General features: G+C 68.2%; 49 protein-coding genes. 19 read left to right on the top strand and 30 right to left on the bottom strand.

The window, feature by feature from the left end:
- Positions 1 to 203 precede the first annotated feature (203 nt).
- Positions 204 to 1205: an aldo/keto reductase gene (locus tag QAR72_RS07605; protein ID WP_304616767.1), complete on the top strand. Its 1002-nt coding sequence runs from the start codon at positions 204 to 206 to the stop codon at positions 1203 to 1205.
- Between the two features lie 283 nt (positions 1206 to 1488).
- Here QAR72_RS07605 and QAR72_RS07600 read toward each other — a convergent pair whose 3' ends face one another.
- The 11 genes from QAR72_RS07600 to QAR72_RS07550 form a co-directional block, all read right to left on the bottom strand.
- A complete protein-coding gene (locus QAR72_RS07600; protein WP_304616766.1) occupies positions 1489 to 2181 on the bottom strand; it encodes a response regulator in 693 nt (230 codons plus the stop codon).
- On the bottom strand, positions 2178 to 4859 hold the full coding sequence (locus QAR72_RS07595; protein WP_304616765.1) for a sensor histidine kinase: 2682 nt from the start codon (positions 4857 to 4859) through the stop codon (positions 2178 to 2180). Before QAR72_RS07595 ends, QAR72_RS07600 begins: the two co-directional genes overlap by 4 nt.
- A gap of 3 nt (positions 4860 to 4862) precedes the next feature.
- The gene (gene kdpC / locus QAR72_RS07590) at positions 4863 to 5453 is read right to left on the bottom strand and encodes a potassium-transporting ATPase subunit KdpC (protein WP_304616764.1); all 591 of its coding nucleotides are present in this window, start codon (positions 5451 to 5453) and stop codon (positions 4863 to 4865) included.
- An 11-nt stretch (positions 5454 to 5464) separates the two neighbouring features.
- Positions 5465 to 7504, bottom strand: coding sequence for a potassium-transporting ATPase subunit KdpB (kdpB, locus tag QAR72_RS07585; protein WP_304616763.1), 2040 nt, complete (start codon positions 7502 to 7504; stop codon positions 5465 to 5467).
- A gap of 9 nt (positions 7505 to 7513) precedes the next feature.
- Positions 7514 to 9217, bottom strand: a complete 1704-nt coding sequence (gene kdpA, locus QAR72_RS07580; RefSeq protein WP_304616762.1) for a potassium-transporting ATPase subunit KdpA — start codon at positions 9215 to 9217, stop codon at positions 7514 to 7516.
- An 11-nt stretch (positions 9218 to 9228) separates the two neighbouring features.
- Complete coding sequence (kdpF, locus tag QAR72_RS07575) at positions 9229 to 9330, bottom strand: K(+)-transporting ATPase subunit F (RefSeq protein ID WP_304616761.1); 102 nt, start codon at positions 9328 to 9330, stop codon at positions 9229 to 9231.
- Positions 9331 to 9622: 292 nt separating this feature from the next.
- Positions 9623 to 10804 carry a carbohydrate porin gene (locus QAR72_RS07570; protein ID WP_304616760.1) on the bottom strand — a complete coding sequence of 394 codons (1182 nt, stop codon included), beginning with the start codon at positions 10802 to 10804 and terminating at the stop codon, positions 9623 to 9625.
- 119 nt (positions 10805 to 10923) lie between these two features.
- Positions 10924 to 11814 carry a maltose ABC transporter permease MalG gene (malG, locus tag QAR72_RS07565; RefSeq protein WP_282029771.1) on the bottom strand — a complete coding sequence of 297 codons (891 nt, stop codon included), beginning with the start codon at positions 11812 to 11814 and terminating at the stop codon, positions 10924 to 10926.
- Positions 11815 to 11825: 11 nt separating this feature from the next.
- Positions 11826 to 13349, bottom strand: coding sequence for a maltose ABC transporter permease MalF (gene malF, locus QAR72_RS07560; protein ID WP_304616759.1), 1524 nt, complete (start codon positions 13347 to 13349; stop codon positions 11826 to 11828).
- A gap of 87 nt (positions 13350 to 13436) precedes the next feature.
- The gene (gene malE / locus QAR72_RS07555) at positions 13437 to 14597 is read right to left on the bottom strand and encodes a maltose/maltodextrin ABC transporter substrate-binding protein MalE (protein ID WP_304616758.1); all 1161 of its coding nucleotides are present in this window, start codon (positions 14595 to 14597) and stop codon (positions 13437 to 13439) included.
- Positions 14598 to 14622: 25 nt separating this feature from the next.
- Positions 14623 to 16269, bottom strand: coding sequence for an alpha-glucosidase (locus tag QAR72_RS07550; RefSeq protein WP_304616757.1), 1647 nt, complete (start codon positions 16267 to 16269; stop codon positions 14623 to 14625).
- Between the two features lie 156 nt (positions 16270 to 16425).
- On the opposite strand from QAR72_RS07550, the gene QAR72_RS07545 reads away from it, so the two are divergent.
- The 6 genes from QAR72_RS07545 to QAR72_RS07520 all read left to right on the top strand — a co-directional run bounded on the left by QAR72_RS07545 (position 16426) and on the right by QAR72_RS07520 (position 22211).
- Positions 16426 to 17475: a substrate-binding domain-containing protein gene (locus tag QAR72_RS07545; RefSeq protein ID WP_304616756.1), complete on the top strand. Its 1050-nt coding sequence runs from the start codon at positions 16426 to 16428 to the stop codon at positions 17473 to 17475.
- Positions 17466 to 18548, top strand: coding sequence for an ABC transporter ATP-binding protein (locus QAR72_RS07540; RefSeq protein WP_304616755.1), 1083 nt, complete (start codon positions 17466 to 17468; stop codon positions 18546 to 18548). Before QAR72_RS07545 ends, QAR72_RS07540 begins: the two co-directional genes overlap by 10 nt.
- A 90-nt stretch (positions 18549 to 18638) precedes the next feature.
- A complete protein-coding gene (locus QAR72_RS07535; protein ID WP_304616754.1) occupies positions 18639 to 19373 on the top strand; it encodes an AraC family transcriptional regulator in 735 nt (244 codons plus the stop codon).
- 70 nt (positions 19374 to 19443) lie between these two features.
- Positions 19444 to 20361 carry an aromatic amino acid exporter YddG gene (gene yddG, locus QAR72_RS07530; protein ID WP_304616753.1) on the top strand — a complete coding sequence of 306 codons (918 nt, stop codon included), beginning with the start codon at positions 19444 to 19446 and terminating at the stop codon, positions 20359 to 20361.
- A gap of 559 nt (positions 20362 to 20920) precedes the next feature.
- Positions 20921 to 21046: a hypothetical protein gene (locus tag QAR72_RS07525; protein ID WP_304616752.1), complete on the top strand. Its 126-nt coding sequence runs from the start codon at positions 20921 to 20923 to the stop codon at positions 21044 to 21046.
- A gap of 130 nt (positions 21047 to 21176) precedes the next feature.
- The gene (locus QAR72_RS07520; protein ID WP_304616751.1) at positions 21177 to 22211 is read left to right on the top strand and encodes an AbrB family transcriptional regulator; all 1035 of its coding nucleotides are present in this window, start codon (positions 21177 to 21179) and stop codon (positions 22209 to 22211) included.
- Here the strand turns inward: QAR72_RS07520 and QAR72_RS07515 are convergent.
- The 7 genes from QAR72_RS07515 to QAR72_RS07485 form a co-directional block, all read right to left on the bottom strand.
- Positions 22208 to 23140 carry an HAD-IIA family hydrolase gene (locus tag QAR72_RS07515; protein ID WP_304616750.1) on the bottom strand — a complete coding sequence of 311 codons (933 nt, stop codon included), beginning with the start codon at positions 23138 to 23140 and terminating at the stop codon, positions 22208 to 22210. The genes QAR72_RS07520 and QAR72_RS07515 overlap by 4 nt on opposite strands.
- Before the next feature lie 216 nt (positions 23141 to 23356).
- Positions 23357 to 24958 (bottom strand): CocE/NonD family hydrolase, encoded by a 1602-nt coding sequence (locus tag QAR72_RS07510; protein ID WP_304616749.1) that lies wholly within the window; start codon positions 24956 to 24958, stop codon positions 23357 to 23359.
- Positions 24959 to 24981: 23 nt separating this feature from the next.
- Complete coding sequence (locus QAR72_RS07505; protein WP_304616748.1) at positions 24982 to 26538, bottom strand: ABC transporter substrate-binding protein; 1557 nt, start codon at positions 26536 to 26538, stop codon at positions 24982 to 24984.
- 1 nt (position 26539) lies between these two features.
- The gene (locus QAR72_RS07500) at positions 26540 to 27556 is read right to left on the bottom strand and encodes an ABC transporter ATP-binding protein (protein WP_304616747.1); all 1017 of its coding nucleotides are present in this window, start codon (positions 27554 to 27556) and stop codon (positions 26540 to 26542) included.
- A complete protein-coding gene (locus QAR72_RS07495) occupies positions 27553 to 28491 on the bottom strand; it encodes an ABC transporter ATP-binding protein (protein WP_304616746.1) in 939 nt (312 codons plus the stop codon). Before QAR72_RS07495 ends, QAR72_RS07500 begins: the two co-directional genes overlap by 4 nt.
- Before the next feature lies 1 nt (position 28492).
- Positions 28493 to 29353: an ABC transporter permease gene (locus QAR72_RS07490; protein WP_304616745.1), complete on the bottom strand. Its 861-nt coding sequence runs from the start codon at positions 29351 to 29353 to the stop codon at positions 28493 to 28495.
- A complete protein-coding gene (locus tag QAR72_RS07485) occupies positions 29350 to 30327 on the bottom strand; it encodes an ABC transporter permease (RefSeq protein WP_304616744.1) in 978 nt (325 codons plus the stop codon). The genes QAR72_RS07490 and QAR72_RS07485 overlap by 4 nt, the downstream gene beginning before the upstream one ends.
- A 94-nt stretch (positions 30328 to 30421) precedes the next feature.
- On the opposite strand from QAR72_RS07485, the gene QAR72_RS07480 reads away from it, so the two are divergent.
- Complete coding sequence (locus tag QAR72_RS07480) at positions 30422 to 31324, top strand: LysR family transcriptional regulator (RefSeq protein WP_304616743.1); 903 nt, start codon at positions 30422 to 30424, stop codon at positions 31322 to 31324.
- 12 nt (positions 31325 to 31336) lie between these two features.
- Here QAR72_RS07480 and QAR72_RS07475 read toward each other — a convergent pair whose 3' ends face one another.
- The gene (locus QAR72_RS07475) at positions 31337 to 31846 is read right to left on the bottom strand and encodes a hypothetical protein (protein WP_304616742.1); all 510 of its coding nucleotides are present in this window, start codon (positions 31844 to 31846) and stop codon (positions 31337 to 31339) included.
- A gap of 4 nt (positions 31847 to 31850) precedes the next feature.
- Positions 31851 to 33782, bottom strand: coding sequence for a primary-amine oxidase (locus QAR72_RS07470; protein ID WP_304616741.1), 1932 nt, complete (start codon positions 33780 to 33782; stop codon positions 31851 to 31853).
- A 135-nt stretch (positions 33783 to 33917) separates the two neighbouring features.
- Here QAR72_RS07470 and QAR72_RS07465 point away from each other — a divergent pair, with 135 nt between their 5' ends.
- From QAR72_RS07465 to QAR72_RS07420, 10 genes are all read left to right on the top strand, one after another.
- Positions 33918 to 34913: an AraC family transcriptional regulator ligand-binding domain-containing protein gene (locus QAR72_RS07465; RefSeq protein ID WP_304616740.1), complete on the top strand. Its 996-nt coding sequence runs from the start codon at positions 33918 to 33920 to the stop codon at positions 34911 to 34913.
- An 80-nt stretch (positions 34914 to 34993) separates the two neighbouring features.
- Entirely contained in the window at positions 34994 to 35956 is a 963-nt protein-coding gene (locus QAR72_RS07460) for a helix-turn-helix domain-containing protein (RefSeq protein WP_304616739.1), read from the top strand.
- Positions 35957 to 36215: 259 nt separating this feature from the next.
- Entirely contained in the window at positions 36216 to 37697 is a 1482-nt protein-coding gene (locus QAR72_RS07455; protein ID WP_304616738.1) for a sugar ABC transporter ATP-binding protein, read from the top strand.
- Between the two features lie 40 nt (positions 37698 to 37737).
- On the top strand, positions 37738 to 38745 hold the full coding sequence (locus QAR72_RS07450) for an ABC transporter permease (protein WP_304616737.1): 1008 nt from the start codon (positions 37738 to 37740) through the stop codon (positions 38743 to 38745).
- 84 nt (positions 38746 to 38829) lie between these two features.
- The gene (locus QAR72_RS07445; protein WP_304616736.1) at positions 38830 to 39813 is read left to right on the top strand and encodes a substrate-binding domain-containing protein; all 984 of its coding nucleotides are present in this window, start codon (positions 38830 to 38832) and stop codon (positions 39811 to 39813) included.
- A gap of 57 nt (positions 39814 to 39870) precedes the next feature.
- Positions 39871 to 40641: a GolD/DthD family dehydrogenase gene (locus QAR72_RS07440; protein WP_304616735.1), complete on the top strand. Its 771-nt coding sequence runs from the start codon at positions 39871 to 39873 to the stop codon at positions 40639 to 40641.
- A gap of 10 nt (positions 40642 to 40651) precedes the next feature.
- Positions 40652 to 41662, top strand: a complete 1011-nt coding sequence (locus tag QAR72_RS07435; protein WP_304616734.1) for a dihydroxyacetone kinase subunit DhaK — start codon at positions 40652 to 40654, stop codon at positions 41660 to 41662.
- Positions 41662 to 42297 (top strand): dihydroxyacetone kinase subunit DhaL, encoded by a 636-nt coding sequence (gene dhaL / locus QAR72_RS07430; RefSeq protein ID WP_304616733.1) that lies wholly within the window; start codon positions 41662 to 41664, stop codon positions 42295 to 42297. Before QAR72_RS07435 ends, dhaL (QAR72_RS07430) begins: the two co-directional genes overlap by 1 nt.
- 55 nt (positions 42298 to 42352) lie before the next feature.
- Positions 42353 to 42997 (top strand): dihydroxyacetone kinase subunit DhaL, encoded by a 645-nt coding sequence (gene dhaL / locus QAR72_RS07425; RefSeq protein WP_304616732.1) that lies wholly within the window; start codon positions 42353 to 42355, stop codon positions 42995 to 42997.
- Positions 42997 to 45072 carry a bifunctional sugar-binding transcriptional regulator/dihydroxyacetone kinase subunit DhaK gene (locus QAR72_RS07420; protein ID WP_304616731.1) on the top strand — a complete coding sequence of 692 codons (2076 nt, stop codon included), beginning with the start codon at positions 42997 to 42999 and terminating at the stop codon, positions 45070 to 45072. The genes dhaL (QAR72_RS07425) and QAR72_RS07420 overlap by 1 nt, the downstream gene beginning before the upstream one ends.
- A 14-nt stretch (positions 45073 to 45086) precedes the next feature.
- On the opposite strand, the gene QAR72_RS07415 is transcribed toward QAR72_RS07420, so the two are convergent.
- Both QAR72_RS07415 and QAR72_RS07410 read right to left on the bottom strand, forming a co-directional pair.
- A complete protein-coding gene (locus QAR72_RS07415; RefSeq protein ID WP_304616730.1) occupies positions 45087 to 46430 on the bottom strand; it encodes an acylphosphatase in 1344 nt (447 codons plus the stop codon).
- Positions 46431 to 46496: 66 nt separating this feature from the next.
- Positions 46497 to 47138, bottom strand: a complete 642-nt coding sequence (locus tag QAR72_RS07410; RefSeq protein WP_304616729.1) for a TetR/AcrR family transcriptional regulator — start codon at positions 47136 to 47138, stop codon at positions 46497 to 46499.
- A 140-nt stretch (positions 47139 to 47278) separates the two neighbouring features.
- Here QAR72_RS07410 and hpbA point away from each other — a divergent pair, with 140 nt between their 5' ends.
- Positions 47279 to 49315 carry an N-methyl-L-proline N-demethylase HpbA gene (gene hpbA / locus QAR72_RS07405; protein ID WP_304616728.1) on the top strand — a complete coding sequence of 679 codons (2037 nt, stop codon included), beginning with the start codon at positions 47279 to 47281 and terminating at the stop codon, positions 49313 to 49315.
- 17 nt (positions 49316 to 49332) lie between these two features.
- Here hpbA and phoB read toward each other — a convergent pair whose 3' ends face one another.
- The 8 genes from phoB to QAR72_RS07365 all read right to left on the bottom strand — a co-directional run.
- Positions 49333 to 50022 carry a phosphate regulon transcriptional regulator PhoB gene (gene phoB, locus QAR72_RS07400; protein WP_304616727.1) on the bottom strand — a complete coding sequence of 230 codons (690 nt, stop codon included), beginning with the start codon at positions 50020 to 50022 and terminating at the stop codon, positions 49333 to 49335.
- A 3-nt stretch (positions 50023 to 50025) separates the two neighbouring features.
- Positions 50026 to 50745 (bottom strand): phosphate signaling complex protein PhoU, encoded by a 720-nt coding sequence (gene phoU, locus QAR72_RS07395; RefSeq protein WP_304616726.1) that lies wholly within the window; start codon positions 50743 to 50745, stop codon positions 50026 to 50028.
- A gap of 15 nt (positions 50746 to 50760) precedes the next feature.
- Positions 50761 to 51558, bottom strand: coding sequence for a phosphate ABC transporter ATP-binding protein PstB (gene pstB / locus QAR72_RS07390; RefSeq protein WP_304616725.1), 798 nt, complete (start codon positions 51556 to 51558; stop codon positions 50761 to 50763).
- Between the two features lie 21 nt (positions 51559 to 51579).
- Positions 51580 to 52887, bottom strand: a complete 1308-nt coding sequence (pstA, locus tag QAR72_RS07385; protein ID WP_304616724.1) for a phosphate ABC transporter permease PstA — start codon at positions 52885 to 52887, stop codon at positions 51580 to 51582.
- Between the two features lie 8 nt (positions 52888 to 52895).
- A complete protein-coding gene (gene pstC / locus QAR72_RS07380) occupies positions 52896 to 54266 on the bottom strand; it encodes a phosphate ABC transporter permease subunit PstC (RefSeq protein ID WP_304616723.1) in 1371 nt (456 codons plus the stop codon).
- 66 nt (positions 54267 to 54332) lie between these two features.
- Positions 54333 to 55385, bottom strand: coding sequence for a substrate-binding domain-containing protein (locus QAR72_RS07375; RefSeq protein WP_304616722.1), 1053 nt, complete (start codon positions 55383 to 55385; stop codon positions 54333 to 54335).
- 333 nt (positions 55386 to 55718) lie between these two features.
- The gene (fdhA, locus tag QAR72_RS07370) at positions 55719 to 56903 is read right to left on the bottom strand and encodes a formaldehyde dehydrogenase, glutathione-independent (RefSeq protein ID WP_304616721.1); all 1185 of its coding nucleotides are present in this window, start codon (positions 56901 to 56903) and stop codon (positions 55719 to 55721) included.
- 250 nt (positions 56904 to 57153) lie between these two features.
- Positions 57154 to 57320: 4Fe-4S dicluster domain-containing protein (locus QAR72_RS07365; RefSeq protein WP_304616769.1), on the bottom strand; the 167-nt coding region annotated here is incomplete at its 5' end.

The following is a 57320-nucleotide window of genomic DNA, read 5'->3' as shown; positions in this document are numbered from 1 at the left end:
AGCAACGACGTCGCGGCAGTCTCGAAGATGTCAACCTGATTGCGGTCCGAGAGTGACAAGCAGAGATTGCCGCGGCCCTTGATCGTCCGGTAGTGAAGCGCGAGGTTCCGCAGCTGGGGGAGCGGGTGGACCTCCGCCACGCTCTCGCCAAGCCTGAGGACGAGGCCCGGCGAACCGACGGGCATCCGTGCCCAGAAGATGTCGTGTCGGCCACGCCCGTCGACCCGCGCCGGATCTTCGAGGCCTATGTCGCGGCCGGCGGCAACGTGGTCGACACGGCCGACATCTATGGCGGCGGCGAAAGCGAGCGGATGCTGGGCGGCTTCCTGAAGGAGAGCGGCCTTCGCGACCGGATAGTGGTCTCGACCAAGTCGGGCTTTGCGCGCGCGCAGGGCCATCCGCTGCATGGCGGCAACCGCGCGATCAACATCCGGCTGGGGATCGAGGGCTCGCTGCGCCGGCTCGGGACCGACCGGATCGATCTCTACTGGATGCATGTCTGGGACCGCATGAATCCGCCCGAAGAGGTGCTGCGGACGCTGTCCGCGGCGGTCGCGCGGGGTGAGATTCTCTATTACGGCTTCTCGAACACGCCGGCCTGGTATGTCGCCAAGGTGGCCACCCTTGCCGCCGCGCAGGGGCTGCCGGGGCCGGTCGGGCTTCAAAACGCCTGGTCGCTGATCGATCGCGGGGTCGAACTCGACCTGGCGCCCATGCCCGCGCATTTCGGTCTGGGGATCGCCCCCTGGAGCCCCTTGGCCGGCAGCCTGCTGACCGGCAGATACGGCCGCGAGATGCTGGCCGAGGCGGACCGCGCGGGCGCGGTGCCGGATCGCGCCACGGATGCCGAGGCCGGCTCCAGCGACCGGCTGCGCGGGGACAACCCCTATGGGGGCATGCTGTTCACCGAGCGGAACTTCAACATCGTGGACGTCCTGCGCGAGGTGGCGGCCGAGATGGACGCGCCCATGGCGCAGGTCGCGCTGGCCTGGGTCCTTTCGCGGCCGGGCGTCGGCACGCTGATTACGGGGGCCAGCCGGCCCGAGCAGGTGACAGTCAATATCGAGGCGCTTCAGGTCGCGCTGTCGCCGGCGCAGCAGGCCCGGCTGGACGCGGTCAGCGCGCCGCCATCGCTGAACCCCTACTTCATCTTCCAGCTGCCGCGCGAGGTGATCTCCGGCGGACAATCTGTCGCCGCCGGATAATGCCGCGCGGCTCACTGTCTCGGTTCGGGCCATGCGGCAATGCGTCGACCCTGCCGCAATAATGGGTGCCGGGCGCGTCTCGGCCATATGAAGATCGTTGCGCCGGCTGCGCACCGACCTCAACGAGGCGATGGACCTGCTGAACCAGTGTCAGGGGCGCGAGGTCCGGCCCTATCGATAGCGGCAAGGACCGCTCTGGCGGGGCGCGCAGTTTGTCCGACGACCGCAAAGCAGGGCAACCGGGCGACAACCGGCACGGCCGAAGGCGCAAGGCCGGATCGCGTCATGCGTCGGTGAAGCGGTAGCCCACGCCGGCTTCGGTGAAGATGTAGCGGGGGTCGCCGGCATCGTCGCCGATCTTCGTGCGCAGCTGACGGATGAAGACGCGCAGATACTGGCTGTCCTCTCGATGCGCCGGCCCCCAGACATGCTCCAGCGCCGCGCCCTGCGTCACAAGCCGGCCGGCATTCGAGACCAGAAGCCACAGCAGGTCGAATTCCTTGCGGGTCAGATGGATCGGCTCGCCCGCCTTGGTGACGATGCGGCGCGCGGCGTCGATGGACAGATCGGCGATGTGCAGAACCGCGCCTTTCGGTGCGGCGGCACTGCGGTCGCGCAGAAGTCCGCGCAGACGCGCCAGCAATTCGCCGATGCCGAAGGGTTTTGTGACGTAATCCTGCGCGCCGGCATCCAGCAACGCGACCTTCTCGGCCTCGTCCGCACGCACCGACAGGATCAGGACCGGAACCTGGCTCCATTCCCGAAGCCGGGCCAGAACCTCGCGGCCGTCCAGGTCGGGCAGGCCGAGATCCAGGATCACCGCCTCCGGCGTGGTCAGCGCGGCGGCCTCGATCCCCGCGCGCCCTGTTGCGGCCTCTGAGACGTGATGACCCTCGGCCTCCAGCGCGACGCGCAGGAAGCGGCGGATCGGCGTCTCGTCGTCGATGATGAGGACGCGGGCGGGCTGCGTCGTCATTCGGGGGCCTCCGGGTTGGCCAGCGGAAGGGTCAGGGCGATGCGGGTGCCGCTGCCATCCGCCTGCGCGGCATGGGCGGCGATGCGCCCACCATGAGCTTCGACGATGCCCCGCGCAATGGCAAGGCCCAGCCCCGTGCCCGCGCGCTGCCCGTCGCCTTCGGCCACGCGGTAGAACATGTCGAAGACCCGGCCGCGCGCCTCGGCAGGAATGCCCGGACCGGCATCGGTCACGGACAATTCGGCCTCGGTCCCCGTGATCCGGGCCGAGACGGTGATCGCACTGCCTTCGGGGGCGTATTTCGCGGCATTGTCCAGCAGGTTCATCACGACCTGCTCGATCAGCAGCGGATCGGCCAGGACGGGCGGCAGGCCGGGCGGAACCTCGACGACCGCCTGATGGGCGCGCAGGGCGCCGCGCAGGCGGTGGCGCGCACTGCCCGCGATCTCGCGCAGATCGACGGCCAGACGCCGGGGGCGCAGCGCGCCGTGCCCCAGCCGGGTCATGTCCAGGAGGTTCTGGATGTAGCGGTCCAGCCGCTCGCCCTCGTCGCGGATCGTCTCGGCCATCGCGCCGCGCGCCTCGTCGGGCAGGTCCAGCGCGGGATCAGCCAAGGTCGAGGCCGCGCCTATGATCGAGACCAAGGGCGTGCGCAGATCGTGGCTGACCGAGGACAGCAAGGCCGCGCGCAGCCGCTCGGTCTCGGAGGCGACCAGCGCCTGTTCAAGATCGCCCTGCAGCGCGATGCGTTCCAGCGCGACGACCAGCTGATCGGTCATGGCATCCAGCAGCCGGCGGTCGGCAGGCGCCACCGCGCGGTTATCGGCAAAGGCCACGCCCATCACCGCCAGCCGACGATCGGGCTTGCCGACTGGCAGGAACAGCCAGCGGCTGGCCGGCAGAGTCCCCGAGCCGCGACCGGCTTCCTCGCCCCGGCGCCAGCTGTAATCGGCGGCCGAGGCATCGCGCAGTTCCAGCGCCTCGCGGGGCGGTTCGGATGCCTCGATGACCGGACGCCCGGCGGGTCCGGGACGCATCAGCACCGTCTCGCAGCCAAGGGCGGCACTGACATGGCCCGCCGCCGCCCGCAGCACCTCGGCCGACGAGGCCGCGCCCGCGACCTGCCGCGCGAAATCGTAAAGCAGATTGGTCCGCACCGCGATCTCGCGCTGCGCCAGCGCCCGGTCGCGCAGTCGCGCCGCCAGATTCCCGGTCAGGGCCGAGGCGATCAGGAACAGGACCAGCGTCAGGATCTGGTCCTCGCGGATCACCAGAAAGGTCGTGCGGGGATCGGTGAAGAAGAAGTTGTAGATCAGGAAGCTGAGGCAGGACGCGTAAAGCGACGGCCAGAGACCCCGGCGCACGGCCACGCCGATCACCCCGGTCATGAAGATCAGCGCCAGCGAGGGCACCGGGAAGATCCAGTCGGCCGCCAGCGCGATCAGGCCGGCCGCCGCCACGATCAGCGTCGCCTCGCCATAGGCGCGCGGCTCGCGGTCCAGCGGCCAGCGCCGGGCCGCGGGCGGGACGGGTTCGCGCTGAGGCTCGGAGACGACCGTCACCTCGAAATCGCGCCCGGCCTCGGTCACTGCGCGGGCCACGTCCTCGCGCCAGAGCCGCCGCCAGATGGGTCGGGGGCGCGCGCGTCCCAGCAGGATGCGGCTGACATTGCGGCGGCGCGCGTAATCGAGGATCTCGGCCGCGACCGGCCCGGCCGCCTGCAGCGTCGCCACCTCGGCCCCCAGCCGCTCCGCCAGACGCAGCGCCTGGACAAGCGCGTCGCGGTCGCTGTCGGCCAGATGTTCGGTTTCGGCCGAGGCGACCGTCACCGCGACCCATTCCACCCGCGCCCGGTCGGCCATGCGCTTGGCGGTGCGGACCAGCGTGCGCGCGACCGGGCTTTCGGTCAGCGCGACCAGGATCCGCTCCTGCGCGGGCCAAGGGCCGCCGATGGCATTCGCGCGCATATGCTCCTGCAGCTGCGCGTCCACCCGGTCCGCGGCGGCGCGCATCGCCATCTCGCGCAGGGCCGTCAGGTTGCCCTTGGAGAAGAAGTTCCGCACCGCCCGCGCGATCTGGTCCTGGACATAGACCTTGCCGGCGCGCAGCCGCTCGATCAGCTCTTCGGTCGGCAGGTCGATCAGCTCGACCTCGTCGGCGCGTTCCAGCACCGCGTCGGGCACCGTCTCGCGCACGCGCACGCCCGAGATGCGCGCGACGCGGTCGTTCAGCGTTTCCAGGTGCTGGACATTGAGCGTGGTCAGCACGTCGATGCCGGCGGCCAGCACCTCCTCGACGTCCTGCCAGCGCTTTTCGTGGCGCGAGCCGGGAATGTTTGAATGGGCCAGCTCGTCGATCAGCGCCAGCGCCGGGCGGCGCTCCAGCAGCGCGTCGAGGTCCATCTCGTGCAGGATGCGATCGCGGTAGAACTGCGCGCGCTTGGGCAGGATGTCGAGGCCCTGCAGCAGCGCCTCGGTCTCGGCGCGGCCATGCGTCTCGACGACGGCGGCGAGCACGTCCACCCCTTCGGCGGCGCGGCGACGGGCGGCCTCCAGCATGGCATAGGTCTTGCCGACGCCGGGCGCCGCGCCGAGGAAGATCTTGAGCCGCCCGCGCCCCTCGCGGCCAGCCTGCGCCAGCAGGGCTTCGGGTTCCGGGCGCAAGTCGGTCGCGGTCATGGTTCAGCCTTCGTTTGCCGGTGCAGTGGGGGCCAGCGGAAAGGCCGCGTCAAGGGCGAGGTTGACCCTCAGCACGTTCACGCGCGGCTCGCCGAAGAGACCCAGCCAGCGCGGCTCGACATGGGCGGCGATGAGGCGGCGCACCTCGGCCTCGGGCGCGCCGCGCGCGGCGGCGATCCGGGCGGCCTGCGCGGCCGCGTTCTGCGGCGAGATGTGCGGGTCGAGCCCGCTGCCCGAGGCGGTGACGGCATCGACCGGCACCCGCGCGGCCCCCGTCGCCGCGCGGAACGCCTCAGCCCGCGCGGCCTGCTCGGCCAGCAGGGCCGCGCTGGTCGGGCCAAGGTTGCTCGCGCCGGCCGCCGCCGCATCGTAGTCCACGGCCGAAGGGCGCGGGTGCAGGTGGTGCGGCGCGGCGAAGGCCTGGCCCACCAGGGCCGAGCCGATGATCCGGTCGCCCTGCCGGATCAGGCTGGCATGGGCCTCTTCGGGAAACAGCGCCTGTCCCGCGCCGGTGACCGCCAGCGGATAGGCCAGCCCCGTCAGCAGGATCATCAGCCCGAGGCTCGCCAGGGCGGGGCGGATATGGTCGTTCATCGTCGTCTCCTTCACGCGAGGCCGAGGGCGGTGACGGCCATGTCGATGACCTTGATCCCGACGAAGGGGACCACCAGCCCGCCGAGGCCGTAGAGGGTCAGGTTGCGCCGCAGCAGGGCGGCGGCGCTGGCGGGGGCGTATCTGACACCGCGCAGGGCCAGCGGGATCAGCGCCAGGATCACCAGCGCGTTGAAGATCACCGCCGAGAGGATCGCGCTCTGCGCGCTTTCAAGCCCCATCACATTCAGCACCGCAAGGCCCGGATAAGCGGCGATAAAAAGCGCGGGCAGGATGGCGAAGTACTTCGCCACGTCGTTGGCGATGCTGAAGGTGGTCAGCGCGCCGCGGCTGATCAGCAGCTGCTTGCCGACCAGCACGACCTCGATCAGCTTGGTCGGGTCGCTGTCCAGATCGATCAGGTTCGCGGCCTCCTTGGCGGCCGAGGTGCCCGAGTTCATCGCCACGCCCACATCGGCCTGCGCCAGCGCGGGCGCATCGTTGCTGCCGTCGCCGCACATGGCGACCAGCTGGCCCTTGGCCTGTTCGGCCCGGATCAGCTCCAGCTTGTTCTCGGGCGTCGCCTCGGCGAGGAAGTCGTCCACCCCGGCCTCGGCCGCGATGGCGGCGGCTGTCAGGGGGTTGTCGCCGGTGATCATCACCGTGCGGATGCCCATCGCGCGCAGTTCCGCGAAGCGCTCGCGCACGCCGGGCTTGATGATGTCCTTCAGATGCACCGCGCCGAGGATGCGGCTCCCCTCGCTGACCAGCAGCGGGGTGCCGCCCGAGCGGGCGATCCGGTCCACGCTGGCCGCGAGCGAGGCATCCAGCGCCGCGCCGGTATGGCGCAGGATCGCGTCGACCGAGCCTTTCCTCAGCTGCGTGCCGTCCGTCAGGTCCGCGCCCGAGAGGCGGGTCTGGGCCGAGAAGGGGATCGCCTCGGCCACCGCTACAAGCCCCTCAGCGGCGCCGGGCTGCTTGCGGGCGATCTCGACGATGGACTTGCCTTCAGGCGTCTCATCCGCGCGGCTGGCGCCAAGCGCGGCGTGGGCGAGGGCCGCGGGGCCGACGCCCTGCGCCGGGATCAGCGCGTCGGCCATGCGGTTGCCGAAGGTGATCGTGCCGGTCTTGTCCAGCAGAAGCACGTCCACATCGCCGGCCGCCTCGACCGCGCGCCCGGATTTGGCGACCACGTTGGCGCGGGCCAGCCGGTCCATCCCGGCGATGCCGATGGCGGACAGGAGGCCCCCGATCGTCGTCGGGATCAGCGTCACGAAGAGCGCGGCGAGGAACACGACCGGGATCGAGGTGCCGGAGTAACGCGCGAAGGGCTCAAGCGTCACAACCACGAAGAGGAAGATCAGCGTCAGCCCGGCCAGCAGGATGTTCAGCGCGATCTCGTTCGGGGTGCGGCCGCGCTCGGCCCCCTCGACCAGCGCGATCATGCGGTCGAGAAAGCTGCGCCCCGGCTCGGCCGTCACGCGCAGGACCAGCCAGTCCGACACGATGCGCGTGCCACCAGTGACCGAGCTGAAATCGCCGCCGGATTCGCGGATCACCGGGGCGCTTTCGCCGGTGATCGCGCTTTCGTCGACCGAGGCGACGCCTTGGATCACCTCGGCATCCGCCGGGATGATGTCGCCCGCCGCGACCAGCACGATCTGGCCCTGTTTCAGGCTGGCGGAGGAGACCTCCGTGACCGCCCCGTGCGGGCTGTCGGCGCTTGGCAGGACGCGCACCATCGTCTCGGACTTCGTGGCGCGCAGGCTGTCGGCGCGGGCGCGGCCCCGCCCCTCAGCGAGGCTCTCGGCGAAGTTCGAGATCAGGACCGCCGCCCAGAGCCAGAGCGCGATCTGAACGGCGACGCCCGCGCCCGGCACGCCGAGCGCCAGGTCGCGCAGCCCCATCAGCGTGACCATCAGCGCGACCACGGCGGTGGCGAAGATGACCGGGTTGCGGACCAGGATGCGGGGCGCCAGCTTGGCCAGCGCCTGCCGCGCCGCCGCCGGGGCAAGGGCCGTCATCGACGGCAGGGGAAGGGAGGATCTGCTCATGGTTCCGCCTCAGAAGCTTTGCCCGCCCAGCATCGACACATGCTCGGCGATGGGGCCCAGGACGAGGGCCGGGAAGAAGGTCAGCGCGCCCAGGATGAGGACGGTGATGACCAGAAGGGTCACGAAGAGCGGCCCGTGGGTCGGGAAGGTTCCCGCCGTCGCCGGCGCCGGGCGCTTCATCGCCAGCGACCCGGCGATGGCCAGCATCGGGATGATGATCGCGTAGCGCCCCAGCAGCATGGCGAGGCCCTGCAGCGTGGTGTGGAAGGGCGCGGCCGCCCCGAAGCCCGCGAAGGCCGAGCCGTTGTTGCCCGTGGCCGAGCTGTAGGCATAGAGGATCTCGGACAGGCCATGCGGCCCTGCATCCTGCACCGCCGCCAGCCCCGCCGGCACCACCGCGGACAGCGCGCTGAAGACCAGGATGCCGAGCGGCATCGACAGGAAGGCCAGCACGGCCAGCGTGACCTCGCGCCCCTCGATCTTCTTGCCCAGATATTCCGGCGTGCGCCCGACCATCAGCCCGGCCAGGAAGACCGCCAGCACGACATAAAGCAGCATCCCGTAGAGGCCCGCGCCGACGCCGCCGAAGATCACCTCGCCCACCTGCATGTTCAGCAGCATGACAAGGCCCGACAGCGGCATGAAGCTGTCATGCATCGCGTTGACAGACCCGTTCGAGGCCGCCGTCGTCGCCTGCGCCCAAAGCGCCGAGAGGGTGGCGCCGAAGCGGACTTCCTTGCCCTCCATGTTCGGGCCGGTGACGCCGGCCGCCTCGGCCAGCATCGGGTTGCCCGCCTGCTCAATGCCGTGGATCAGGACGAGCCCGGCGACGAACAGCACGCCCATCGCGGCGAAGATCGCCCAGCCCTGCCGACGGTCCCCTACCATCCGTCCGAAGAGGAAGCAGAAGGCGACCGGGATCAGCAGGATCAGCACCGACTGGACCATGTTCGACAGGATCGTCGGGTTTTCCAGCGGATGGGCCGAGTTGACGCCGAAGAAGCCGCCGCCATTGGTGCCCAGCTGCTTGATCGCGACCTGGCTGGCCGCCGGGCCCTGCGCGATGATCTGCTCCGCGCCCTCCAGCGTGACCGCGCGGACGGCGCCGCCGAGCGTCTGCGGCACGCCCTGCCAGACCAGCGCCAGCGCCACGAGGACCGAGATCGGCAGCAGCACGTAGAGGACCGCGCGGACCATGTCGGTCCAGAAGTTGCCGACCCGCCCGTCGCCGCGCGCGACGAAGCCCCGGATCACGGCGACGGCCACCGCCATCCCGGTCGCGGCCGAGACGAAGTTCTGCACGGTCAGCCCGACCATCTGCGCCAGATGGCTCAGCTGGACCTCGCCCGAATAGGCCTGCCAGTTGGTGTTGGTGACGAAGCTGACCGCGGTGTTGAAGGCCAGGTCCGGCGGCATCGGCGCGATCCCCTGCGGGTTCCACGGCAGCACCCCCTGCAGGCGCAGGACGGCATAGAGGAAAAGGAACCCCGCCAGGTTGAAGGCCAGCACGGCCGCCCCATAGGCCGCCCAGCCCTGCGGGCGCGCGGCGGCCGGTCCGGCGGCGGCGAGGCAGGCGCGCTCGAGCGGGCCGATCAGCGGGCTCGGCCAGACGCGCCGGCCGGTGAAGACCCGGTGCATGTATCCCGCCAGCAGCCAGGCAAGCCCGACCGTGACGGCGCAGTAGAGGATGAGGACCAGATAGCTCGAAGGCATCGGCGGCCCCCTCAGAACCGGTCGGGACGCATCAGCGCCACGACCAGATAGACCAGAAGCCCCACCGCGACGGCGAGGCCGAGGATCGGATCGAACATCCGCGCCTCCGTCACAGGCGCGCCAGCGCGCGGATGCCGGCGATGAAGGCCAGGAACCCGCCCGCGCCGAGCGCGAGATAGATGATGTCGGACATGCGTCACCTTCGTATTGCGTCACAGGGACGATCACCGAAAGCGGCGTAAGGAAGCCATGCGTGATGCGGGAGGGTCGCGTAAGGATCGCGTAAGGACGGCGATGCGGAGGATCGCTCGGCGGACGACAGCGGCACGCGATCTGGCGCGCGCCCCCGCCGGGATCCGCCGGCGCAGGTTGCCGCAGGAGGGTGCCCCCTGCGGCGAGGGGGTGTCAGAACCAGGTCTCGAATTGCAGCCCGACCGTGGTTCCGGCCGTGTTTGTGCCATAGGCCTCCTGCTTCGAGATGGCGCCGACATCGCTCCAGGAGCCGCGCGTCACATAGGCGCGCAGTTGCGGGCGGTCCCAGAAGCCGCTCTGGCCGAACGTGTAGATGCCCGCCAGCGTGCCCTTCAGCAGATCGCGGTCGCCGCTGTCGTCGCTGACGCGGTCATAGCCGATCTCGGTCGCGATGGCGAAATTGTCGCTCAGCGCGTAATGCGGCCGCAGCCCGAGCGACGTCCATTTCGACTGCTCGCCATCGTTATCGTCGATCTGGTGAAGCGCGACGAAGAACAGCTCTGTCCGATCGTCCAGCGGCACCAGCCCGTGCATCTGCGCCCGCAGCAGCGAGCGGTCCTTGCCGACATCGGGCGCCCCGTCGGCCGAGAACCCGAAGGCCGCGCCGTTGGAATACATCAGGCTGGCCTTCATGTAGCCGCCGAAGAACCCGTCGCGCTGCACATGTCCCCGCAGGGCGATGCCGTTGTCGCCCGTCGCATCGCCCCGCGCATCGGCGAAGGCGACGCCAATCTCGCCCGTCCAGTTCTCGGCCAGCGCGATGTTCTCGAGCCGGGCATCATAGGTGTGGACGCGGTTGAACCGTTCGCGGAACCCTGCCACCGACAGCGTGCCGTAGCTCAGCGCGATGTTCTCAACCCCCAGCCCATAGCCATCGAAATTGGAATAACTTTCATAGTAAAAATCATTGATATGGATGTCTTTTCTTTTGTAGTAGCGGCGCCCGGCCCAGATTGCCGCCTCGTCCAGAGCGCCCGCGCCCAGCCCGCGATATCCCAGCCAGGCCTCGCGCAGGGCAACGCTTGCATCAAAGCTGCCCCGGTCGGTCAGGTCGTTGCTGTCGCCCGCGATGTGATAGCGCAGCCCGCCGATGACGGCGCTGCCATTGCCAAGCGGAGCGTCGATGCCGATCCCCAATTCGCCGTAGAAATCGTCCTCGTTGCCCAGGCGATACTTGGCCCATGCGCCGTTCAGCTGCATCGCGGCCAGATCGCCGCCTGCGCTTTCGCCCACGCCGATCCGCAGATAGCCGGTGGTGCTGAAGGGCGATTCTGCCTGAACGGCAGTGGCACCCATGGCGGCGGACAGCGCCGCCGCGACAATGACTGGTTTCATCCCTGTCTCCCTCTGGTGGTTGTCATCCGGCCGGGCCGTTTCGCGGCTCGGCGCGGGCATGACCGTTCCGGCCGCCAGGCGGGCTTGGCGATGAACGGGCATTCTGGAATGGTCCGGCCTCAGCCCTTGACGGCGCCGTCGCCGAGGCCCCGGACCAGGTAGCGCTGCGCGATCAGGAACACGATCGTGATGGGCAGGCCCGACAGGATCGCGGCTGCCGCAAAATTGCCCCACAGATAGCGGAATTCGTTCAGATAAAGCCGCGCGCCGACGGCCAGCGTCATCTGGCTTTCCGACCGGATCAGGACCGAGGCGATCGGGTAGTCGTTGATGAAGCCGATGAAGGCCAGCACGAAGACCACCGCCATGATCGGCACTGCCAGAGGCAGGAAGACATGGCGAAAGGTCTGCCACGGAGTCGCCCCGTCGATGGCTGCGGCATTGTCCAGCGCGCGGTCGATGGAATCGAAATAGCCCTTGATCGTCCAGATGTGCAGCGTCACGCCCGACAGGTAGATCAGGATCAGCGCCACATGGCTGTTCAGCCCCAGAATTGGCGTCACGCCGCCCAAGGCGTCGAAGATGGCGAAGATCGCCACCAGCGCCAGCGTCGTGGGGAACATCTGGATCAGGAACAGAGCGTCCAGCATCGCGCCCTTGCCGCGGATGCGGATGCGGCTGAAGGAATAGGCCGAGATGGTCGCGATCGCCAGCACGCCCAGCCCCGCGATCACCGAGACCTTGATCGAGTTCCACATCCACAACAGGACCGGATAGGGCGGCGACACGACATCCCCGTTCGCGCGGGTGTAGTCGAAGCCGAAGGCCAGGACCCAATGCTCCAGCGTGGGGTTCTCGGGGATCAGCGAGCCGACCGCGAAATTGCCCTGGCGGAAGCTGATCGACAGGACCATCAGAAAGGGGAACAGGATCAGCGCCAGGAACACCAGAAGGAAGCCATGCGCCAGGATCTTCTTGATCAGCAGGTCGCGGGGACGTTCGACGATCATCGGGCGCTTCCTTACAGGGGCCGGCCGGCGCGGCGCGCGGCGGCGCGGCGCATGGCGACAAAGTTGGCATAGCTGATCACCGCGACCACCACGAAGATCAGCAGCGTGATCGCCCCGGCCAGACCGAATTGCTGGCCCGCATTGTCAAAAGCCAACCGATAGGTGAACGAGGCCAGGATATCCGTCCGCCCCGCCGGGATCACCGTGCCGGGAATGTCGGGCAGGCCGCGCGTCAGCAGGAAGATCAGCACCAGGTTGTTGAAGTTGAAGGCAAAGGCCGCGATCAGCAGGGGCAGGAAAGGCGGGATGATCTGCGGCAGGGTGATGGTGAAGAAGACCCGGACCGAGGACGCGCCCTCGAGCACGGCGGCCTTCTTGTGATCCTCGGGCACCGATTGCAGGAACCCCATCGCCAGAAGCATCATGTAGGGATATCCAAGCCAGGTGTTCACGACCACCACCATCGTGCGCGCCAGCGTCGCATCCGTGAACCAGTTGGGCCTGAGGCCGAACAGCGCGTCGAGGATCAGGTTGATCTCGCCGAAATTCTGGTTGAAGAGGCCGCGGAACACCAGGATCGAGATGAAGGACGGCACCGCATAGGGCAGGATCAGCAGCACGCGGTAGACCGGCTTGTAGCGCAGATGCTGCCATTGCAGGATCACCGCCAGGAGCAGCCCGACCGAGAAGCACAGCAGCACCGACAGGCCCGCGAAGACGAAGGTCCAGACGAAGATCTCGACCGTGGGGCCACGGATGCCCTGGGACGTGAAGATCCTCTCGAAATTGGCCAGCCCCACATTGACGCGCCAGCCCGGCGGCACCGCGACCCCGTCCTCGGTGCGGAAAAAGCCGGCCCGGTGATCGGCGGTCAGCACCGTCCCGTCGCTGCGCGTCAGCTGGTCGGGGCCGGTCTGGACGTAATCCGGGACCACCAGCGCGAAGCTGCGCAGGCCGGCATTGCGGATCAGCTGCCCCTCCGGCGTCTCCAGCGTCAGCCGGGCAAGGCCCTCGCGCAGCGCGACCGCCTCGCGCCGGTCCAGCAGCGCCTCGGGCGCGTCGGCCGGGGAAAGGGCGGCTGTCCCCTCTTCGGTCAGGGGCACCGGGTCGGACAGAAGACCGCTTTCGGGCAGCCAGATGCGGTATTCGTCGCCGTCCCGCGCGACGGCAAAGGGCTGTTCGGTCGACTGGTCCACCGTGCCTCGCGCGGTCAGAACCTCGACCGCGCGGGGATAGGTCAGCAGATTGGACGAGCTGTAATTCGTGAAGCCGATATAGATCGTGTAGATCACCGGAAAGGCGATGAAGACCAGAACCGCCGCGATTCCCGGAAAGATGAACCGGCTGCCATAGAAGCGATCCGATCCGAAGATCACCACGAACCCCGTCGTCAGCCCCAGGATGATCGCGCCCAGAAGCGGTTGTCCCGCGGCATAGAGCGTGAAGGCGCCCCATAGCAGGATCAGCGCGACGATAGCCACCGCCAACAGGCGCGGCCATGCCCTGCTTCGTGACCGTCCGGCCCCTGTCGTCATGTCCGATGCTCCGAAGAATGATGCTGCCAACCTGTCCCCGGATGTGCGGGGACAGGGCGTGCGGCCAGGGCCGCCGGGCCGTGCGGATCAGCGTTCGGCCAGGATCCGGGCTGCGGCGTCGTTCAGCGCCGCCTCGGGGTCCTGCGCGCCGGTGACGATGTTCGTCAGCGCCGGCTGCATCGCGGCCCAATAGGCGCCCATCTCGGCATTCGAGGGCATCGGCACGCCGGTGGCGGCGATGTCCAGCATGGCGGCGATGTTGGCGTCGTCCTGCGCGGCGGCGGCGGATTCGTCGGCCAGCGCCCCAAGCGCGCCGTCGGCGTTCCAGATGGCCAGACCCTCATCGGTCAGCAGGTAGTTCTCGAGCAGCTCGACCGCCAGGTCGCGATTGGGCGAGGCCGCGTTCAGCGCCATGGCCTGCACGCCGATGAAGGGCGTGCTCACGGCATCGCCGACCTTCGGAATCGGAGCCACCCCGAAATTGATGCCCGACTCGGCCAAGGTGGACCAGGCCCATGGCCCGTTCAGGACCATGGCGACATCGCCCCGGTTCATCGCCCCCTCCATGATGCCGTAATCGACACCGGTCGGCATCACGCCCTCGTCGATCAGGCGGCGCAGCATCCGGGCGCCTTCGATGGCGCCGGCATTGTTCACGCCCGTCTCGGTCCCGTCATAAGAGCCGTCGACCTTGCGGAAGGCATAGCCGCCATTGGCCATCAGCAGCGGCATGCTGAAATAGGCGTTGGTGTAGTCCCACAGGATCCTGGCACCGTCATGCTCCATCGCGATCAGATCGTCGAAGGAGGCCGGCGGCGTGTCGATCAGGTCGGTGTTGTAGATCAGATGCACCGCCTCGACGCTGACGGGATAGCCCCAGATCGCGTTGTCGAACTGCATCGCCTCGATGGCCGAGCCCAGGATGCCCTCGGCCCAGCCCGCCGAGGGCTGGACCGGCGCGATCAGCCCGCCCGACGCCCATTCGCCAAAGCGGTCATGCGCCCACATGACGATATCCGGCCCGTCGCCCGTCGAGGCCGCCTGCTGGAACTTCTGCGCCAGATCCGGGTCCACCACCTCGACCGAGACGGGGATGCCGTAATCCTCGACGAAGGGCTGGACGGCGGCCTCAAGCGCCTGGCGGTCGCGGTTCGCCCCCGTCCAGATCACGATCCGGCCATCCTCGAGCGCGAGGACGGGCGTGGCCGTGCAGAGAAGCAGGCCCGTAAGGCCGAGAGTGCGTGTCATGATGTCTCCTCCCAGAGCGAACCGCTTAAAGTGCGGCTTCGAATGTCGATTGGTGCAGCGCCAGCGCGCCGTCATGGTGCAGGAATGCAAAGCCGTTGCCCGGCAGGCTCAGCAATCCCTCGGCCATCCGCGCCGAGGATGGCCCCGTCAGATCCGCGGGACCCGACAGACGGAAATCCGCCTGCCGCGGCGACAGGTTGAAAAGGCAGGTCAGCGTCTGCCCCGCAGCCGAGCGTCGGAAGCCCAGGACGGGCTCGGGCAGGTCGATAAACGTCGTCCTGCCGCCGGACAGCGCCGGGCTGGCCTTTCGGAACGCGATGGTGCGGCGGTAGAAGTTCAGGATGCTCTCGGGGTCGCTTTCCTGCCGGTCGACGGCGCGGGCCTGCTGCGGTGCCTTGACCGGCAGCCACGGCGTCGCCGACGAGAAACCGGCATGCGGGGCATCCCCTTCCCAGACCATCGGCGTGCGGCAGCCGTCCCGGCCCTTGACCGCCGGCCAGAAGCGCAGCGCGGGCGGATCGGTCAGCTCGTGATAGTCCAGAACCGTCTCGGACAGCCCCAGCTCCTCGCCCTGATAGATGCCGATCGTGCCCTCGAAGGCCATCAGCATCGCGCAGCTCAGCCGCGCCATCGCGTCATGGCTGACGGCGTGGTCGGCCCAACGCGACGGGTGGCGCGGCACGTCATGGTTGGAAAAGGACCAATAGGGATGCCCATCCGGCGCGCCCTTCTGGAAACCCTCGATGCAGCGGCGGAAATGCGCGGCGGTGAAGTCGGGCGACAGCATCGCAAAGGAATAGGCCATGTGCAGATGATCGCGTCCGGCCGTGTATTCGGCCATCAGCTCGATCGACCGGTCGCCCATCTCGCCCACTTCGCCCACCATCATGATCTCGCCATAGCGGTCGGTCAGCTGGCGCAGGCGCCGCAGAAAGGCCAGGTTCTCGGGCTGGTTCTTGTTGTGGATGTTCTGCTGCATCCCGTAGAGATCCGTCGCCATAACCTGCCGCCTTGCCTGCGCCGGGGGGTTCGACCGCAGCTGCGCGTCATGGACGTAGTAGTTGACCGTATCCAGCCGGAATCCGTCCAGCCCCCGCTGCAGCCAGAATTCGCAGGTCTGCAGGATCGCGTCCTGCACATCGGGGTTGTGAAAGTTCAGGTCGGGCTGCGCGGCCAGGAAGTTGTGCAGGTAATACTGCCCCCGCGTCGCGTCGAATTCCCAGGCGGGACCGCCGAAATGGCTGTGCCAGTTGGTAGGGGGCGAGCCGTCGGGCAGCGGGTCGGCCCAGACATACCAGTCGGCCTTGGGGTTGTCGTGGCTCGAGCGGCTTTCCCGGAACCAGGGATGCTGGTCCGAACTGTGGCTGAGGACCTGGTCCGTGATGACCTTCAGCCCCAGCTCGTGTGCGCGCGCGATCAGCGCGTCGAAATCGGCCAGTGTGCCGAACAGCGGGTCGATGTCGCAGTAATCGGACACGTCATAGCCCATGTCCTTTTGCGGCGACAGGAAGACGGGCGACAGCCAGATGCAATCCGCCCCAAGCGCCGCGATGTGCGGCAGCCGCCGGATGATGCCCTGCAGATCGCCGATGCCGTTCCCGGTCGAGTCCTGAAAGGACCGGGGATAGACCTGATAGATTACGGCATCGCGCCACCATTCCCGTCCCTGCACCGGCATCCTCCATTTGATGATTCGAGGCGACCTTAGCAGCCGTTCAAATTTATTCAAAGCGCTTTGAGTCGTACAAATACCCTATCAATCGGGGCTTGGCTGTGCATTATGAAACGGCCGCTGCGGTTGTTGCGGGGCTGTTTGGGCATGGTGGTCATGACGACGCTGAAGGATATCGGGAGGGCACTTGGCCTGTCGGTGACCACGGTCAGCCGGGCTCTGAACGACTTTCCCGAAGTGTCGCCGCAGACCCGCCTCCGCGTCCGGGCAGCGGCCGAGCGGCTGGGCTATCAGGCCAATCGCAGCGCGCAGCGCCTGGCCACGGGGCGATCGGGGATGGTCGGCATGATCGTCAAGACCAGCGCCGATTACCGCGCGGACCAGACCTTCATGGAGATCCTGGTCGGCATGTCGGCGGCGCTGGCGGCGCGCGACACGGATCTGGTCCTTGCGGTCGATCAGGGCCGCGACCCGGTCGAGCCCTATCGCCGCATGCTGGGGCGGGATCTGCTGGACGGGTTCATCCTGAACGCGCCGGTGACGGACGATCCGCGGATCAGCTACCTGAACGAGCGCGGCATTCCGCTGGTCGTGCACGGCCGCGACCGGATGGATGCGGATTACCCCTTCTTCACCATCGACAATCACGCCGTGGCCGCGGAATCGGTGCAGCTGCTGACCGCCCTGGGACATCGGCGCATCGCCTATCTGAACGGTCCGGCCCAGTATTCCTATGCCGCGCGCCGCGCGCAGGGCTATCGCGCCGCGATGGCCGAGGCGGGTCTGCCGGTCCTGGAAGGCGCGCTGACCCATGATCCGCCGACGGCGGCCGCAGGCTATCGGCAGGCCCTGTCGCTTCTGGCGGGGCAGCGCGGCGCGCCGCCCACGGCCTTCATCTGCGGATCGCTGCTGCTGGCCGAGGGGGTGATGCATGCCACCGTCGATCTGGGGCTCAGCGTGCCCCGCGACGTGTCGGTCATGGCCCATGACGATGGCCTGCCCATGCTGCGCGCCAGCAGCTTCACCCCTGCCCTGACCGTCACCCATGCGCCGCTGCACGATGCCTGCGTGCCGCTGGCCAATGCCCTGGTCGATCTGATCGGCGGGGCCGATCCCAAATCCTTGCAGGTGCTGAACCGTGCCGAGCTGATCGTGCGCGATTCCACCGGACCTGCCCCCGAAACAGGAAGAACCCCATGGCCCTAGATCATCCCAAACCGGCCGCGCCCGCGCTCGAGATCGTCAAGCTGAACAAGACCTACGGCGCCGTTCCGGTGCTGCACAAGATCGACATCTCGATGGATCAGGGCGAGTTCCTGGTTCTGGTCGGCCCGTCGGGATGCGGCAAGTCGACCCTGCTCAACTGCATCGCCGGGCTCGAGGAGATCACGTCCGGGGCGCTGCGGATTGGCGGACGCGAGGTCACGCAGGAGCCGCCCGCGGACCGCGACATCGCGATGGTCTTTCAGTCCTACGCGCTCTATCCCACGATGACGGTGGGCGAGAATATCGGTTTTGGCATGAAGATCCGCCGCGTTCCCAAGGTCGAGGCACAGGCCCGTGTGGCCGAGGTCGCGCGGATGCTTCAGATTGATCATCTGCTGGACCGGCGCCCCGCGCAGCTTTCGGGCGGCCAGCGCCAGCGCGTCGCCATGGGCCGGGCCCTTGTCCGCGACCCCAGGCTGTTTCTGTTCGACGAGCCCCTGTCGAACCTGGACGCCAAGCTGCGCGTCGAGATGCGGGCCGAGATCAAGCGCCTGCACCGCAGCACGGGCGCATCGATCGTCTATGTGACCCATGATCAGGTCGAGGCCATGACGCTGGCCAGCCGCATCGTGGTGCTCAAGGGCGGCCATGTGCAGCAGATCGGCACGCCGCAGCAGATCTACGACACGCCCGCCAACACCTTCGTCGCCGACTTCATGGGCAGCCCCCCGATGAACCTCTGCCCTGCCGTGATCGAGGGCCGGACGATCCGCGTCGCAGAGCATCGCATCCCGATGCCGCCGGGCTTTGGCGACCGGACGGGCGGCGTCATCTTCGGCATCCGCCCCGAGCATCTGTCGATTGGCGACCGGCCCGACCTGACGGTGACGCCGACAATGATCGAGAATACCGGCTCGGAATGCTATGTCGTGTTCGATCTTGGCGGTCACCCCATGACCGCCAAGCTGCCCGGCCGGATGGACGAGAACGATCTGTCCCCCATCGGTCTGACGGTCGATCACGCCCGCATCTCTCTGTTCGATCCCGAAACCACGCGGCGGATCGAGCCGTAGCACGGCGACTTGCCGGTTCTCTGCCGCGCTCGGCCGGGTTAGGATGGCGCAGCGCCGGCGGCACATCCCGGCGCGGAGGAGGCGCGGCCGATGGACGGGGTTGCCGTCGAAATCAGAAGCTATTCCGGCGAGGTCACGCGGCATCTGCATGACTTCGACCAGATCATCCTGCCCTGCGCGGGGCGTCTGGACATCGAGATCGGCGCGCAAGCGGGCTTTGTCGCCGGAGGAGTGGCCTCCTACGTTGCCGCCGGGTCCGATCATGCCTTCATGGCGCAGCCATCCGACATGTTCATCGTGCTCGACGCTCCGGCGGGCAAGGTGCGGGCGGACCTGTCGCCGTTCTTTCCCGTCACGCCCGACATGCAGGGCCTGATCGACTTTCTGGCCGCGCGGGGTCAGGCCAGCCTCGCGCCGGCGCACAAGGCGGCCTGGACCGCGCTGGCGCTTGGATCCCTGGCCCGGCCGGGCCGCCCGCCGGACGCGCAGGAGATCGCCGTCAGGAAGGCGCTGGCCTTCATGCAGGAACGACTGGCCGATCCGATCCGCGTCGCCGACATCGCCCGCGCGGCAGGCATCAGCCCCAGCCGGCTGCATGAAGCCTTTGTCAGAAAGCGGGGCACCACACCCCATGCCCGGCTGGTCGCGCTGCGTCTGGATGCCGCGACAAGGATGCTTGCCCAGACGCAGCTTTCGCTGGCCGAGATCGCGATCCGCACCGGGCATGGCGATCAGAGCGCGCTGACCCGGATCATGCGCCGCGAGCGACAGACGACGCCGGGGCGGCTGCGGCGCGATGTGCGGAACGGTGGAGGAATTGCCTGAACTTCAGGAGGATCGGGCAAGACCCTGCCCGATTTTTCCCCGATCTTGCCCGTCAGGATCGGAGGCGTGGATGACAAGGCAGCGACAGGCACAGGCGACGGCGATCGGGCTTCTGGCCATCGGCCTGTGGTCCGGGCTTGCGCTGTCGACAGTCGCGGCTGCGGGCATTCCCCCGTTTCAGCTGCTGACCCTCAGCTTCGGCGTGGCCTTCGCCAGCGGGATGATCGCGCTGGTCGTGCAGGGGCGCCGCGCCCTGTCCCGCCTGAGACAACCCCGCGATGCGTGGGTTTTGGCGTTTCTGGCCATCTTTCTCTATCACACGCTCTATTTCTACGCGCTCTCGGCCGTTCCTGCGGCGCAAGCCAGCCTTGTCGCCTATCTCTGGCCGCTCTTGATTGTGCTGTTTTCCGCCCTCGCTCCGGGGGGCGGGCGGCTGCGGCTGCGCCATCTGGCGGGCGCGGCACTGGGCCTCGCGGGCGCGGCGCTGCTGTTTCTGGACGATGACGTGGCAAGCGGCCAGACGGTCAACGGGATCGGCTATCTGGCGGCTTTGGGGTGTGCGCTGATCTGGTCCGGCTATTCCGTGCTCAACCGCCGTTTCGCGCATGTCCCGAGCGACATGCTGATCGGCGTCTGCGGCGCCGTGGCTCTGGCCGGCGGGATCGGGCATCTGGTGTTCGAGCAATCCGTCTGGCCCCGCCCCTTGCAATGGGCCGCGATCCTGTTCCTGGGCATCGGACCGACCGGCCTTGCCTTTCTGGCCTGGGACCATGCGACGAAGCACGGCAATACGCCGCTGCTGGGGGCGCTGTCCTACCTGACGCCGCTTTTGTCGACGCTGCTGCTCGTGGCCAGCGGACAGGCGCCGGGCACCATCCTGATCGGGATCTCGGCCCTGCTGATCGTGGCTGGGGCGTTGCTGGCGAGCCTGGCACCCGTGCAAAGGCGCCTGCCAAAGGTCGCCGCAGATCGCGCGTCGACGGGATGAAGCCGCCCGGCAGACACGATGCCGGGCACAGCCAGACGCACGCAAGGCGTTGATCGCCCTTCCGGGCGATTGCGTCCCCAGGCCAGTTCGGTCCGCGCAAGACCGTCGCCACTGCAGAGCAGCGGCGCGTCGATGGCCTTGGCGCAGGCATAGGACAGCGCGTCGCCCAAGTTCAGCCGCGCCGGATGCCCCGCCACATCGCCATAAGGCGCCAAGGCCGCCATGGCCTCTGCCGACCCGGACGGCCAGCGCGCGGCACACCCCCTCGCTCTTGTTGGTCAGGCCGGTCAGGGCGCTATGGCGAGCCACCAGCTCGACGATCTCGTCGCTCTTGTCAGGACAGCCATTGGTTTATCCTTTATTGGTTTGCGGGGATATACTGGTGCAGATATAGGCGTCGGACGAAATTCGAGGCGAGTGATGGATTGACGGGCCACCCGGTCCGTCCGCGCATGCGAACCCGGAAGCGAGGCATTCGCCCGCGACGATGGAGTGGCGGATGTGCGCTTGCGGTGACGCTGATGACGACCTCGGGTTCTGTGCCCGCTGCCACCAATCCGTGCCTCGTCGGGATGACGGCCTGCACCGCGCCGACCTTGCGGTGATGGGCGGCCTGGTCGCGTTCTTCTGCGTCCTCGGCATGGTCATCGGCTCGGTGATCCTGTGGGACAGCCTGTTTCTCTGACGAAGCGGGCGAATAGGCGCGCGAGGCGTCGTCGGCCGAGCTGAGAACCGGTCGCGGGCTGCCGCCGATCGATCCCGGAACCGGCCGAGGGGGGTGGGCTTTTGCCGCCGTCTCGGCAAGCATGCCCCTCATGCGTCGCATCATCGAACTGATCCTGATCTATGCTTGGGCCATCTGCGCCGGAGCGCTGTTTCTCCGCCTCGGGGCGCCGCTGCCCTGGATGATCGGTCCGCTGGTCGGCGTGGCGGGTCTCTATGTCGCGGGGGTGACGCGTTACGCCATCCCGGTGAAGACGCGCCCCCTCGCCCAGATCATCGTCGCGGCGCAGGTCGGGCTTGCCTTTTCGCCCGCAGCATTCGCGGTGCTGCTGGAACGGGGGCCGCTGCTGGTCGGCATGGCGCTGGCGACGGCGGCCTGCGCGGGTTTGGCGGCCTGGGTGCTGGCCCGGCTGTCAGGCATGGGCGCCGTCTCGGCCCTGCTTTCGACGATCCCGACCAGCCCGGTCGAGGCCGCCACCATCGCCGAGCGTCTGGGTCTGCGACCCGGCGGGATCATCTTTGCGCAGACGCTGCGCATCGCGGCGATCGTCGTCGTCGTGCCGGTTGCGATCTATGCGATGGAGGGCTGGCCGGAACGCGGCGGTGCGCCTGCGGGCGTTCTGGTGCCGCTGAACTCGGCTTTCCTCTTTGCGGTGGCCGTCGCGACGGCATTCCTGTTCCGGGCGATCGGCATCTCGAACCCGTTCTTTCTGGGCGCACTGGCCGGTTCGGCCGCGCTGACCGCCGCCGGGGTCGAGCCCGCGCCCTTTGGCCCGGTGATCCTGGGCGGCGCGCAGGTGCTGCTGGGCACCTGGCTCGGCTCGACCTTCCGACGCGATCTGTTCAGGTCGGCCGGCGGGATGATCGCGCCGATCATCGGCTCGACCCTGCTGTTCCTGATCCTCACCGCGGCGCTGGCCGTGCTGCTGTCGCGGCTGACGCCGCTTGGCTGGCAGGACCTCGTGCTGGGCGCCGCACCCGGAGGCGTGACCGAGATGGCGCTGACGGCCAAATATCTGGGGCTGGACGTGGCCCTGATCACGGCCTTCCATCTGGTCCGCATCTTCCTGATCGTGCCGTTCATCCCGGCCATCGCCAAGGCGCTGGACCGCCGGATCGGGCACTAGGATCCGATGCTGGGCATCACGATGTCGGGCAGGATCGCGCATTCCTCCAGCATGGGCGCGACGGGGCGCCCCGCCAGGATGCCGTGGCGCGTCACCAAGATCGTCTCGATCCCGGCGGCCAGGCCGCCCAGGATGTCGGTCTGCGGCGTGTCGCCGATCATCGCGTAACGGCCCGGACCCATCCGGTTCAGCGCCGTGCGGAAGGCTTCGGGGAAGGGCTTGCCGAAATAGCCCGGCGCGATGCCGGTGCGGTCCTGCAGATCATGGGCCCAGTAGCCGGGTTCCAGGCTCAGCCCGTCTTCGCGCGGGGCGACCAGATCGGGGTTGCCGACAATCACGGGGCGGGGACGCGCCTTCAGCGCCTCGACCAGCCGGTCCTGAAGATCGCCGTTCCAGCGGATCGAGGACAGGAACAGGAAGCCCCCCGCCCGCGCCCAGTCCGCCCCCGGCGCCAACAGATCGAAGCCCTGACCCGGCAGATCGCCTAGCCGGTCCTCGGCCGCGCAGATCGCGCCCCACAGCACGCCCCGGTCCAGATGCGCCATCGCCACGTCGCGGCTGGAGATCACCTCGGACCGGCGCACGTCCAGACCCATCCGCGCATATTTGGCCAAGGCCGTCTCGACCCCGTAGCTGGCGGCGTTGGTCAGCACGCAGAACCGCTTGCCCGCCGCACGCAGGGCGCCAAGGCAGTCGGCCGCGCCCGGGATCGCGGTTTCGCCCACATTCAGCACGCCGAAACTGTCGAAAAGGAACCCGTCATAATCGCCAGCGACCTCGGCCAGCGATGCGGCGGGGCGGCACGCGCCTTGACGGGGGGCCAATGGTAGCCGGTCGCGCACCTCCTGGTAACGCGCCCAGGCCCGGTCCAGCGTGAGGGTGGGATAACGCTCGGCCAAGGCGGTCGGGGCGGTGTCGGGCAGGCTCATGATGAAGGTCCTTCAGGCGGGGAATGGCTCTGCCGCGCAGGATAGAGGCCGCGTCGGATCTGGAACAGGTCCGATGGCATGAGCCGAGGCAATCGGGATCAAGCTCTCCGCATTTACCGCCGCGCCGGGCCCTGAGGGTGAGCCCGCCGCATGGCACCGCTGATGCCCCGCGCGGCGCCGCTGATCGGCCCCGCGTGGCTGAGGCCCACGGGGGCGCTATCCCTCCACGCGCAACGACATCGCTGCGCCGCATTCGAGGACCGCGTCCCTGACCCTCACCGCGTGGCGCAGACCATTCGCAAAGTCGAAGCGCGGGAAGCTTGATGCCGCAAGGATCAGGCCCAGCCGGTTGCCCCTCTGCGCCCGGTAGAAGGTCGGGGCCAGTTCGACCCTGACCCGGCCCGCCGAGGCGCGGCGGATGCCATCGGTGATGTTGACCACCGCGCCGCAGGCCAGTTCCTCGACCAGCACGGCATGCAGGTCAAAGGCTCCCTGGGCCTGGCACTCGGCCGTCACGCCGACCTCCGTCAGGACAAGGTCGGTCGGCAGCGGCCTGCCGAACATCGTGGCCGAGCCGGGATGAGCCAGCGTGCCCGTCCGGCGCTGGTCATACATGCCGCCCGCCATCAGCGAGCCGCCCGAAGTGACAGCGCCGCCCGGTGTCGGATGGGGCTGCACCGGGTCGAAGGTCAGGGCGACATCGTCCACCGCCACAGGGGCAGTCGCAGGCGCCTCGGCCCCGTCGCGCCGTTCCGTCCACCGGCCCGTCATCGCGGGCCAGAGCCCCGCCGACATCTCCCAGAACAGATCCGTCGCAAGGGGCATCTCGGCCCGTCCCAAAGCATGGTCGAACCAGTCGAGCCGCAGGCTGACCCAGTCGCGGCCCGTGGCCCGGTCGATCGTGGCATCCGCGCCGAAATCGGCCTCGCCCGCCTGCCCCGTGCTGCGGCGTCCATGCAGCCACGGCCCGAAGATCTGCCGCAAAGGCGCCGTGTTGCGCCTGCGGATCGCCCCGGCCAGTTCCAGCATGTTGCGCGCATAGGGATCGTTCCAGCTGCCCAGCAGCAGGACCGGCACGTCCGGAAACCGGCTGAAATGGGCGGCTGCATGCGTGGCGGGCAGGTTCAGGGATGGATCGTCCCGCCCCATCCCCCAGAGCCGCAGCAGCGCCGCCTCGTAATCCGGCGCCAGCGCCAGCGGAGACCGGCCGGGCCGCCAAGCCCCGCCAAGCAGCGCCGCGCGCAGGTCGGTGGCCTCGATCGCCTCTGCCTGATGAATGCGGCCCCGCTGGCGCAGTGCCTTGGCGGCATGACGGAACGCCCATGTCACCTGCTTGAGCTCGAACGCGCCGCCATAGCGGACGGAATGGCGCCAGGCATCCATCAGCCCGCCCGTGTCGATGGCCATGGCCGCGATCCCCGGCGCGCCCGCCACGGCCGAGGCCAGCTGCGTGTGCGCGCCGTAGGACAGCCCCATCGTGCAGATGCGCCCGTCGCACCAGGGCTGCTCCAGCAGCCAGTGATGCGTGTCCACGCCGTCCTCGGCCTCGTTGACGTATTTCTCGAACTGGCCCTCCGACCCGTAGCGTCCGCGAACATCCTGCATGACCACGGCGTAGCCGCGGGCCGCCATGATTCGGCCCAGCTCGGCCCGGGTCAGCGGCTCGGGCCGGTCCAGCGTCACCTCGGAGCCCGAGATCCCCTGTCGGTCATAGGGCGTGCGTTCCAGAATGACGGGCCAGGGGCCGGGTCCGTCCGGCATGTGGATATCCGTTGCGAGACGGACCCCGTCCCGCATCACCACCATCTGCGTCTGCATGATCCGCGTCCTTTGTCGCGCCGTCACTCGGCGGGGCGGATGTCCTGAGCCAGGGTCCGCTCGATCGGGCGGGCGTCATAGGTCAGACCGTCGCGCAGCGCCCAGATCTGCTGCTCGAAATGCAGCGGGATGATCGCCTGCTGTTCGGTGAAGGCGCGGATCGTGGCCTGCGTCAGCAGGTCGTCGCGTTCGGCCTCGTCGAAGCTCTGGGCGGCGCGCGCCACCAGCGCGTCGAATTCGGGGTCCGAAAAGCGCGTGCGGTTGAAGCCGCCCGTGCCCGCCTCGGGGTCGTTCGTCGCGATGACCTGCTGAAGCCCCCGGATCGCGCTGCCGGTGGTGGTGCCGAAGCCACCGAGGAAGGCCGAGAATTCCTGCCGCCCGGCCCGGTCGAAGAAGATGTTCGAGGGCATCGCCTCGACCGACGAGGTCAGGCCCGCGCGGGCGAAAAGCTGGCTGACCGCCTGCAGGATCTGCGCGTCGTTCTGAGAGCGGTTGTTCGGCCCGTGAAGCGTGATCGTGAAGCCGTCCGGATAGCCCGCCTCGGCCAGCAGCGCGCGCGCGGCCTCGGGGTCGGGCTGCGGGACCGGGACCTGATCGGTCCAGCCGACGAAGCCCTCGGGGACCAGCTGCCCGGTCGGCGTCGCGGTGCCGTTCATGATCCGGTCCGAGATCATCTGCCGGTCCAGCATCAGCGACAGGGCCTGACGCACGCGCACATCCTGCAGCGGATTGCCGCCACCCTGCGCGCTGACGAACGGGCTGTCCTCGCGGTCGCTGTCCAGCGCCAGATAGATCAGGCGGCCGGTCGTGGCGGTCACCATCTGCGCGCCGCTGCGCCCCTCGATGGCGGGCACGTCGCCCGCAGGCACCGCGTCGATCACGTCCACATCGCCCGCGATCAGCGCCGCCACCCGGCCCGCGTCGTTCGGAATGTAGCGGATCACGACATCCGAAAAAGCGGGCGCGTCGCCCCAGTAATCCTCGAACGCGGTCAGGGTCAGGCGCTCGTTCGGGGTCCAGCCACCGTAGCGCCACGGCCCGGTGCCGATGGCGGCGGTGCCTGCGTCGAAATCGCGGCTGGAAATCTCGGTGCCCAGTTCCGAGGGCAGGATGTAGACCGATCCGATCTGCTCGATCAGGTCGGGGGTCGGCTCATGCGTGGTGATCAGCAGGGTCAGGTCGTCCTCGGCCTCGATGCCCGCGATGGCGGCGACATTGCTTTCAAAGGAGGCGGGTGAATTGGCGACGTTCGGGACGCGGGCAAAGGTGGTGATCACGTCCTCGGCGTCTAGCGCGCTGCCGTCATGGAAGGTCACGCCCGCGCGCAGGCGGATGCGCCAAGTGGTCGGGTCGATGCTTTCCCACGATTCAGCCAGCAGGGGGACGGGTTGCAGCGTCTCGTCGATGCCGGCCAAGCCCTCGAAGATGTGGGAGGCGGTGTTCTGCCCCGGCGAGGTGCGCGAGAAATGCGGATCGACGGACGGGTGTTCGGCCTTCAGCGCCATGCGCAGGGTTTCGGCCGAGGCGGCGGCCGTGGTGGCGGCAAGAATGGCGGTCGTCAGCAGAAGACGGGCGGTCATGTCAGGCTCCTTGGGTCTGGGGGGCGACCTGCGGCAGGTCGTAATGGCAGGCGGATCGGTGACCCGCGCCGACATCGCGCAGGGCGGGCCGGGTGCTGCGGCAAAGATCGGTCGCATGCGGGCAACGCGGGTGGAAATGGCAGCCGGATGGCGGGTTCAGGGGCGAGGGCAGTTCGCCCTTGAGCGCGGTGAAGCGGCGTTTCGCGCCGCCCAGCTGCGGCGCCTCGGCCAGCAGGGCGCGGGTATAGGGGTGATGCGCGCGGGCAAAGATCGTGTCGCGGTCGGCGATCTCGACCAGTCGGCCAAGATAGAGGATCGCGATCCGGTCCGAGATGAAGCGCACCACATTCAGGTCATGGCTGATGAACATCGAGGCAAACCCGCCCTGCGCCTTGAGATCGACCAGCAGGTTCAGGATCTGCGCCTGGACCGAGACATCCAGCGCGGCCACGGCCTCGTCGAAGATCACCACCTCGGGGCTGACCGCCAAGGCGCGGGCGATGCCGACGCGCTGGCGCTGGCCGCCCGACAGGGCATGGGGGCGGCGGTCCGCCAGATCGGGGGCAAGGCCCACCTTGTCCAGCATCTGCGCCAGAAAGGCCGCGCTGTCCCTGCGGCGGATCAAGCCGTGGGCCAGCGGCGCCTCGAGGATGGTCTGCGCCACGGACATGGCCGGGTTCAGGCTGGCATAGGGGTTCTGGAACACCATCTGGATCGCGCGCCGCGCCGCGCGGGCGTCCCGGGGCGCCATGTCGGCGATGGGCTGGCCCTGCCAGCGGACCGTGCCCCCCGAGGCCGGCAGAAGCTGCGCCGCGATCCGCCCGAGCGTGGACTTGCCGCAGCCGGATTCGCCCACGATGCCCAGCATCTCGCCCTGCTGCAGTGTAAGGGACACGTCGTCCACCGCCACCAGATGCTGCGGCTTGCGCCCCAGTCCCACCCGGTTCATCGCACGGTCCAGCGCGCCGTCATGGCGGGAAAAGACACGGCGGATCTCGGTCAGTTCCAGAACGCTCATGGCGTCACCTCCAGCGGGAAATGACAGCGCGCGCCTTGGATGACCGGCGGCGCCTGCTCTCGGCAGAGCGGCTGGACGCGCGGGCAGCGGGGCGCAAAGGCGCAGCCCTTGGGCAGCGCGTCCAGCGCGGGCGGCACGCCGGGCAGGTTCGCCAGACGGGTGCGACCGGGGACCGGCACAGCCTCCATCAGGGCGGCGGTATAGGGGTGGCGGGGGGCGGCGAAGATGCGTTCGGCGGGCGCCGTCTCGACCACCTGGCCAGCATACATGACCATCACGTGATCGGCAAAGCCCGACAGCAGCGACAGGTCATGCGTGATCCACAGAATCGCGGTGCCGGTCTCGGCGGCAAGGGACTGGATCTCGGCGATGATCTGGCTCTGGATGGTCACGTCCAGCGCGGTCGTGGCCTCGTCCGCGACGATCAGCGCCGGATCGTTCAGGAAGGCGATGGCGATGACCACGCGCTGCCGCATCCCGCCAGAGAATTCGTGCGGATAGGCCCCCATCCGTTCCTCGGGCGAGGGGATGCCGACGCGGGCCAGCACCTCGACGCAGCGGGCGCGGGCGGCTTGGCGCGAGACGCGGCGATGGGCCAGAACCGCCTCGATCATCTGCTCGCCGATGGTCAGGACCGGGTTCAGCGCGACCATCGGGTCCTGGAAAATCATCGCGATCCGGTCGCCGCGCAAGCGCCGCAGCTGCGCCACCGGCATCGCGGTCAGGTCCTGCCCGTCAAATGTCACCCGCCCGCCGGCGATGGCGATGCCGCGAGGCAGCAGGTCGATCAGCGAATAGGCCATCATCGACTTGCCCGATCCGCTTTCGCCCACCACGCCCAGGATCTGACCCGGCTGCACATCGAAGCTGACCCCGCGCACGACGGGCGTGCCCTTGGCGGCGATCGAGGTCACAAGGTTTTCGACGCTCAGCATCTCAGGCCTCCTGCGGGTTCAGGGCACGGCGGATGCGGTCGCCGAACACGTTCACGGTGAAGATCAGCATCGCCAGCGCGAGGCCCGGATAGATCAGCGCCCAGGTATGGCCCGACAGGATCTCGCGCGAGCCGTTGGCGATCAGCAGGCCAAGGGACGGCCGCTCGATCGAGGTGCCGAGACCCAGGAAGGACAGCGACGCCTCGATGGCGACCGCATGGGCCAGCTGCAGCGTCAGCACCACCATGATGGGCGAGATGGAATTGGGCAGCAGGTGGTGCAGGATGATCCGCCAATGGGGTAGTTCCAGACAGCGGGCGGCCTCGATGTAATCCTGCCCGATCTCGACCAGCGCCGCCGACCGCGCGGTGCGCGCGTAATAGGGCCATTGGGCTACGACCAGCGCCAGGATCAGGTTGCCGGTCCCTGCCCCCGCCAGCGCCATGATGGTCAGCGCGACAAGGATCGTCGGAAAGCCCAGCAGGATGTCGACCAGCCGCATGATGACGGCATCGACCCAGCCCCCGGCATAGGCCGAGACCAGTCCGGCCAGCACCCCGATCACCAGCGCCAGCACGGATGCGGTCGCCGCCACCGTCAGCGTGATCCGCAGGCCATAGAGGATCGCCGACCACAGGTCGCGCCCAAGCGCGTCGGTCCCCAGCCAGTAGGTCAGCCCTCCCATGCCTGCGGGCGATCCCGGCGGCAGGTTGCTGTCGAAGAAATCGACGACGGCATTGTCATAGGGGTCCTGCGGCGCGATCCAGGGCGCCAGCAGCGCCGCCACCACGATCAGCAGGAACAGCGCCAGGCAGAACAGCGCAAAGGGCGCGCGTCGCAGCGAGAGGATGGCGTTTCTCATGCCGGTTTCCCTCCAAGGCGGATGCGCGGGTCCAGCAGCGTATAGGTGACGTCGACCAGCAGGTTGATCACCACGAACATCGCCACCACGATCAGCAGGTAGCCCACGATCACCGGCCGGTCGACGACGTTGATCGAGTTGATCAGCAGCTGCCCCATGCCCGGCCAGTTGAACACCGTCTCGGTGATGATGCCGTAGGCCAGCAGGTTCCCCAGCTCCAGCCCCAGCACGGTGACCAGCGGGATCAGCACGTTGCGGAAGGCATGGCGCATCAGGATGCGCCCTTCCGGCACGCCCTTGGCGCGGGCATAGCGGACATACTCGCTGTTCATCGCCGCCTGCACCTGCGCCCGCGTCAGGCGGATCACCATGGCCGCGTTGAACAGCGCAAGGTTCAGCGCGGGCAGGAAGATGTGCGACCAGCCGCTGGCGGTCACGAGGCTGGTCTCGATGCCCAGGAAGGTGCCGGTCTCGCCGCGACCGCCCGAGGGGAACCAGCGCAGCTGAACCGCGAACAGCAGGATCAGCAGCAGGCCCTGCCAGAAATTCGGCAGCGAATAGGCAAAGATCGAGCCGTTCATGATCCCATCATCGGCGACGCTGCCCGCGCGGTAGCCCGCGACCAGCCCAAGCGGCAGGCCGATGATCAGCGACATGACGAAGGCCGCCAGCCCCAGTTCCACCGTCGCGGGCAGGCGTTGCAGCACCAGATCGATGGTCGGCTGGTTGTAGACGAACGAAGTCCCCAGATCGCCCTGGAACAGCCCGGTCAGATACAGCCAGTATTGCACCAGGATCGGCCGGTCGAGGCCCAGGGCCACACGGGCACGTTCGACCTCGGCAGCGGTGGCGTCCGGCGGCACCAGCATCTGCACCGGATCGCCGATGGCATAGACGCCCATGAAGACCAGAAACGACACCAGCAGCAGCACGAACACCGCCTGCCCCAGCCGTCTGACAAGATATGCCGCCATTGCGAATCCTCCTGTTGATCCACCATGGCGCCGTGGACAGGCAGCGTCCACGTTACTAGAATATTTCTTCATCTAGCGAATTCCCGGTAGCATCATGTTCAGCCTGATCCAGCTGCAATCCTTCCAGGCGGTCTTCACGCATGGCACCACGGTGCGCGCCGCGCAGGTGACGGGACGGTCGCAAAGCCAGGTGTCGTCCGATCTGCGCGCCATCGAGGCGCAGCTGGGCCGCCCGCTGTTCCGGCGCGAAGGCGGCCGGCTTGCGCCGACCCAGGCCGCCGAACAGGTCTTCGAGCGCGCGGCGCGGGTCTTCGAGGCCCATCAGAACCTTGCGCGGCTTGGCCTTGGGCGGGGGGACGATCAGGTGCTGACCTTCGGCGCGCCGCGATCTCTGTCGATGACGCTTCTGCCGCGACTGGCGCGCGACCTCAGGCGGCAATTCCCGAACCTGTCCATCGCGCTCAAGTTCGGCCGCTACCCCGAACTGGTCGAGGCCGTGGCCGAGGGCCGGATGGATCAGGCCATCGTCAAGCTGCCGGTTAACGACTGGCGGCTGCGCATCCTTCCGGTCGTCGACGTGCCCCTGGTCGTCGTGATGCGGGCGGATGATCCGCTCACGGCGCTGGAGCGCGTGGGTCCCGAGGATATCGGCGGCCGTCACCTGATCCGCACCAGCGAGAACGCGCCTTCGTGGCAGGCGGTTGTCGCGGCGTTCCGGCAGACGGCAAGGACCCCTTACTCGCGCATCTCGGTCGAGGGGGTCGGCCCGATCTGCCGCCTCGTCTCCGAGGGCGAGGGACTGGCGGTCGTGAACCGCCTGATGGCGGCGGATTATGCCGGCGGGCTGGATCTGCGGATGCGGGTCTTCACCCCCGAGACCTGGGAAAACTTTGCCATCATCCAGAACGCCTCGGCCACGCACGGGCTGACGATGTCGGATGTGCATGACGTGCTGAGCCAGAGCCTGTCCTCGCAGGGCAGGCCATCGGGGACCTAGCTTTCCGTCACCTCACGCGGCCATGCCGATCGTGGCGGCGGCCATCAGCAGGGTCTCGGCGCGCGCCCGGGCGCCGTGGCTTCGGACGATGACCAGAAGCGAATAGGCCCCGTATCCCAGCAGCGCCACCACCGCCAGATGAACCAATGCAGCGCGGACCGGGGATAGCGGCGGTCGCGGGACGTCCTGCAGCGCGACCAGAGGAAAGAGGTAGTCGCCGCAGATCATTCCCTGGTTCAGGACGATCAGCCCGCCGATGACGACGGCCATGGCCAGGCAGGACAGCCGCCTGTGCCGCGCCATGTGATCCGGCGCGCATCGCCGCACCCGGATCATCGCCGCGACCAGAAGCACGACCAGCATGGCGCCTGCGATGCCGGGCAGCGGAACGGTCATGGCGACAACCATCGCCGCAAGCGCCAGCGCGGATTGCAGCGCGGTGCGCGCGCAGCGACGGTCGGCGCAGGACAGGATGGCCGCAAGCGCGGCCATCCCGATCAGCAGGGCGTGGCGCTCTGCCATCGGCTCAATCCGGCGCGCAGCAGCGGCTGGAATGCTCGCGTCCGTTCGGGTCTTCGGGCACGTCCAGCGTCGGGTTGCGGTCGAAGAACCCTTCGGGGCGCAGCTTGAAGCCCGCGTAATCGACCGGCATGACCGGCCAATCCTCGGGCCGGGGAAAGTGGGTCAGGCCAAAGCTGTGCCAGACGACGATATCCTGCCCGTCGATGTCGCGGTCGGCGGCAGCGTAAGACGGCAGGCCCGCCCCGCCCGGATGCTGGTTCGGGGTATAGCCCGCGGCCCACATCTGATCGCGGTCATGCCGCGTCACCCACAGATGCCGGGTCGCAAAGGCCGCGCGCTTGCGGATCGATGCGCCCTCGGCCGCCAGCAGGCCCGGCTGCCCCTCGGGCATCAGGACATAGGCGGTCGGCTCGCCCACGCGGTTCCTCGCCTCGGAGGACGCGATGCGCCAGACGCGCCCCACTGCGTTGTCGGCGTCGCGCTGCGCCTCGGCCTCGGTCCGCAACCGCGTGACATGCCGGGTGAAGGCATTGCCGAGCGGGTTTTCGGGGCCGATGGGCAGCCGCGCCACGTCCAGTTCGTCGACATGGCAGCGGTCGCCATCGATCGCCACGTCCAGCCGGGCCGAGAACATGTGCTGGTGGATCGGCGCGCCCAGACCCGGCGCCATCAGCGTGGCGTAATCATATGCGCCGCCCGGATGCCCCGAGGTGAAGACGATGCCGGTGGCCTTGCATTCCAGTTCGATCCGGCCGTCCAGATAGAGATACCAGTAGAAGCCGTAATCGTAATTGCCCACCGTGACAAAGAAGCTGATCACCAGCCGCCGCTGACGCCGGACGGTGCCCTGCCCTGTCATGAAATCGGTGTGTTTCCAGAGCGTTCCGTAATCTTCCTCGTGGATGCAGATGGCGTTCCGGATGATGACCGGCTGACAGAAATCATCCACGACCGTGGCGTCCAGATAGTGGATCTTGCCAAGGCAGTCGCAGCCCAGAACCAGCGAATTGGCCAGCCGTCCGAACTGGTATTCGCCCGCGTCGAAATAGTTCTGCCAGTCATGGGTCGGCTGCGGCTCGCCATAGGGCACCACCATTTCCGAGATCGAGGCCCGGTTCAGGATCGGCCGCATCCTCCCCCGGTCGTTGAAGGCGATATCGTGCAGCGTCAGACCCTCGCGCCCGTTGAAGCCGATCCGCAGGCGCCAGTTCTGCCAGTCCAGCACATGGTCACGGATGGTGAAGCTGGCGCCCTCGGGCTGGGTGATGCGCAGGGGCTTCATGTCCGTGCGCGGCGCGCCGGCGATGGCGGGGTCCAGATAGTCGCCGCTTTCCGCCGGAATCGAGGGATAGCCCGTATCGACCAGTCGCAGCACGCGCCTTTCGGTCAGGTCCACATGGGCGACCACGCCTTCGATCGGGTGTGCGAACATGGCATGCGTGCCCTCCTGATCCAGAAAGCTGAGGACGCGGATCATGCGCCGCCCGACCTCGTCGGCATGGCCGAAGACGCCTGCGGACAGGGGCGCGCAGCGCACCCGTTCCAGATCGGTGATGCCGCGCCGTTCCATCGCGGCGCGGTAATCGGGATCGGCCTTGGCGATCTCTTCGGCGGCGACGTAATCCTCGTCGAGGATGGGGCCCCACCCGTCGGTGGCGGGGTCCAGCATGCGGTCATGGACGATCCGGCGGGCGGGGATGTCCACGACCATCTCGCGCGCCGTGTTGGCGGCCTTGTCGGTGACCAGCACGCCGATCTCGCGCGGGACGGGCGCGCCCTGGGTCCAGGCGCGCAGCGTGGCGCGGTCGGGTTCGCGCAGCATCACGTAGCTGTAGCGGATCTGCGGACCCTCGATCCCGGCCTCTGCCAGAGTGGTCTTCAGCACGGCGATCTCCGGCGCCGTGATCGGATCGAGCGGGTGGATCGGCTGTGTCATCATCTTCTCCCTGTTCGCGGTTCTTGTGATGCGGCCAAGCCTTGCGGCGCTGCAGATCAAGGGATTGTAGATCGCGCCAGAAAGGCGATAATTCGCGCCAGAAACAGCCGCCTTGACCCGGATTGCGCGGATTCCATGCAGATCGACCCCGACATTCCCGCCAATGCCATTGTGCGCGCCGCCGTCCTGCGGCCGATTCTGGGGCATTTCGCCGCCGATCCGGAGCGGCTTGCCCCCGCTCTGGCGGCCTTGGGGTTGGCCGAAATCCCTTTCGCGGATGGATATGCCCAGATCGGACTGGGCGCCTATCTTGCGCTGTTCGAGGAAGCCGCGCGCCTATCGGGCGATCCCTTCCTGGGCGCGCGGCTGGGAACGGCGATCCGGCCCGGGGATCTGGGGCCGGTGGGGCTGCTCTTCCTGCAATCGGCCAGCATCTGGCGCGGGTTGCAGCGGCTGAGCCGCCTGACCGCCGCCTTGCAGAGCAGGACCGAAATCCGCCTGCGGCGCGAGGATGGCTCTGTCCATGTCGAATACCACATGATCGGGATCGACGCGGGCCGTTACCCGCAGGATGCGGCCTTCAGTCTGGCGGCGATCTGCCAGTTGATCCGTTCGGGCTTCGGGCCGGGCTGGGCCCCTGAGGAGGTGCACCTGATCCAGCCGGTCCCCTGTCCCGACCCGCTGGAGCGTCTGTTCGGCGCGCCTGTTCTGGGCGGTCGGGACGCCAACCGGATCATCTGCGACCTGCGCGAGGCCGATCGCGTCGCACGCCGCGAGGACGGCGATCTGATCGGGGTCATCCTGCGCCATCTGGGCCAGCACATGATGGCCTCGGGCGCGGGTTCGCTGGTGGACCGGGTCCGGGGCCGCATCGCCGAAAGGCTGGGGCGCCACCCTGTCACGCTGGCCGCGATCGCGGACGATCTGGGCGTCGCGCCGCGCAGTCTGCAACGGCGGCTGGCAGCGGATGGCACCAGCCTCGGCGCGCTCTTGACGCAAGAGCGCCGGGCCCTGCTGTCGCGGCTTGAAAGCGAGGGCATCCGCGACCGCGCGACCCTGGCGCGACATCTGGGCTATGCCGATGCCACCGTTTTGTGGCGCGCGCAGCGAGGCTGGCGACAGGGCGGCTGAACGAAGGGTTGCCCGACGCGCGGTCTGCGCTATCCTTGACCGGTCGGTTGGCGAATGCCTCGCCCCGAAGGGAGGCCATGATGAGACCCGATCCCGGCATGCCGCCGTCCCGGTGCTTTCCGCCCGATCGTCCTTCCGATCCGTGCGCCTTCGACGCCGCGCTTCAGGCGGTCTGCGGCGGCTTTCGCGTCCGGCCTTCGGGCGCGGGGCTGGTGCGCGGCGCCATCGGGCGGCGCAGGCTGGGCGGGCTGGATGCGGCGCTGGTCTCGCTGGATGCGGATTGCGTGATCCGTGACCGCGCGATGATCCGCCGCGATCCGGGTGAGCACATGTTCCTGATCTGCCAGGCTGAGGGCAGCAGCCGGATCATCCAGGGCGGCCATGACATCGTGCTGCGGCGCGGCCATTTCTACCTGGCGGATGCCGCCCAGCCGTCGGTCTTTGCCTATCGCGGCGAGCGGTCGCGCCAGATCTCGCTGCACCTGCCCCGATCCGAGGCGCTGGCGCGCTTCGGCCGCGCCTGCACGGGCGGTCGGGTGGTCCGCGCCGATGCCGGGCGCGCAACGGCGCTGAACGCGATCCTCGCCGGGATGATCGACGAGGGCGAGGATGCGTGCGCCATGGCCGAGGCGCTGCTGACCATCGTGGCCGCCTCGCTCTGGGCCGATGATCGGGGGGCCGAGGATCAGGGTGCGCGTCTCTACCGGCGTGCTCTGGAGTGCCTTGCGCGGAGTGCTTTCCGGCATGGCTTCGGCCTCGATGCTCTTGCGGCCGAATTGGGCGCATCGCGGCGGCAGGTGCAGCGGGTCTTTACCGATCACGGCGATACGGTGTCGGGCCGATTGAATCAGATCCGATTGCAGGCCGCCCGCGCCCGCCTTGAGGCGCGGGCAGATGACCGGGCCGACAGCATTGCGGCCATTGCCCATGATTGCGGCTTTCAAGACCTGTCGCATTTCTACCGCCAGTTCCGCCGGCAATTCGGCACCACCCCGGCAGGCCTTGGCGCGACCCTGGCACGATCCACCGATCCCTCGGCCTGAACGGGCCGGACACGCCCCTCTGCCCATCACCCGATCTTCAGACAGGCACCGAACGCGCAGCGGCCGGATTCTAGTCCGCTTGCGAACCGTCATGGCCTGATCGGGCCAAAGCTGCCGCGCTTAGGGTGCCGATACACGGGCGCGACAGGGAGGCGCGTCACTATGACATAACGAATGTAAAATTGTCTTTGACATTTGTCGAAGCGGGGCGCAGGCTTTTCTTGCGAGGTGCTGGAGGGCGCCTTTCGGGGGGAATCACATGAACGTGCCGCTGCTGGAGGCGCGCGGGCTGGCCAAACGCTTCGGCGGGGTGGCCGCCCTGCGCGATGGGTCTTTCCGTCTGATGCCCGGGACCGTGCACGCCTTGTGCGGCGGCAACGGCGCGGGCAAGTCGACCTTCCTCAGCCTGGTCATGGGCATCCGGCGGCGCGATGCCGGAACGCTGCTGCGGCGGGGCGCGCCGGTCGACTTTGCCGGGCCGCTTGACGCGCTGCGGGCGGGCATCAGCATCATCGAACAGGAACTGAGCCCCGTCCCCGCCATGTCGGTGGCCGAGAACATCTTTCTGGGCCGCGAGCCGGTCGGGCGGTTCGGACGGGTCGATTTCCGCGCCATGAACGCGCGCGCCCAGGAATTGCTGGACAGCCTGCATTTCGCCATCCCGGCCCGGCGCCTGATGATGGACCTGACCGTGGCCGAGCTGCAGCTGGTCGAGATCGCCAAGGCGCTGTCCTACGAGGCCGAGGTCATCATCATGGACGAGCCCACCTCGGCCCTGGGCGAGGCCGAGGCGGACCAGCTTTTCGCGGCCATCGCGCGGTTGAAGGAACAGGGCAAGGGCATCGTCTATGTCAGCCACCGCCTGTCCGAGATCTTCCGCATCGCGGATCACTGGACGGTCTTTCGCGACGGTGCCTTCGTCGGCACGGGCGAGATGCGGGACATCAACCGCGAGGCGCTGATCCGCATGATCGTCGGGCGCCCGCTGGCCGAGGAATTCGTCAAGGAGAACACCCCCACATCTGAAATCGCGCTGGAATTGCGCGGGGTCTCGTCCGGGGCGCGGGTCCGAGACATCAGCTTTGCCGCCCGGCGCGGCGAGATCCTCGCGATCTACGGCCTGATGGGGTCGGGCCGGACCGAGATCTTCGAACGTCTGTTCGGCTTGGCACCCGATGAGGGCGGCGAGATCCGGCTGTTCGGACAGCCGCAGGCCCTGTCCAGCCCGCAAGAGGCGATCGCCGCCGGTCTGGCCTATGTCACCGAGGACCGCAAGCAGAGCGGCCTGGTCCTCAGCGCCGATGTGCGGGCCAATCTTTGCCTAGCCCGGCTGGGGGCGCTGTCGGCCGGGCCGGTCATGCTGCGCCGGCGCGAGGCTTCGGCCGCCGCGCGGATGATCGAGACCTTCGGCATCCGGACGGCCAGCGATCGGCTGGACGTGTCGGGCCTGTCGGGCGGCAATCAGCAGAAGGTCGTCTTGGGCAAGTGGTTCCTGACCGAGCCCCGGATCCTGCTGCTGGACGAACCGACGCGCGGCGTCGATGTCGGCGCCAAGCGCGAGATCTACCGCGTGATGTCGGACTTCGCGCGGCAGGGCGGCACGGTCGTGATGATCAGCTCGGAAATCGACGAGGTGCTGGGCATGGCGGACCGCACGGTCGTCCTGCGCGACGGGCGCATCAGCGGCGAGCTGGACCGCGCCACGCTCAGCGCCGAGCGGCTCGTCCATCTGGCGGCGTGAGGAGATGGAAGGGATGGAACCGGCAGGCAGGAGTGAGGCGATGGCTGGACAGCAACCGACAGGGACGGGCACGGCGCGGAACGGACGGGCGATGCTGGCGGAATTCGGACAGCGCTACGGCATCCTCGCCGCCCTGGTGCTGGTCTGCGTGGGACTGGCCCTGGCCAACGAGTTCTTCCTGACGCAGCGCAACATGGTGAACGTGCTGCGACAAGCCTCGATCAACGGCATTCTCGCCATCGGCATGACCTTCGTCATCCTGACGCGCGGGATCGACCTGTCGGTAGGCTCGGTCGTGGCGCTGGCGGGGGTGGTCTCGGCCTCTTTCGCCTCGACCTCGGCCACGGCGGCGGTCAGCGGCGCGCCCCACCCGACCCTTCTGGCCATCGCGGTCGGGCTGGGCACCGGCATCCTGGCCGGGGCGGTCAACGGCTGGCTGGTCGCGCGCCACAAGGTGCCCGCCTTCGTCGTCACCCTGGGGATGCTGTCGGCGGCACGCGGCCTGACGCTGATCTATTCCGGCGGCAGGCCCGTCCCCGGCCTGAGCGACGGCTATCGCGCCCTGGGCACGGCGGACCTGTTCGGGATCCCGATGCCGGTCGTGCTGTTTGCCGGGGTCTTTCTGGGCGCGTGGTTCGTGCTGGAGGCGACGCGCTTCGGGCGCCATGTCTATGCGGCGGGCGGCAACCCGCATGCGGCGCGCGTCTCGGGCATCCGGGTCGAGCGTGTGCGGATGGCCGTCTATGTCATCTCTGGCGCGCTGGCGGGGCTGGCCGGGATGATCCTGGCCGCGCGGACGGGCTCGGCCTTGCCGCAGGCCGGCATCGCCTACGAGCTTGACGCCATCGCGGCGGTCGTCATCGGCGGCACCTCGCTGGCCGGCGGCGTCGGGCGCGTCACCGGCACGCTGATCGGCGCCTTGCTGATCGCGGTCGTCAATAACGGGCTCGACCTGATGGGGGTCGAATCCTACTACCAGCAGGTCATCAAGGGCGGGCTGATCGTGGCCGCGGTCATGCTTGACCAGGCCCGCCACCGCGCCGCCTGACCTGCCATGCGAAACCGCCGGGGTCAGGAGGAGGACCGGCCCCCGGGGGCAAGACTTCACCGCAACGATTGGGAGGAAATCACCATGAGGACGATTCTGCGTACGTTGACCCTGACCACCGCCTTGGCCTGCGGGACGGCCGCGATGGCGGATGTGCCGCGCATCGGCGCCGCCGTCTACGGCCTGAACGCCGAATTCATGCAGATCTGGGCCGCCGCGCTGGAGGATCACCCCGCCGTGCGCGAGGGGCTGGTCAACGTGACGATCTTCGACGGCCGCTATGATGCGCTGGTCCAGCAGGAACAGTTCGAGACGATGATCACGCAGGGCTTCGACGCGATCATCTTCGTGCCCATCGACATCGAGGCCGGCGCCGCCGCCGTGCAGGCGGCGCATGATGCGGGCATCCCGGTCTTCGGATCGAACACGCGCGTCAACAGCGACCTGCTGACATCCTATGTCGGTTCGGACGATGTCCAGTCGGGCTATATGCAGGCGCGCTATGTGCTGGACCAGATCGGCTGCACGGGCGGCGTGGTCATCATCGAGGGGCCGATCGGGCAATCCGCGCAGATCCAGCGTCTTGAGGGGAACCTGAAGGCTCTGGCCGAATGCCCGGATGTCGAGATCATCGCCCAGCAGACGGCCAACTGGTCGCGCGCCGAGGCGCAGACGCTGATGGAGAACTGGCTGACCGCGCATCCCGGCCGCATCGCGGGCGTGATCGGGCAGAACGACGAGATGGCCCTTGGCGCCATCGAGGCGATCCGCGCCGCGGGGCTGAGCGTGGACGACTTCGCCATCTCGGGCATCGACGGCGTGACCGACGCGCTGCGGGCGGTGAAGGCGGGCGACATGGCCTCGATCCTTCAGGACGGCGCGGCGCAGGCCCAAGGCGCGCTGGATCTGGCCATCCGGGCGGTCCAGCCCGATTACGAGCCCATGTCGGCAATCTGGGAACAATATCCCGACATGCCGTGGAATGACGGCGCGGATGCCGAATACAACGTCCCCTGGACGCCGGTCACCGAAGAGAATGTCGACGCGCTGCTCGAACTGCGCCAGTAGCCCCAACCGGCCGTGCCCGTTCCGTCGGGCGGGCACGGTCCCTGATGGAGGATTTCCATGACCACAGGAACGCATCTTTGCGCCCCCGACACCGCGCCGGCGGGACGCTGCGCGGTCGTGACGGGCGGCGCTTCGGGCATCGGCGCGGCCGTGGCGTCGGCCTTGGCCACAGACGGGGTCCGCGTGGCGCTGCTGGATCTTGACCGCGCGGCGGCCGAGCGTGCCGCCGCCGATCTGGGCGGGGGGGCCGAGGCTTTCGGCTGCGACGTCGCCGATCAGGCATCGGTCCTGTCCGCCGTGGACGCGGTCGCGGCCGCGTTCGGGCGCATCGACATCCTCGTCAATTCGGCGGGCATCGTGGACCTTGCCCCCGCCGAGGATCTTTCGACCCGCGCATGGCAGCGGACGCTGGACATCAACCTGACCGGCACCTTCCTCGTCGCGCAGGCGGTCGGCAGGATCATGATCGCGCAGGGCTTCGGGCGGATCGTCAACATCGCCTCGCAGGCCGGCAGCGTGGCCATCGCAGACCATGCCGCCTATTGCGCGTCGAAATTCGGCGTCATTGGCCTGACAAGAACGCTGGCGCTGGAATGGGGTCGGCACGGGATCACGGCTAACACGATCTCGCCCACGGTGGTGATGACCGATCTGGGCCGCAAGGCCTGGTCCGGACCGAAGGCCGAGGCGATGATCGCCCAGATCCCGGTGGGCCGCTTCGCCGAGCCGCACGAGATCGCGTCGGCGGTCCTGTTCCTGGCCTCGGACGCGGCCGCCATGATCAACGGCGCCGATCTTGTCATCGATGGCGGCTTTACGATCAAGTAGGAGCTTTTGGATGCAGCGTTTCCTGAACAATCCCGACGATATCGTCGACGAGACCGTGGCCGGCTTCGTGCGCGCCCATGACGACTTGGTGCGGCTGGATCAGGGCAATCCGCGTGTGGTGGTCGCCCATGGCGCGGGCCAGCCCGGGCGGGTGGGCATCGTCACCGGCGGCGGCGCCGGGCACGAGCCGGCCTTCATGGGCTATGCGGGCCGCAACATGGTCGATGCCGTGGCGGTGGGCGAGCTGTTCTCGTCCCCCACGGCGAAAAGCTTTCTGGATGCGATCCGCGCCGCCGATGGCGGCGCCGGCGTTGCGGTGCTTTACGGCAATTACGCGGGCGACAACATGAATGTCCGCATGGCCGCCAAAATGGCCGCGGCCGAGGGGATCGAGGTCGCCACGGTTGTAGCCAATGACGATGTCTGCTCGGCCGGCCCCGACGAGCGCGAGCGCCGCCGGGGCGTGGCGGGTGAAATCTTCATGTGGAAGATCGGCGCGGCGCGCGCCGCACGGGGTGGCACCTTGGCCGAGGTGATCGCCTCGGCGCAGAAGGCCATCGACAGCTGCCGCTCGGTCGGCGTCGGGTTGGCGCCCTGCACCCTGCCCGCGGTCGGCCATCCCAATTTCCAGATCGAGCCCGGTACGATGGAACTGGGCATCGGCCATCATGGCGAGCCGGGCATGCGCGTCGCCCCCCTGGGCCGGGCCGAGGCCATTGCGACCGAGATGACGGGCCTTGTCCTAGACGACCTGCCGCCGCCCGAGGCCGGTCGGGTGGCGGTGCTGGTCTCGGGGCTAGGCGCCACGGCGATGAACGAGCTTTACGTTCTTTACGACAGCATCGCGACGGCCATCGAGGCGCGCGGCTTGCGGATCGAACGGACGCTGGTCGGGAACTACTTCACCTCGCTCGACATGGTCGGGGCGACGCTGACGGTGATGGCGCTGGATGATGAATTGTCCGAACTGCTCGACACGGATTGCGCCTGCCCCGCCCTGCTGCAGGAGCGGAGGGTCTGATGGCTTCGATCAGGGATGAGGGCGCGGCGGGGATCCTGCTGGAAGTCGCCGCCGAGATCGTCGCCAACCGCGCCCCCCTGTCCGAGATCGACGGGCTCATCGGCGACGGGGATCACGGCGTCAACATGGCCAAGGGATTCGGGCGTGCGGCGGAACGGATTGACGCAGAGGACAGGCTCAGTTCCGCCATGCGGACGCTGTCGGATGTGCTGATGGCCGAGATCGGCGGGTCGATGGGGCCGCTCTACGGCATGATGTTCGCGGCGATGGCGGACAGCCTCGAACGCGCAGGGACGCTGGATGCCGCCACCTTCGGGCAGATGCTGCGCGCGGGGCTGGAGGGGATCGAAGAGATCGGACAGGCCAAGGTGGGCGACAAGACGCTGCTGGATGCCTTTGTTCCGGCGCTGTCGGCCTATGACGCGGCCCTGGCCCAGGGGCAGGATTTCGCAGCCGCTCTGGACGTGCTGGCGCACGAGGCGGCGGCGGGTCGCGACCGCACGGTGGACATGGTGGCCCGCATCGGCCGCGCCGCGCGGCTGGGCGAACGTTCGCGCGGCGTGGCGGATGCGGGGGCCACGTCCTGCGCGCTGATCCTGACGACGCTGTCACGGGGTGTGGCACGGCGTCTCTAGCCGCGCTTGCGCCGCGGCCCTTGCGCAGCGGCGGGTCGTCGGGCCAGATGGGTGCATGAAGATGATCGACACGGCCTACCTGATCGCGTTCTTCCGTCTGGCCGCCGAACGGCTGGAGGATGCGCGGGTCCATCTGTGCACGCTGGACGGTCAGGTCGGGGATGGCGATCACGGCACCTCGATGGCCAACGGCTTTCTGGCCGTGACGCAGCGCCTGCGGACGGTGGGGGCTGCCGATCTGCCGCCCGATGCGGTGCTGCGCGAGGCGGCGCAGGCCTTTCTGGCCGAGGTCGGGGCCTCGGTCGGTCCGCTTTATGCGTCGGGCTTCCTGTCGGCCGCCCGCGCCTTGGCCGAGGGGCCGCTGCCCCGGCGCGATCTGCACCGCCTGCTGGAGGCTTTGGCCGAGGGCATCGCGCAGCGCGGCCGTGCCGTGCCCGGCGACAAGACGATGCTGGACGCATGGGCCCCGGCGGCACAGGCCGCCGCGCGCGCAGCCCAGATGGGCGAGGACGAGCCGGCCATCGCCGAAGCCGCGTCGCTTGCCGCGTCGCGCGGCATGGAGGCCACCGCGACGATGGTCGCCGCACGGGGCCGGGCGGCGCGGCTGGCGGATCGCACGCTTGGGCATGTGGATCCCGGCGCGGCCTCGGCGGCGCTGCTGGTGCGCGTTCTGGCCGATCTTGCGCGGGATGATGCGTGATGGGCCGCCGCCCCGCCCTTGCCGAACGCCGCCGCCCGCCGCTACGCTTCGGGGACGATCCGCTGCTTTGGGCAAGCTGGCTCTATTACGAGGAAGGGCTGACCCAGGGCGAGATCGCCGATGCGATGGGGACCTCGCGCCCGACGATCAACGCCTATCTGGCCGATGCCCGCGCGCGGGGCATCGTGCGGATCGCGATTGCGACGGACAGCCTGCGCGGCCTGACCGTCGCCCGCGCGATCGAGGAGCATTTCGGTCTGGACGATTGCTACGTCATTCCAGCCGAGGGCGGCCCGCGTCCGCTGATCGACCGGCTGGGCGCGGCCGGGGCGCAGGTGGCGGCGGCGCTGCTGCGTCCGGGCGATGTGGTGGCGATCACATGGGGGCGCACGATGCTGGCCCTGGCGGGGGCCATGGCGCCGGCGCGCATCCCCGACCTGACCGTGGTTCAGGCGACCGGAGGAACCACCGCCGCCATTCCCTATACGCCGGAGGCCTGCACCACGCGCCTGGCCGATCAGCTGGGCGCGCGGGTAGTGCCGATCTCGGCGCCCGCGATCCTGTCCTCGGCGGCGGCGCGGGAGATGATGCTGTCAGAGCCGGTCATCGCCGAGCAGATGGCCCATCTGGCGCGTGTGAACCGGGTGCTGTTCGGCGTGTCTTCGCTGCGGCCCAGCTCGACCCTGCATGTCAGCGGATTTCTGGATCCTGAAGCCATGCGCCGGGGTGATTACGCGGCGGCGGTCGGCTCGCTGGCGGGAAGGTTCATCGATGCGGCGGGCGATCCGGTGGCCGGGCCGCTGGACGACCGCACCGTCGGCATGGGCCTTGAACAGCTGCGCAATGTGCCCACGCGGGTTCTGGTGGCGGGCGGACCCGACAAGGTCGCGCCCATTCTCGCGGCGCTGCGCGGCGGCTATGCCGGCGCCCTCGTGACGGATGCCGACACAGCCGAGGCCGTCCTGCGCGCCGCCGGGATCGACCCCGACAGCCTGACCTACGGTTCGCGGCGAGGCGCCGCCCAAGGCCGGAACGGCCCGCCGGTCGAGGCCCTGCCTGTCCGCAACGAGGTCAAGAAGTTCATCAACGCCGCCCGTGATGCGGTGAACGAGGCGCTGGAAGGGGCGTTGATGGCCCATCCGCGTCATCTTGCCCCTATCGGCGGCAATCTGCGCGCGCTCGCCCGACCGGGCGGGTCGCGGCAAAGCAAGGTCGGTCTAGTCATTGGCGGCGGAGCCGGGCACGAGCCCTGTTTTCTGGGCTTCGTGGGCGAGGGTCTGGCCGATGCGGTCGCCATCGGCAACGTCTTTGCCTCGCCCCCGCCGGATCGCATCCTGACTTGCACGAAAGCTGCCGATCGCGGGGCGGGCGTGCTGTATATCTACGGCAATTACACCGGCGACGTGATGAATTTCGACATGGCCGCCGAACTGGCGGCCGCCGAGGGGATCGAGACACGCACCGTCGTGACGACGGACGACATCGCCTCGGCCGGGCCCGAGGATCGCCAGTCGCGCCGGGGCACGGCGGGCAACGTGTTCGTCTTCAAGATCGCGGGTGCGGCCTGCGCGCGCATGTTGCCGCTGGCCGAATGCGAGCGGCTGGCGCGCAAGGCCAACGATGCCTGCCTGACGGTCGGGGTTGCGCTGGAGCCCTGTTCAATCCCGGATACAAGGCGCCCATCGTTTCATCTGGCGCCCGATTTCGTGGAATTCGGCGTGGGCGTTCATGGCGAGCCGGGCGTGCGCCGCGATCCGATGCGCGATGCCGACGGAATCGTGGACCAGATCTGCGACCGTCTTTTCGCCGAACTGCCGCCCGAGGCAAGGCGCGTGGCGGTTCTGGTCAATTCACTCGGCGGCACGCCGGGGCTGGAATTGTTCGTGCTGCGCCGCCGCCTGGGCCAGCGCCTCGCGGCGCGCGGCATCGCGGTCGAGATGTCGCTGGTCGGGCATTACTGCACGTCGCTGGACATGGTCGGGGCCTCGATCACGCTGATGGTTCTCGACGACCAGCTGGCCGAGCTTCTGGACGATCCCTGCGACGGCTTCGCCTGGCGCCACCAGCCGGGCTGAGCCCCGAACCTCGGTCAGCCGCGCGGTGCGGCGACGATGGTCATGCCATGCCCGCTGATCGCCGGATGCGGGGCGCGGTCCACATAGGTCGGCTGCGCGTTCTTGGGGCCGATCGCGCAGCGGGTGGCAAGCTCGTCCAGCGCCGTCCGGCTGCCCTGCACGACGGCGCGGACCCGGCCATCCGGCAGGTTCATGCATTCCCCCGAAACGCCCAGCAGCGCGGCCTCGCCCCGCAGCCAGGCGCGGAAGCCCACGCCCTGAACAAGGCCGCTGATCAGGAATTCCTCTGTCGCGGCCTCGGGGGCGGGCAGGTCCGGGAAGATGTAGTCGATCACCGCGCCCGCGACATCCACCGGAAGGCCGCCGCGATCCAGCGTCGTGAACAGATGCACCGCAAGGTCGCAATTCGGGTTGATCTCGATCACGCCGTGGGACTGGCCGCTGGCGGGGCGGGTGATGTCCTCGGCCATCATGTCGATGCCGCAGAAGGTCAGTTCCGGGATCGCGCGCCAGCATCGCTCGGCAATCGCGCGAAAGTCCGGATGCACCATCTCGGTCACGTCCTCGCTGTCGCCACCCATGCTGACATTGGCCACGCGCTTCAGCGTGATCGCCTCGCCCTTTGCGGGGATGCTGGTCCGGTCCAGGCCCGCCAGCGCAAGAAGATGCGCCGTCTGGTCGTCGAATTTGACCAGGCTGTCGCGGATATAGGGCAGCTTCCTGCGGACCCGGTTGCGGGCCTCGACCAGTTCCTCGATGCTGCTTTGGCCGTCGCCCACCACCGTGGCGGGATGGCGCCTGACCGCCGCGACGAACCGGCCCCCGACCACGAACAGCCGGTGATCCGCGCCGCTGACATGGGTCTCGACGATCACCCTGTCGCTGCCGGCATGCCTGATCGCGTCCAGAAAATCGGCCTTGTCGGCGATGCCGCTGGAGACGCCGCGCCCGCCATATCCCGAGACGGGCTTGACCACGACCGGCCGCCCCCCCTGCGCGTCATACCATTCGGCCGCCTTGGCCGTCTCGTCCGAAGCGATCACAATTCCGGCCGGAACAGGAATCCCGGCCTGATCCAGACGCGATTTCGTCAGGTGCTTGTTATAGGCGATCCGCAGCGCGGCTTGGGTCGTGCTGGGCGGCATGTTGCGGTAGAAGCGGACCGAGCGCGTGGCGCTGGACGCGATCCAGCGTTCGTCATCACCCTCGATCACGCGCACCGCGAGGCCGCGCTGATAGCAGGCGCGCCGCAAGAGCGAACGGTGGACATTGGACGTGTAGGGCAGAAAGTTCTCGGGCAGTCTGAAGGGCTGGACCTGTCCCGTGAAGGCCGGAAGGGTGTTGCTGGGTCTGTCCACGTCGGCTGCCTTCGATCTGTTCATCGTGCCGATCTGTGCGGCATCCGCGGCAAGGTGGCAAGGCCTTCAGCGTCTCTGGTCATGGGCGCGACGGATACCGGCCTCGAAACGCGCGAGTTCGCGGGGCCCTGGCTCCTGGCCCGTGTAGATCTTGACGTAGATCGAGATCCGGGCCAGCCGGGTGTCGATATCCTCGACGGCCTGCATCGAGATATAGCCGATCTGGACAAGATAGACGGTCCGCGCGCGGATATCGGCCTCGGGTGCGGAATGGCCCCAGAGCGTCATCATCCGGGCCAAGGCGGCCAGCCGTTGTTCATCCGCGGCCTCGACCCGCGCCGCGACGGCCGCATCCTGCAGCGCCCAGCTGCGGACCGCGAATTCCAGGCGGGAATCGAACATGTCCGGCGCGAGGAAGCAGGCCAGCACGTTCAGCATCGCCTCGGTCATGGATTCTGCATATTGCTTGGTCGCGGCGATCAGGGGCGCGGTCGTCCGATCCTCCCACCCGGCCAGCAGCGCGGCCAGAAGGGCCTCGCGGTCGTCGAAGAACCAGTAGAAGCTGGTGCGCGACACTTTCAGCTGCCGCGCCAAGGGCAGGATCCTGACCGCATCGACGCCGCCCTCGATCAGGGCCCTGTAGCCCGCCTCGAGCCAGCCTTCGCGCGATCCGCGCCAGCCGGTTTCCGCTGCATCCGCCTGTGTCATGCCCTCTTGCTAGGGGGATGCGCCCGGACGGGCAAGCGCTTTGCGGCGATGCCGGGCGTTCAACGATGAACGTTAACTTGACAGGTGTGAACATTCGCCACAGGATCGGCCGGAAGACCATCCGCCAGACAGGCCCCATGATGTCGAACGATCCTCTTCTTCAGCCCTTCCGGCTCAAGCATCTGACGTTGCGCAACCGGATCATGATCAGCAGCCACGAGCCCGCCTATCCCGAGGACGGGATGCCCAAGGACCGCTATCGCGCCTATCATGTCGAACGCGCGCGGGCGGGCGTGGCGCTGACGATGACGGCGGGATCGGCCTCGGTCTCGCGCGACAGCCCGCCGGTCTTCAACAACATCCTCGCCTGGAAGGACGAGGTGGTCGGCTGGATGAAGCGGCTGACCGACGAATGCCACGATCATGGCTGCGCAGTGATGATCCAGCTGACCCATCTGGGCCGACGGACGCGGTGGGACAAGGCCGACTGGCTGCCCGTTGTCTCGCCCGGCCATGCGCGCGAGGCGGCGCACCGGTCCTTTCCCAAGAAGCTGGAGGATTGGGACATCGCCCGGATCATCGGCGATTATGTGGATGCGGCCGAACGGATGCAGGCGGCCGGGCTGGACGGGATCGAGCTGCAGGCCTATGGCCATCTCATCGATCAGTTCTGGTCGCCGCTGACGAACGATCTTGACGGCGATTACGGCGGCACGCTGGACAACCGGCTGCGCTTCACCTTCGACATCCTGCAGGGCATCCGCGACCGCTGCGGCAAGGATTTCATCGTGGGCATCCGCTATACCGGCGATGAGGGGCTGCCTGGCGGGATCTCGGCCCAGGACGGGCTGGCCATCTCGCAACGGCTGAAGGATAGCGGGCTGGTGGATTTCCTGAACGTGGTCCGGGGCCATATCGACACGGATGCCGGTCTGACCGACGTGATCCCGGTGCAGGGGATGCGCAATGCGCCGCACCTGGAATTCGCCGGTTCGATCCGCCGCGCGACCGATTTCCCGACCTTCCATGCCGCCAAGATCCCCGATGTGGCGACGGCCCGCCACGCCATCGCCGCGGGGCTGCTGGACATGGTAGGGATGACGCGGGCGCATATGGCCGATCCGCATCTGGTCCGCAAGGTGATCGAGGGGCGCGAGGACGACATCCGCCCCTGCGTGGGCGCGAACTACTGCCTGGACCGCATCTATCAGGGCGGGATGGCGTTCTGCCTGCACAACGCCGCGACAGGGCGCGAGGAGACGATGCCCCATATCGTCCCTCCTGCCCCGGCGCCCCGGCGCATCACCATCGTCGGCGCCGGTCCGGCCGGGCTGGAGGCGGCACGCGTCGCCGCCGAACGCGGCCATGTCGTGACCGTCCTCGAAGCTGCCGACCGGCCCGGCGGCCAGATCCGCCTGACCGCGTTGCAGGATCGACGGCGCGAGATGATCTCGATCATCGACTGGCGCATGGCGCAATGCGAAAAGCGCGGCGTGACCTTCCGCTTCAACACGCTGGCCGAGGCCGGGGACGTGCTGGCCACCCAACCCGACGAGGTGATCATCGCAACGGGCGGACTGCCCCATGTCGAGGTGCTGGCCAGCGGCAACGATCTGGTCTGCTCGGCCTGGGATATCCTGGCGGGCGACGTGGCGCCGGGGCGGAACGTGCTGGTCCATGACGATGCGGGCGACCATGCGGGGCTTCAAGCCGCCGACCTGATCGCCGCAAGCGGCGCGCGGGTCGAGATCGTGACCCCGGATCGCGCCTTTGCCCCCGAGGTGATGGCGATGAACCTCGTCCCCTACATGCGCAGCCTGCAACGGCGCGACGCGGTCTTCACCGTCACCTGGCGGCTGATCTCGGTGCGGGCGGACGGCAACCTGCTGCGGGCGACGCTTGGAAGCGATTACGGCGACATGACCCGCGACAGGATCGTGGATCAGGTCGTGGTCAATCACGGAACGCGCCCGCTGGACGATCTGTATTTCGCGCTGAAGCCCCTGTCGTCGAACCGTGGCGAGGTCGATTACGCGGCCCTGACCACGGGCGCGCCCCAGCCCGGCGCGGGCGGTCCGGATGGCGGCTTTCGCCTGTTTCGCATCGGAGACGCGGTCGCGGCACGAAACACGCATGCCGCGATCTACGACGCGCTGCGTCTGGTCAAGGACCTTTAGTCCCCGCCCCGGCGCCCCTACCCCAGAGAGTATCCGACCCCGCGAACGGTCCGCAGCGGATCGTCGCCGCCATTGCGCATCAGCGCCTTGCGCAGGCGGCCGATATGAACGTCGATCGTGCGCGTATCCACATAGATGTCGCGCCCCCAGACCCGGTCCAGAAGCTGTTCGCGCGACCAGACACGGCCCGGCTTTTCCATCAGCGTGGACAGCAGCCTGAACTCGGTTGGGCCCAAATGCAGCGGCTGGCCGGCACGAAAGACGCGGTGCTCGGCGGAATCGAGGATGATGTCCGAAAAAGACAGCCGCTCGCCCATCGTGGCCGGGCGGGTGCGGCGCAGCTGCGTGCGCAGACGCGCCAGCAATTCGACCACGGAATAGGGCTTGACCACATAATCGTCGGCGCCGGTTTCAAGGCCGCGCACGCGGTCGACCTCTTCGCTGCGGGCCGACAGCATGATGATCGGGATGTGGCGGGTGGCGGGATCGGCCTTGACCTGGCGGCAGACCTCGATCCCGGACACCTTGGGCAGCATCCAGTCCAGCACAATCAGGTCGGGCTGTTCCTCGGCCACCAGAAGCAGGGCATCCTCGCCATTGTCGGCCATCACGACATCGAAGCCCTCGGCCTCGAGGTTGTAGTGCAGGACCTCGCGCTGCGCGCCCTCATCCTCGACGACCAGGACGCAAGGGGCCTGACGCGTCATGGATCAGCCCTCGCTCAAGGGCGCGACCAGCGGCACGCTGCTGCTTTTCGGGCGCGCCTCGTCGGGCAGTTCGCCGGTGACCAGATAGACGACCTGCTCGGCGATCGAAGTCGCGTGATCGCCCATCCGCTCGACGTTCTTCGCGATGAAATGCAGATGCATGCATGGCGTTATGTTGCGCGGGTCTTCCATCATGTGCGTCAGGAATTCGCGGAACAGCGCATTATACATCTGGTCGATCTCCAGATCGCGCTGGCGCACGTCATGGGCAAGATCGGCGTCGCGGCGGATATAGCTGTCCAGCGCGTCCTGAAGCATCTTGTTGACAGCCTGGCTCATCCGGCGCAGCGCCATGCCCGAGCCGTTGATCGCGGGCATCTGCGACAGGACCTCGGTGCGCTTGGCCATGTTCTTGGCGTAATCGCCCACGCGTTCCAGCGAGGCGGCGATCTTCATCACCGCCAGCACCATGCGCAGGTCGGTCGCGGTGGGAGCGCGCAGCGCGATCAGCCGTGCGGCATCCTCGTTGATCTGTGCCTCAAGCGCGTCGATGGCCTTGTCGCGGCGCCGGACCTCTTCGGCCAGTTCCTCGTCGCGGGTGTCCAGCGCGGTGGCCGCGTCGGTGATCGCGGCCTCGACCATGCCGCCCATCTTGACCACCATCGCCTGGATCGTCTCCAGATCGCGGTCGAAAGCCGAGGAGATATGCTTGTCGCGGTTCATGTCGCGTCCTTTCGATCAGCCGATCCGGCCCGAGATGTAGGCCTCGGTCCGGCTGTCGCGCGGCTTGGTGAAGATGTCGTCGGTGTCGCCGTATTCGACCAGGTTGCCCAGATGGAAGAAGGCGGTCTTCTGGCTGACGCGGGCGGCCTGCTGCATCGAGTGCGTCACGATCACGACCGAGAACTTCTCGCGCAGCTGGTCGATCAGTTCCTCGACCTGGCTGGTGGCGATGGGGTCAAGCGCCGAACAGGGCTCGTCCATCAGCAGCACTTCGGGCGCGGTGGCGACGGCGCGGGCGATGCACAGGCGCTGCTGCTGGCCGCCGGACAGGCCGGTGCCGGGTTCCTGCAGGCGGTCCTTGACCTCGTTCCACAGGGCCGCGCCGCGCAGGGCGGTCTCGACGATCTCGTCCAGCTCGGCCTTGTTGCGGGCCAGGCCGTGGATGCGCGGCCCGTAGGCCACGTTGTCATAGATCGATTTCGGGAACGGGTTCGGTTTCTGGAAGACCATGCCGACGCGGGCGCGCAGCTGCACCGGATCGACGCGGCGGTCGTAGATGTCCTGACCGTCCAGAAGGATCTGCCCCTCGATCCGGGCGATGTCGATCGTGTCGTTCATCCGGTTGATGCAGCGCAGGAAGGTGGACTTCCCGCAGCCCGACGGCCCGATGAAGGCCGTCACGGTCTTGTCCAGGATCTCGACATCCACGTCCTTGATGGCGTGCTTGTCGCCGTAATAGACCTGCACCTTGCGGGCCGAGATCTTGCTGACGGTCTGGCTCACGGCTTTCTCCGTTCGGGTCGTGTCATACATGATGGGTTCCTTGTCGCAGGCTTACCAGCGGCGCTCGAACTTGTTGCGAAGATAGATGGCAATCGCGTTCATCAGAACAAGAAAACCAAGAAGGACCAGAATGGCAGCCGAGGTGCGGCTGACAAAGCCCCGCTCGGGGCTGTCGGCCCAGATGAAGATCTGCGTGGGCAGTGCCGTCGAGGCGTCGAAGGGCGTCGCCGGGGCGGCCGTCACGAAGGCGTTCATGCCGATCAGCAGCAGCGGCGCGGTTTCGCCAAGCGCCTGCGCCAGACCGATGATCGTGCCGGTCAGGATGCCCGGCATGGCCAGCGGCAGGACATGGCCGAAGACCACCTGCTGCTTGGAGGCGCCCACGCCAAGCGCCGCCTCGCGGATCGAGGGGGGCACGGCCTTCAGCGCAGCGCGGGTGGCGATGATGATCGTGGGAAGGGTCATCAGCGCCAGCACCAGGCCGCCCACGAAGGGTGCCGAACGTGGCATGCCGAGATAGTTCAGGAACACCGCCAGACCCAGCAGGCCGAAGACGACCGAGGGCACGGCGGCCAGGTTGTTGATGTTCACCTCGATGATGTCGCTGATCCGGTTCTTCGGCGCGAATTCCTCGAGATAGATCGCGGCGCCGATGCCGAGCGGAAACGAGATCAGGAAGCAGACCAGAAGCGCGTAGAACGATCCGATGATCGCGCCCTTCAGACCAGCCAGTTCCGGAAATCGCGAATCCGAGTTGCCGATCAGCGCCCAGTTGAGCGGGGTCGAGATCCGTCCCTGAGCCTGCAATTCACGGAAGGCGGCGATGTCGGCGTCGCTGAGGCGGCGCATGCTTTCGTCGCTGGCCTCGTTCACGTTGCCCTTCATCAGCTGGTCATAGGTGTCGGCGACCGGCACACGGATCTGCACCACCTGTCCAACCAGCGACGGATCGGACACGACCCTGTCGCGCACGACGAACTGGGCCGAATTCGACACGATGCCCGACAGGGCCCGCAGCCGGTCCTCGGGCGCGTCGGGGAAGGTGGTGGCCATGGCCTGCTGGATCACGGCGCGATAATTGCCGCGCGACGGATCGGCCGGGTCCACCAGTTCGGCCAGCACAGGCACATCCAGCGTGACATGGGTCTGCCGGAAGGCCTGCGTGCCGCCCGAGATCAGCGTCCAGAGCAGGATGCCCAGCATCAGGAAGGCCAGCCCGATGGCCGACAGGCCAAGCAGGCGCAGCCCGGTCTCCTTGCGCCGGCGGCGCGCCAGGTTGGCCTTGAAGGCGGGTGAGGCCCAGTCGTGATCCTGCCGGGGCGCGGCCCCGAGGCCTGTCTCGATGTTCTGATCGGTCATGGCGGGCCTCAATCGTAGAGTTCGCGGTATTTGCGCACGATGCGCAGCGCGAGGATGTTGATGAACAGGGTGATCACGAACAGCATCAGGCCAAGGGCAAAGGCCGCCAGCGTCTTGGGGCTGTCAAAGGCCGTGTCGCCGATCAGCAGCGTCACGATCTGCACCGTCACCGTGGTCACGCTGTCCAGCGGGTTCAGCGTCATCTTGGCGATCAGGCCGGCGGCCATCAGAACGATCATCGTCTCGCCGATGGCGCGGCTGACGGCCAGAAGGATGCCGCCGACGATGCCGGGAATGGCGGCCGGGAACAGCACCTTCATCACGGTTTCGGCCCGCGTGGCGCCAAGCGCGATCGAGCCGTCGCGCAGGCTGCGCGGCACGGCCGACAGCGCGTCATCGGCAAAGGACGAGATGAACGGGATCAGCATGATCGCCATGACGCTGCCCGCCGCCAGCGCGGTATTGGGCGCGACCGGGATGCCAAGCGCGGCCCCCGCCGCCCGCAATGCGGGGGCGACCGTCAGGATCGCGAAGAAGCCGTAGACGACGGTCGGGATGCCCGCCAGAACCTCGAGAACGGGCTTGGCGACGGCGCGAAAGCGGCGGCTGGCGAATTCGTTGAGATAGATCGCCGACATCAGCCCGACCGGCACGGCGATGAAGATGGCGACGGCGGTGATGACGACCGTGCCCAGGATGACCGGCAGCCAGCCGAACGCGCCCTCGGCCGCGATCTGGTCGGCGCGGATCGGCATCTGCGGCTCCCACCGGGTGCCGAACAGGAACTCGCTCAGCGGCACCATCGAAAAGAAGCGCGTCGCCTCGAAGACCAGCGAGAAGACGATGCCGAGCGTCACGAAGATCGCGACGACCGAACAGGCGATCATCAGGCCCAGCACGATCCGCTCGACCGCCTGGCGGGCGCGGAACTGCGCCGCGACGCTGCGCCGCGACGTGGCCAGCAGCGCCAGCGACATCGCCGCGATCACGCCGATCAGCAGCCAGCCCGACATGGCGTTCAGCCGGACCATCCGCTCGGCGGCCTCGATCTTCCACGGCTCGGGCGTGCCGAAGACGCGGCCGCGCGCAAGGGACTGGATCTCGGACAGGACAAGCTGCGGATTGGCCACGCCGTCCATCACGCCTGCGGGCAGGCCGGACATGACCAGCCAGTTGACCGTGCCGCCCTGCAGCGCGACCCACAGAAGCGTCACGACCACCGCGGGCACGATCACCAGCAGCAGCGCGTAAAGCCCGTGGAACATGCCGAGGGAATGCAGGCGCTGCCCGCCATCCCGCAGGGCCAGCGCCGCCTGCCTGTTCATCACATATCCCGCGATACCCGCGCTGAGCAGCAGGGCGAAGGCCAATCCGGTCATGGCAACCTCTTGAACACAAGGGAGCCCGCCCCGCACGGGGCGGGGCGGGCGTTCATCAGGGCAGGATCACTCGGTAACCGAGAAATCCCCGTTCCCGGCGATGGCGCGGGCCTGCAGCTCGGCGCGCTCGTCGTCGGGCAGGGCGACCAGGCCACGCTCGGACAGGTAGCCCGAAGGCGACAGCGCCTCTTCCGACATGTATTCCTCGATGAATTCCTGCAGGTTCGGGATCACGCCGCGATGCGCGTCCTTGACGTAGAAATACAGCGGGCGCGACAGCGGGTATTCACCCGAGGCGATCGTGTCCATCTCGGCATCCACGCCGTTCAGCTTGACGTCGATCAGCGTGTCGGTGTTCTCGTAGAGGAACGAGTAGCCGAAGATGCCAAGCGCGTTCGGGTCGCTGTTCAGGCGCTGCACGATCAGGTTGTCGTTTTCGCCGGCCTCGATGAAGGGGCCGTCGGTGCGCATGCGCGAGCAGTTTTCCTTGACCCAGTCCGATTTCTTCTCGGCAGCGGCGGCCAGTTCCATCGCGGCTTCGTTCTCTTCGCAGCCGGCATGCATGGCCAGTTCGACGAAGGCGTCACGGGTGCCCGAGGTCGGGGGCGGGCCCATCACGGTGATGGCGACGTTCGGCAGCGATTCGTCGATTTCGGACCAGTTGGTGTAAGGGTTGGCGACCAGCGCGCCGTCCTGCACGATCTCGGCGGCCAGAGCCAGGTAGACCTGCTCCAGCGTCAGGTTCCAGTCGGCATCGCTGCTGCGCGCGACGGCCATGACCAGCCCGTCATAGCCGATCAGCGCCTCGGTGATGTCGGTGACGCCGTTCGACACGCAGAGATCGTATTCCGAGCGCGTCATGGCCCGCGAGGCGCCGGTGATGTCGGCGGTGTTCTCGCCCACGCCGGCGCAGAAGATCTGCATGCCGCCGCCCGTGCCGGTCGACTCGACGATCGGAGCCGGCGCGCCGGTCTGGTTCGCGAATTCCTCGGCCACAGCCTGGGTATAGGGGAACACGGTGGACGAACCGACGATGCGGATCTGGTCGCGGGCCGCGGCAGCGGTGGCCGAAAGTGCCAGAAGCGACAGGGCGGTGGTGGTGTAGCCGATTGCCTTCATGGGAAGACTCCTGAGGTTTCAGTCATTGCCAGCACGATCTATTGCCAATGCGTAACGGGAATAACTCTGTTTCGTGACGGTTATGTGACAATGCTCAAGTCTTTGTCCCGGAACGAAAAACGCCGTGCTCCGGATCGGAGACACGGCGTGAATCGCCCCTGCTGCGCCATGAAAGCGGACGATATGTGTCATTCAGGCGCCGCCGGATGATCGATCGCGCACCTTGGCGTGATCCTCCGCCGGGCATGCCGAGCGGCCTGTGCGACGCGATCCGGTTGCCCGCGCCAGTCGGTGACGAATGGGCGCGCCGGGCGGGGCCGGCGCGCTGCGGGATCAGGCTGCCAGCATCCCGTGCGGGTCCAGCACGAACTTCTTCGCGACGCCCCGGTCGAAGCTTTCATAGCCCTGGAACGCATCCTCGAGCGAGATGACCGTGGCGTTCACGATCTTGGCGATGGGCAGACGGTCATGCAGGATCGCCTGCATCAATTGCCGGTTATATTGCAGCACCGGTGTCTGGCCCGTGTGGAAGCTCTGCGCCTTGGCCCAGCCGAGGCCAAAGCGCATCGACAGGCTGCCTTCCTTGGCCGCATCATCCACCGCGCCGGGATCGGCGGTGACATAGAGGCCGGGAATCCCGATCTGGCCCGCCGCGCGGGTGATCTCCATCATCTGGTTCAGCACGATGGCGGGCTGCTCGCCGCCCGCATGGCCGCGCGCCTCGAAGCCGACCGCGTCGATGGCCGCATCCACTTCGGGGCTGCCGGTGATCTGGGCGATCATCTCGGGCAAGTTGTCGCCCTTGGACAGGTCGACCGGCTCGAAGCCCATCCGGCCGGCATGCTCAAGCCGCTCCTTGTTGAAGTCGCCGATCATCACGACGGCGGCGCCAAGGATCTGCGCCGAAGCCGCGGCGGCCAGACCGACCGGCCCCGCCCCCGCGACATAGACGATCGAGCCGACCCCCACGCCCGCCTTCCACGCGCCGTGAAAGCCGGTGGGCAGGATGTCCGACAGCATCGTCAGGTCGCGGATCTTCGACATGGCGCGGTCGCGATCGGGGAATTTCAGCAGGTTGAAATCGGCATAGGGCACGGTGACATAGCGCGCCTGCCCGCCGATCCAGCCGCCCATGTCGACATAGCCATAGGCCCCGCCCGCACGGGCCGGGTTCACCGTCAGGCAGACCCCTGTATCGCCCGAGCGGCAGCAGCGGCAGCGCCCGCAGGCGACGTTGAACGGGACCGAGACGATGTCGCCGATCTCCAGCATCTCGACATCGGCGCCCTTCTCGATCACCTCGCCGGTGATCTCGTGGCCAAGGATCAGGCCCGGCTCGGCCGTGGTGCGCCCCCGCACCATGTGCTGGTCCGAGCCGCAGATATTGGTCGAGACGACCTTGAGGATCACCGCATGCTCGATCTTGCGGCCATCGGGGGCCTGCATCTTCGGATCCGCGATGTCCTGGACCTCGACCTTGCCGGGCCCGGTATAGACGACGCCTCTGTTCGTGCTCATTTGCCTTCCTCCTCTGGGCATTTGAAAATTCGGAAAAGACGGTTCGGCCGGGGCTTCAGCCGGCCCTGTGTCCTGCGCGCCTCGCGGCCCTCCCAGCCGGATCTGTCGCGGGTCGATGCGGGACGAAAGCCCTTGGGCCGCGATCCCGTCTGCCGCCAAGACTGCGCGGGGCGGGCCTGCCTGACAATCGCCGAAAATCTCATCCTTGGCTTAGCTGGGTTCACCTCTTTGCAATGCCCGCGCTCCTGCATCACATGTTCGGGTAGTTCGGGCCGTCGCCGCCCTGGGGTGTGGTCCAGACGATGTTCTGGCTGGGATCCTTGATGTCGCAGGTCTTGCAATGGACGCAGTTCTGGAAATTGATCACGAAGCGCGGGCCCTCGGCATCCTCGACCACCTCGTAGACGCCCGCCGGGC

The sequence above is a fragment of the Paracoccus sp. (in: a-proteobacteria) genome, from assembly GCF_030604785.1.
Lineage (GTDB): Bacteria > Pseudomonadota > Alphaproteobacteria > Rhodobacterales > Rhodobacteraceae > Paracoccus.
This window is presented reverse-complemented; position numbering and strand designations above follow the sequence as displayed.

Excerpts from the sequence above, each read along its gene's own strand:
- hpbA (WP_304616728.1), top strand. The coding sequence starts at position 47,279 with ATGTCGAACGATCCTCTTCTTCAGCCCTTCCGGCTCAAGCATCTGACG.
- QAR72_RS07595 (WP_304616765.1), bottom strand. The coding sequence starts at position 4,859 with ATGACCGCGACCGACTTGCGCCCGGAACCCGAAGCCCTGCTGGCGCAG.
- yddG (WP_304616753.1), top strand. The coding sequence starts at position 19,444 with ATGACAAGGCAGCGACAGGCACAGGCGACGGCGATCGGGCTTCTGGCC.
- QAR72_RS07515 (WP_304616750.1), bottom strand. The coding sequence starts at position 23,140 with ATGAGCCTGCCCGACACCGCCCCGACCGCCTTGGCCGAGCGTTATCCC.
- QAR72_RS07535 (WP_304616754.1), top strand. The coding sequence starts at position 18,639 with ATGGACGGGGTTGCCGTCGAAATCAGAAGCTATTCCGGCGAGGTCACG.
- phoB (WP_304616727.1), bottom strand. The coding sequence starts at position 50,022 with ATGACGCGTCAGGCCCCTTGCGTCCTGGTCGTCGAGGATGAGGGCGCG.
- QAR72_RS07475 (WP_304616742.1), bottom strand. The coding sequence starts at position 31,846 with ATGGCAGAGCGCCACGCCCTGCTGATCGGGATGGCCGCGCTTGCGGCC.
- QAR72_RS07540 (WP_304616755.1), top strand. The coding sequence starts at position 17,466 with ATGGCCCTAGATCATCCCAAACCGGCCGCGCCCGCGCTCGAGATCGTC.
- phoU (WP_304616726.1), bottom strand. The coding sequence starts at position 50,745 with ATGAACCGCGACAAGCATATCTCCTCGGCTTTCGACCGCGATCTGGAG.
- QAR72_RS07500 (WP_304616747.1), bottom strand. The coding sequence starts at position 27,556 with ATGAGCGTTCTGGAACTGACCGAGATCCGCCGTGTCTTTTCCCGCCAT.
- QAR72_RS07570 (WP_304616760.1), bottom strand. The coding sequence starts at position 10,804 with ATGAAACCAGTCATTGTCGCGGCGGCGCTGTCCGCCGCCATGGGTGCC.
- QAR72_RS07445 (WP_304616736.1), top strand. The coding sequence starts at position 38,830 with ATGAGGACGATTCTGCGTACGTTGACCCTGACCACCGCCTTGGCCTGC.
- QAR72_RS07375 (WP_304616722.1), bottom strand. The coding sequence starts at position 55,385 with ATGAAGGCAATCGGCTACACCACCACCGCCCTGTCGCTTCTGGCACTT.
- pstB (WP_304616725.1), bottom strand. The coding sequence starts at position 51,558 with ATGTATGACACGACCCGAACGGAGAAAGCCGTGAGCCAGACCGTCAGC.
- QAR72_RS07465 (WP_304616740.1), top strand. The coding sequence starts at position 33,918 with ATGCAGATCGACCCCGACATTCCCGCCAATGCCATTGTGCGCGCCGCC.
- fdhA (WP_304616721.1), bottom strand. The coding sequence starts at position 56,903 with ATGAGCACGAACAGAGGCGTCGTCTATACCGGGCCCGGCAAGGTCGAG.
- QAR72_RS07545 (WP_304616756.1), top strand. The coding sequence starts at position 16,426 with ATGACGACGCTGAAGGATATCGGGAGGGCACTTGGCCTGTCGGTGACC.
- dhaL (WP_304616732.1), top strand. The coding sequence starts at position 42,353 with ATGAAGATGATCGACACGGCCTACCTGATCGCGTTCTTCCGTCTGGCC.
- QAR72_RS07470 (WP_304616741.1), bottom strand. The coding sequence starts at position 33,782 with ATGACACAGCCGATCCACCCGCTCGATCCGATCACGGCGCCGGAGATC.
- kdpB (WP_304616763.1), bottom strand. The coding sequence starts at position 7,504 with ATGAGCAGATCCTCCCTTCCCCTGCCGTCGATGACGGCCCTTGCCCCG.
- QAR72_RS07505 (WP_304616748.1), bottom strand. The coding sequence starts at position 26,538 with ATGACCGCCCGTCTTCTGCTGACGACCGCCATTCTTGCCGCCACCACG.
- QAR72_RS07480 (WP_304616743.1), top strand. The coding sequence starts at position 30,422 with ATGTTCAGCCTGATCCAGCTGCAATCCTTCCAGGCGGTCTTCACGCAT.
- dhaL (WP_304616733.1), top strand. The coding sequence starts at position 41,662 with ATGGCTTCGATCAGGGATGAGGGCGCGGCGGGGATCCTGCTGGAAGTC.
- malF (WP_304616759.1), bottom strand. The coding sequence starts at position 13,349 with ATGACGACAGGGGCCGGACGGTCACGAAGCAGGGCATGGCCGCGCCTG.
- QAR72_RS07410 (WP_304616729.1), bottom strand. The coding sequence starts at position 47,138 with ATGACACAGGCGGATGCAGCGGAAACCGGCTGGCGCGGATCGCGCGAA.
- pstC (WP_304616723.1), bottom strand. The coding sequence starts at position 54,266 with ATGACCGGATTGGCCTTCGCCCTGCTGCTCAGCGCGGGTATCGCGGGA.
- QAR72_RS07435 (WP_304616734.1), top strand. The coding sequence starts at position 40,652 with ATGCAGCGTTTCCTGAACAATCCCGACGATATCGTCGACGAGACCGTG.
- malG (WP_282029771.1), bottom strand. The coding sequence starts at position 11,814 with ATGATCGTCGAACGTCCCCGCGACCTGCTGATCAAGAAGATCCTGGCG.
- QAR72_RS07510 (WP_304616749.1), bottom strand. The coding sequence starts at position 24,958 with ATGCAGACGCAGATGGTGGTGATGCGGGACGGGGTCCGTCTCGCAACG.
- QAR72_RS07600 (WP_304616766.1), bottom strand. The coding sequence starts at position 2,181 with ATGACGACGCAGCCCGCCCGCGTCCTCATCATCGACGACGAGACGCCG.
- QAR72_RS07520 (WP_304616751.1), top strand. The coding sequence starts at position 21,177 with ATGCGTCGCATCATCGAACTGATCCTGATCTATGCTTGGGCCATCTGC.
- QAR72_RS07455 (WP_304616738.1), top strand. The coding sequence starts at position 36,216 with ATGAACGTGCCGCTGCTGGAGGCGCGCGGGCTGGCCAAACGCTTCGGC.
- QAR72_RS07450 (WP_304616737.1), top strand. The coding sequence starts at position 37,738 with ATGGCTGGACAGCAACCGACAGGGACGGGCACGGCGCGGAACGGACGG.
- pstA (WP_304616724.1), bottom strand. The coding sequence starts at position 52,887 with ATGACCGATCAGAACATCGAGACAGGCCTCGGGGCCGCGCCCCGGCAG.
- kdpC (WP_304616764.1), bottom strand. The coding sequence starts at position 5,453 with ATGAACGACCATATCCGCCCCGCCCTGGCGAGCCTCGGGCTGATGATC.
- QAR72_RS07420 (WP_304616731.1), top strand. The coding sequence starts at position 42,997 with ATGGGCCGCCGCCCCGCCCTTGCCGAACGCCGCCGCCCGCCGCTACGC.
- kdpA (WP_304616762.1), bottom strand. The coding sequence starts at position 9,217 with ATGCCTTCGAGCTATCTGGTCCTCATCCTCTACTGCGCCGTCACGGTC.
- QAR72_RS07490 (WP_304616745.1), bottom strand. The coding sequence starts at position 29,353 with ATGAGAAACGCCATCCTCTCGCTGCGACGCGCGCCCTTTGCGCTGTTC.
- QAR72_RS07485 (WP_304616744.1), bottom strand. The coding sequence starts at position 30,327 with ATGGCGGCATATCTTGTCAGACGGCTGGGGCAGGCGGTGTTCGTGCTG.
- malE (WP_304616758.1), bottom strand. The coding sequence starts at position 14,597 with ATGACACGCACTCTCGGCCTTACGGGCCTGCTTCTCTGCACGGCCACG.
- QAR72_RS07440 (WP_304616735.1), top strand. The coding sequence starts at position 39,871 with ATGACCACAGGAACGCATCTTTGCGCCCCCGACACCGCGCCGGCGGGA.
- QAR72_RS07460 (WP_304616739.1), top strand. The coding sequence starts at position 34,994 with ATGAGACCCGATCCCGGCATGCCGCCGTCCCGGTGCTTTCCGCCCGAT.
- QAR72_RS07495 (WP_304616746.1), bottom strand. The coding sequence starts at position 28,491 with ATGCTGAGCGTCGAAAACCTTGTGACCTCGATCGCCGCCAAGGGCACG.